Raw genomic sequence first — 55,415 nt, 5'->3', positions numbered from 1 at the left:
GGAGTTTCACCGACCGGTGTCGGTAGTGGGTGAAGTACCAATAGACCAGTGCCGCCAGCAGATTGGAGGCCACGGAATAGATGACGACGGTATCGTCGTTGCTGATCCCCTTCGCGGACAGCAAGTCAGCGAATTTGTGCGGCCCGATCAGGCCCAGCGTCAGATCGTCCTGGAACTCTGACCAACCGATCCATACGGCCCCCGGCACGTGGCCGCGCAGGTAGTCCGCTTGCTCGTTGCCGGTTTCGATGAACACCAGACCGGGTGCGCCGAGATTGTCCTCGGCCCAGGTGCCGCTCACCAGCGCGGTTGTGCGTCCACTGGCGTGCGATGATTCGCTCATGACACAGCCACTTTCGCGTCGTCGACGTCGGTGGCCAGGCGATCGCGATACCACGCCACTCCGCTCAGGGCGATTCCGGCGACGGTGACGGCCGCGGCGACCAGATACACCGATCGCAGGCCGCTGCTGTCGATGACGCGCCCGCCGAGCCAGCCCGCGAAGGCGGCCGCGAGCTGGTAGGCCGACGCGTTCACCGCCATAGCCAGTGTCGGCGCCGCCGCCGCGGTGCTCAGTACCCGTGACTGCATTCCGGGGATCACCGAGAAGCCCAGTGCGCCGAGGACGAACACCATCACCGCGATGAGCACGACGTTGGTGCTGACCAGCCACATGACAGCGAGAGCTGCGGTCAACAGGGTCAGCAACCCGATCTGCGACGGCATCAGGGCTCGGTCCGACAGGCGGCCGCCGATGAGATTGCCCACGGTCGCGCCGACACCGTAGACCAACAACCAGCCGGCGACGGAACCACTGGTGAAGCCGCTGACATCGGTCAGCAGCGGCGAGAAATAGGTGAACACCATCAGCACTCCGGCATTGGCGATCGCGGTGATCGCGATCGCCAATTGCACATCACGACTGCGGAATACCCGCATCTCGGCCATCGCGGACCCGCCTGCGTTCGCCACCGCGGGGACCAGCCGGATCACCAGCAGCAAACCGAGCGCGCAGACCGCGGCGACCGCGGCGAAGGTGGCACGCCATCCGTACTGGGATCCGATGAAAGTGCCCAGTGGCGCGCCCAGGATCATCGCCATGTTCATGCCGAAGACCAGCTTCGACACCGTCGAGGCCTGTTTGCCTTCCGGTGCTGTCGACACCGCGGTGACGATCGCGTTGGCGAAGAAGGTCGATGTCACCAGCGCGGTGAGGATCCGGGCTGCGAACAGGGCCTCGTAGGCGGGTGCGAGCGCCGAGGCGATATTGCCCACAACGGCGACCACCAGCAGTGTCACCATCAGGGGCTTGCGGGGAAACCGCGTGGTGAGCGCGGTCAGCGTCGGCCCACCGATGATCATCCCGATGGCGTAGGCCGTGACAAGGAGTCCCGCGGCCGGGATGGACACACCCAGATCGGTGGCGACATCGGGCAGGATCCCCGCGATGACGAACTCGCCGGTGGTGATGCCGAAGACACACAATACAAGTGATGCGAGACTCAACCGCATGATTCTCTTCTCTGTCCGAGTAGGAATTGGTCGATGTACAAGGACCCGGCGCTAGGGCATCGGCGCAGGACCGGCGTAGCTGTACCCGTAGGTGGTACCGAGCGAAATGATGTGGTCGAGATCGGGACCGATTTCCTCGGTCGGCATCCGGGTCGCCTGCGCCGCAGGCATCTCGGCCGCGAGGAACAGGTCGAACTGGGGTTTGTTGCCCAGGTCCGGCGTCGAATGAATGGTGAGAAATCTGATCTCATTCGAGATCGCGACGAATCCGTGCGGAACCATCCGCGGGATGACCATCGTCGTCCCGGCCTCGGCGAGCTGCTCCTGGCCGTCACAGACCATGCGCAGCGCACCGTCGAGCACCATGAACACCTCGTCCTCGATGTGGTGGTAGTGCAACGGGGTGTTGTATCCGCGCTGGCCGGTGTGCTCGACCACAGTGAAGGAGTCCCGAGTTGTGTTGCCCGGGACGCGGATCCGCGCGTGTCCATCGAGCAGGGAAACCGCGGTCTGCTCGGATTCCGGGATCAGGATCCCTTTGTCGTCGATCTCGATGTCCAGGTTGGTCATGTCACTCCTCAATGGATTCAGCGAGGAACGAGTCGGTTCCTCGGGGGCTGGCCAAGCTCTGCCACATCGCGACCGGGTCGTTGAAGTTGTTGATGAACGCTTCGGCGATCCGTTTGTCCTCGGCGGCCTTGGCGAACAGCGCGGTGGTGTGCGCCGGCGCAGGTCCGAGAAACGCGGCACTCCAGTCGACAACGTTGCGGGCATGCGCCCACAGCTGCTCCGAGGCGGCCCGGCAGAACGTCTCGTCGTATCCGCCTGCGTGCGCCACGAGCAGGTCGGCGAGTGCGAACGCTGTGTGTGAACCAAGATTCGCGCCCTGCGCCGTCAATGGGTCGTTGGTGATCCACGCGTCGCCGATCGCGATGGCGCACTTGCCGTTCGGCAAGGTTGCCCAGCCGTGGCGGACCATCGGCGTCACACTGCCCTGCGCCAGCTCGCCGGGTCCGACGAGCGCGAATTCCCGGCCATCGACACGTTCTCGCAGTCCAGGCGCGAATTCGCCGAGCAGTGCGAGGACGTCGCGGTAGAACCTCACGGGTTCGACAGCGGGATCGACCCGGGAGATCGGTTCGAGCGGTCCGCCGGGAACAGCTTCGAACGCGAGCACATCAGCGCGGCCCTGTGGTGTCAGGAACGGGATGCGGAAGATCTCCCCGATACCCGGGATCAGGCACAGGTCCAGCGATTGCGGTGTGTCCTCGCTGATTCCGCGGTACAAGCCGCTGCAGAGGATCCGCTGGGGAGCATCGAAGACCGAGCGCGATGCGTCACGCGGGAACAACTCTCGCATCGAGCGATCGCCGTTGGCCACTACGACCAGGTCGTGCTGCTCGGCCACTTCGGTGATCGGTCGTGCTCCGACGACGACTTCTCCGCCCCGCTCGGCGAATTCGGCGCACAGGTGCGGCAGGTAGAGCCGAAAGTCCACGACGCTCGACGGGGGCCGCAGCTCCCCGTGAAATGCCAGTGCGCGGTCACCTGTGCCGACGGTGACATCCCAGCGGCGTACCTGGGCGTCGGCAGTGTCCCAGTCGAAGACTCCGAGCTGGCGTTCTCGTTGCTGGGTAGGGCCGAATCGGGCGGGGAAGTTGCGAGGTCGCCCGGTGGCGAGCTGGTCGAGTTCCTGAGCGGAGTAGACCACGACCTCGATCCCGAGCTGCTGGAGCCGCAGGGCGAGCTGCAGCCCGGAAATTCCCGTGCCGACAATGCCGATGGTGGTCATACGGTGATCTCTCCGATCTGTACGGGAGCACGCAGTTCACGCGCCAGCCAGGCCACCGACTCGAGGGTGAACGCTGCTGCCTCCGGCGAAGCCATGGCCGACACCGGGATCAGCATCGGGTGTTGCAGACCCGCCTCGACCAGCTCGCCTATTCGGTCGAGCACGGTCTGTCTGCTCCCGACGAGTACCTGATCTGCCACGACCCGGTCCGGGATCACAGACATTGCCTGCTGTACTTCCTCGCGGGTCAGCATGTGCGGCAACAGATCCTTGAGCCCCTGGTAGCCGGCGCCGAAGGGGTGCTCGGCACCGTGCGCTGCCCACGCATCGGCTCCGGCGTGCAGAGCGAGAAACCGGATGGCGGTGGAGTCCAACAGCGCATGAGCTTGCTCATCTGTTTCGGCGACCACGACAGGCACCCCACCGGAGGCCACAATCGCCGCCGGATCCCGGCCTGCGGCCTCGGCCGCCTGCCGCACGACCCTCAATCGGCGCGTGTACTCATCTGGCACCATCAGTTCCGCCGGCAGCCACCCATCCGCGTACCTGCCGGTCAGGGCGAGCATCCGGTCACGACTGCCACCGACCCACAGCCGTGGCTCCCGACCTGCCGGAGCCCGCAGACCCATCAATGCTTGATCCAGGGTGAAGTGTTTGCCTCGGAAATCGTGCGGGCCGGGTCCTCCGAGCAGCATTCGCAGGATCTGCAGCGCCTCCTCCACGCGGTCGACTCGGCGATCGTGCGGTAGTCCGTAGGGTTGGAGGTTCTCCAACGCGCCTGCTCCGATGCCGAGCACCGGCGGGCGCTCGGTGAACTGCGCCAGCGTCAATACCGTCTGCGCCAGAACCGCGGGGTGGCGTCGATTCGGGTCGGTGACACCGACAACAAGCTGGACCGGCCCCGCCTGTGGTGCGAAGTTGCCCAGCACCGTGGCGAAATCGAGGCATTGATCCGGGGTCGGCGCCTGCGACGCCAGGTAGGTGAAGTCGGTATCCCATGCCTGGCTGGGGAAGGCGTTGATCAAGTGGTCGAAGACCAGGAAGGCATCCAGGCCGTGCGTGCGAGCCAGGTCGAGCAAGCCACGCCCGCCGTCGACGGATCCGACGGCGTCCCACACCAATCCGACGTTCACTGTCACTACTTGCTCCTCGTCGACTGAGCCGCTTCGATGAACGCCGCGGTGTGCTCGGGCATGCTGATGCTGTGCCACATCGCTGGTGGATCATCCATATTCGCGATGAACGCGTCGGCGATGCGCTGGTCACTGGACGCGGCGGTGAGAAGTGAGAGGACCTGTGGCGCCGGAGCACCGAGAAACATGTTGGTCCAGTCGACGACCGGTTGCGCCGTCGCCCACAACTTTTCGGACAGCGCCATACAGAAGTTCGCGTCGAAGGCACCGCGGTGCGATGCCAGTGTTTGCGCGACCTGAAAGGCCTGCGCCGAACCGAGATTGGCCCCCTGCGCGGTAAGCGGGTCGTTCACGATCCACGCGTCGCCGATCGCCAGGGCATGCCGGCCTTCGCCCATTTCAGCCCACCCGCGCCGGACCGTGGGCACCAACGCGCCCTGCATGACATCGATCGGCCTGGTCAGACCGAACTCGGTGTCATCGACGCGCTCACGTAGTGACGGCGCATAGGTAGTGATGAGGTCGAGTACCCGCTTGGCGAACAGTTCGGGATCGTCGCGATGCTCAGGCCCGGTCACGGGCTGGAACGCCCCACCAGGTACCGCCTCGATCAGCACAGCTGTCACTCGCCCGTCGAAGGAATGGAAGGTCGGCGCGTGGATCTCCCCGACCCCCGGGACCATGTTCATGCTCATACCCGGCGGATCCGGCGGCGCGATTCCCTGGAACAGCCCGCCCGCAAGAACTCTCGGCGCCGCCCGGAACGGCGAACGCGCCGGATCACGGGGAAACACCTGCTGCAGCTCACCGCGCCCCGCCGCGACGATCAGCAGGTCGTGGTTCGCGGCGAGGTCGACGAGATCGCGGCCGTCGGCCGGTCGACTCTGCACCACGGCTCCGCCGCGCCCGATCACCGATTCGAGCAGCCCGGCCAGATACATCCGGAAGTCGACGGAGCTGGCCGGTCGCGGCAACGCGCCCCGAAGGGCAAGTGATTGCTCACCGTCGATTCGCATGTGCATCCACGCGTTGTCGAATTCGCTCGACGACCAATCAGTGATGCCGAGCGAATTTTCCCGTTCCCTGGTGGATCCGAAACGGGTGACGAAATTCAGCGGCGGGCCGCGTCGGATCTCGTCCTCATTCTGGCGTGCATACAGGGTCGCTTCGATTCCGAGTTGTTGCAGCCTGAGCATGAGATGCAGACCGGATATGCCTGCCCCGACAATTCCGATAGACCTACCCATATCAGATCACTTCGACACGTTGCAGGTGCCGATTCGTCGGCCCACTGAACGCGTTTCGTCCGTGCACGAGCGAGAAGTTGTCGGCGATGAGGATATCGCCTTTCTGCCAGGCGTGGTCGTAGCAGTATTCGCGGCGGTGCAAGCGCTCGGACAGCTCCTTCACGAATGTCTCCTGCGCATCATTCTCGACACCGTCCACGGTGACCGAGACTGGGTTCTTATAGACGTTCGGATCCAGCGGTTCAGCGAAACGAAGCACCGGAAGGCCGGTCGCCGGGTGCTGCGAGACGAGCCGCTCGGTGACCTCGCCCCCGTAATGTGCCAGCTTTTCTGTCGAGTAGGTCAGGCTGATCTTCGACCACAAGCTTCGAGTCGCATCATCGACATCTCGATACACGGCGGTAGTGTCGCAGAACACGGTTTCACCCCCGGCATCTGGAGTCGCATCCAGACACTGGAAGAAAAACCATCGTGGATCCGATTCCACGAAGGCACCGTCCCAATGGAACGGCACGTCGCCGCTCGCGAAGAGATAGTTCTTCGGGTCGTCCTGAACGACCAGGTCGACGACTTCGCCGACCTCCCATTCGAGCACTTCGCCCCATCGTCGGCAGTAGTCGGCGAATTCCTGTTTTTTCAGCGACGAGAATCCGCGTAGCACCAGGACACGGGACTCCACGGCCCATCGGGCCAAGGTCTCGACCGGAATGTCGGAGATCTGCGCGTCACCATTTGCCTCGACCACACGACCGAATGGTCGCAGAGGGTTATGTGAGACCGTCATGCCGAAAGTTCCTCCTTGGATTCCGCAGTGATCTGTGGAGCGACGAAATGACTCGGGCGGTTGTGCCGCGAGACCATGGTCGCCCCGAGTTCTTCTGCTTTCCAACGCTTTACGAGTCGGCGGTGGACACCGTCGTCGAGCACGACACCGTGCCACGGGGTGAGCCAACTGTCGCTTGTTCCCACCAGATGCAGCCCGAACTTCTCCGAATGCGGCGGCTGCGGGTGAATCGACAACCGGAGCGCATCGGGGAAGTGTTCCGACACCACGCGACTCCATGCATTACTACGCCGAATGGTCTGATAGGCACTTGCCTTCGATTGATTGCGAATCTTCGTTTTCGAGACATCGCCCTCGCACGCACTCATCGCATCCTCGAACATGAAGCGATGAATACCATCGAAGAGCGCGCGCGTAGCAGCGTCGGTGCGAATGCTTTCCTTCAATTCTTCGAGCGAGTCGGAGTAGTCGCACTCGAGCACGTCGCGCAGCTTCGGGTAGTCCTGGCTACCAAAAGCGTCGTCCAATCCGAACATGTCCAGCGACATCCACCCCGCGGTGGCGACAAGCTTCTCGATTTCCTCGCGATATTCGGTCACAAGAATGTCGGATACACCGACCACGTCGCCGAATACATGACCGTCCGAACAAATAGTGATACGTGCGCCCGGCGAATAGAAGTGGCCGACGTAGTCGCATAGCGACTGTAAGAATCCGAGTGCTATATTCTCCCCCAGATCCGGAGTCGACCCCAGCACCTTACTCCGATTCGGCGACTTCGCCGGAAACGCTGGTATCACAAAATGAATGGCCTCGTTGCGACGGACGAAAGAATCAATCTTCGATTTACGATTCTCATAGGCTTCACCGATACGATCCGTCGTTGTGGGAACCCCCTCGCCCGACTGATGGACACGTTGATATCGGTGTAAAAACTCCAGAACTTTGCGCGAAACGTCGGTCTCCACAGACATGGCAGCAGCCACTCTCCAAACTCAAAATCCCCCCCAGTACGCCGGGAGATACCTGTGATTCTCGGTCCCCGTTGACCCGATTCGAACCGCTTACCACACAGCCCGCGTTCGATCCGGCAGTCGGTCAGCATCTCATGATGTCCGACCTTCCGTATCAACAGCCTGCCAGGCGCGCACACCGACCAGCAATGGCGCAACGATTAGAATCGGTGTAATTTGATAATGTGTCGATTATTGATCAATCCGAGCTCCGTCTGGCCAGCATCGACGATCCGACCGCTCATCAGCTGCGACTGCTGCTGACCCTCGCCGAGGAACTTCACTTCGGTCGCGCCGCGCGTCGGCTGTATCTGACCCAACCCGCCCTCAGCCAGCAGATCCGCTCCCTCGAGGAGCGCCTCGGCGTCTCACTGTTCCATCGTTCCAGCCGCCGGGTCGAGCTGACCGCCGCGGGGCGCGCGGTGTTGCCCGCAGCCCGCAGCGTGGTGGATGCCGCCGATGAGCTGCGCAATATCGCACGTCGCATGACCTCTGGCTCCGAACGTCTTCGGCTCGGGGTGTGCGAGAGCTTCACCGCGCTGGATTCCACCCGCAGCATCATCGCGGCGCTGACCGAACTGCACCCCGATCTCGGTCCGGACGTTCGAGTGCTGGATCGATTCAGCGATCAACTCCTGGCCTTGCAATCGGGTGAGATCGACGCGGCCTTCGCCCATTTTCCGGTGCCCAACGACCTGCACTGCGAACCACTCGCTGTCGAACCACGTCTGGCGTGCATCGCCAGCTCCGATCCGCTGACCGAGCGTTCGTCGCTGGAGCTGACCGATCTCGCCGAGCATCGGGTGATCAGCCTGGTATCACCGACGTTCCGAGCAGGCCACGACTTCTGGTCGGTGAATCCGCGCCCGGACGGCTCCCAGGTCCGCTATGCCGCACACCCGGGCTCGAGCTTCGAGTCGCTGCTGTCCACCGTCTCGCTCGGCGGCACGGTCGCCTTTGTTCCAGCAGTCGCCGCCGATCTCTACCCCCGACCCGACCTGCGCTACCTCGACGTCGAAGACCTCACCGAATGCACCTTCGGCATCGCCTGGCACCCGGGCAATCCGGTGCCGGCGAAGTTGGCCATCCTGAAAGAGGTCGTCAACGATTATCGGCAGGGTCGCTCCACTCGAGCGGATGCAACCAAGCAGGCGAAGGTAGCTGCGGACACCACGTAATGTGTTGAGGTACAAGGCTTTTGATTGGGGGGATCCATGCCACAAGAGCAGCATCCAGCCCGGACGAGACTGCCGTTGGCGCAGCGCTTCGCGAGCGCGCTGATCGATCTCGACGGCGTCGTCTATCACGGCACAACGCCCGTGGCCGGCGCCGTGGATGCGTTGACCTCAGCCCGCTCGGCCGGGCTCCGAACGTTGTTCCTGACCAACAACGCCTCCCGCACCCCGCACGAGGTCGCCGCACTGGTCACCGAACTCGGCCTGCCCACCGCTGAGCGAGACATCGTGACCTCCGCCCACGCCGCAGCAGCGTTGGCAGCTCGGCGGATTCCCGGGGCACGAGCACTCATGGTGGGCGGCGTAGCCATGAAGACAGCGCTGTGGGAACACGGCCTGACACCGGTCTACAAGGCCGACGACGACCCCGATCTCGTCGTCCAGGGCTTCGCACCCGAGGTCGATTGGCGCCAACTGGCCGAGGCGGCGTACGCGGTCGGGCGTGGCGTTCCGTGGATCGTCACCAACAGCGATATCGCGGTTCCCCGTGAAGGCGGAATCGCGCCCGGCAACGGCGCATTGGCCGAAGCGGTCCGCTTGGCCACCGGCGCAACCCCCGAATTTGCGGGCAAGCCCTACGAGCCGATCTACCAGGAAGCCTTGTCACGCACCAGCGGACCCCACTTGGTGATCGGTGACTCGCTGGATACCGATATCGCCGGCGGCAATCGAATGGGGCTACCCAGCCTGCTCGTCCTGACGGGAATCACGACACTACGTGACCTGCTGATCGCTCCGCCCCCTCATCGCCCCACCTACCTCGGGCTCGACCTGCAGGAGCTATTCCACACCAGAGAATCTGTGACCCATGACGGGGATCGATGGATCTGCGCCGGGTGGACAGTATCGGCATCCGATGATGACCTGACTCTTCGACCGCCAAGCAGCACCATGCCGACCAGAACGCAGCTACTGGACGCTGCTCGCACACTCTGCCATGCCGCCTGGGCCCGACCGGACCTGGAGACGAGCAAGGCGCTGGCCACTTGGCAGGACTGGTCCCGCCTCCACTGAACTCGGGCCCCGAGGCCAGTACGGAATCGGTACCGCCCGAACAAGTCAGCTGAACGGCCACGGGAAAGGCGGATGTCCCGAGGATTGGCCGGTGAGAAGCGATGTGAACAACTGCCACAACAGGTCGAACGCAACGGAGCCCATCGGTAACCCCTCGCATCGTCACGGGTTCGATCACCTAACACCGCGTCTGGCGGCCGATCAACAATAGCCAACCCATCCGTCCGCAGGCGGCTGAAACACCGCGTAATCGAGGTCAGCCGGCCCGCGCTCGCAGGCAGCATGTCTGGCGAGACCAGGGACAGCGACCGTGCGCCGCTCCGCGGCAGCCGGGTCGGCGTGGCAGCGGCGATGTCAGCGGAGGGTTGGCCGTAGGTCAGGACCCGGCGGGCTTCGTGCCCGCGGCCGGTGTGGGTCATGGCGAACACCACGAGTTGTCCGGCGTGCAGCGTCTTGTAGCCGGGCGCCTCGATGACGGCGTAGTCGCAGAACACCGCGGGCCTACCCGGTCCAGGGTCAGGAATCCGAACCCCTTCTTGGCGTCGAACCAGTCGACCCGGCCGGGCTGCCAGGATTCGGAACCGGTGGCGCTGTGCCCGTGCGGGTCGAAATCGATGTATGGGTCAGTAGGCGAGGCAAGAGATGTCGTCGACACAGGGAACACTCGATGCTTGGTCGATGTGGTCGGACAGGTCAGCGGTGTCGATGCTGTGTTCACAGGCGTCGGCGAGTACCGCAGTGACGTCGAGGCCCCCCTCGCGGTCGGCGTCGAAAACGAAGGCCTCCTGATCTGCACGGTCGGTCTGCGAGGCGGTCGGTAAAACGGCCATCGGGTCCTCCTCGAAATCACTGTCGGACGGAGCCGGTGGCCGAACCCCGCCAGGGTTCGGCCACCGGACGCGAGGGAAATCGGATTGAGCTCAATGGAAGAGTGCTGCGGGATCGATCGATACCCCTCGCCTCCCTTTCGATACCGGATCGTCGAAACAGTGGACGGCCCACTACTCGAGCGGCGGAAGACTGCGCTGGGTAGCCGTCGGCCACTCGCTTGATCGCAGGCTCGGCACCGAGAGCTGTGCCGTGCGGTGTCGCGACGGCTCACGCGGGCAGGGCGGGCACCATCTCACCCGGGCGCCGATGGCGTCGATCAACGCCGCGCAGTCGGGATCGAGCGCCGCCAGCGTCGTGTCGTACCACCACGCCCGCTCGAGGTCTGTGCCGTTGCCGCGGTTGACGATCGAGGCTGACATCGTCGACCTCCCCCACCGACTCAGGCGTTGATCACCTGGGGTTCACGGTCGTGATCGCGAGCGATCTCGATCTTGCGGGGTTTGGCCTTCTCCGCGACCGGGATCGACAGCCGCAGCACACCGTTGCGGTAGTCGGCGCGGATCTGGTCGGTGTCGAGGCTCTCGCCGAGGAACAACTGACGGCTGAACACCCCACGTGGGCGCTCCGCAGCGATCATCGACCGATTCGCGTCCAGGCCCGGCCGCGATGCGCGCACGGTCACCACATTGCGTTCGACATCCAAATCCAGCGATTCCGGGTCGATTCCGGGCAGATCGAACTCGACCACGAACTCATCACCGTCGCGCCAAGCATCCATCGGCATCGCTGCCGGCTGTGCCGCTGTGCCGAACATCTGCTGGGTCCACCGGTCCAGATCACGGAACGGATCGGTGCGCATCAACATGGTCGCCACCTCCAACTCACTCCATTCTCACTAGTATGACGATCAGATAACCTCTGCCATCTGACACAGATATTTTTTAGCACTCCACCTAGATGAGTGCAAGTACCAGAAACAAGTAATCTAGAAGAGAAACGTAGGAACCGAGAGGACACCCATGGTCTCCCCGCACAACTCAGGGCCGTCACCAGCACAGGCGGTGTATGCGATCTCCGTTGCCGCCGAGCTAGCCGGCATCGGGGTCCAGACCCTGCGCCTGTACGAACAGCACGGACTGGTCACCCCCGCCCGCAGCGCCGGTGGCACCCGCCGCTACAGCGGTGAGGACCTGACCCGCCTGCACCGCATCACCACCCTTACCGGTGACGGGGTCAATCTGACCGCCGTGGCTCGCATACTCGAACTCGAAGACACCGTCACCCGCCTCCGCGCGGAACGCGATCGACTACGCGCCAAACCGAAGTAATAATTTGGCGCAACCGCCACCTCTACGTCGGTCCCGGCAGCGCCTGGGAACTCGCCAACCAGCACGCGCATCAATGTCGGCACCGCTGCCACCGTGTCGTCCACTGACGACCCAATCAGGGTTTTCGAGCACCTCGCGATCGACGACTCGATCGCTCTCGGGCGCATCGAGGCCGTGGCCGTACGCGGTCCCCGTTATCACTTTCGATCTGTTCGACTACGACGAAGGCAACTACGACATGCTCTTCGCCTCCAAACTCGACCTCCAGCTCGCCGCGAACACCAGTGAGCGCGTCGACTTCGGTGGACCGCATCGTCGAAAACCGTTACAGAACAGCGCTGTGCACAGCGCGGGTGGGCGGCCCGCAGGTCGGCCGCCGCAGATCGGATCGAATCCAGTGAGGTCAGATCGAGGGCCTGCGGCACCAAAAATGCGGGCGGGCCAGCTGGCCGAGATCCTCAGCCAGTCGATGGCGGGCCAGGTGGTGCTCTGCGACCTCTTCGGCGCGCAGGGTGGCGTCCCCGAGCACAACGTCTCGGTCGAGGTGGTCAAGCAACACAAGCGTTCCTCTCTCACCACGCTCACAGCCATGACAAAGCTCGTGCGCCGGCACCTGCCCGAGCTCGGCAACGGTGCGCAACTGTTCTACCTGATAAGCCTCGTCTCGGCCGCAGCCCTGTCGTCCTACGTCCCGCCGCCGCCCAGCCTCCTCGCCGCCCATACGAACGAGCTTCACTCTCAGCGTGCTTCACATGGATCTGCGTGACGCTCTGCGGATCCCCTCCACCTCGTCGCTGCTGGACGTGCTGCCACGCGCCTGACCGTGAGGGAAAACCGCCGTGGCCACTCGTCGACCCGGCGCGTGTATTCGATCCCCCGATCCCTCCGACTGGTCCGGCCTTCCCCGCCGCACAACGCCGAACCCCCCGCTCGGCTGGGGTATCCCAACGGACCGATTCGGCATCTGACCGCAGGGCAGGTGGACCGGTATCGTGTAGCAGGCCGCTCGACCAGTGTGGCGATCGCGGACTTGTTGTATTCAGCACGGCGAAGTACCGGAAGCCCGCTGCGACGCCGACGAGATCGTATTGTGGATGATCCATCAATACGCACAGGTGGGGAACCTCGTGCTGTTGCTGGGCCGCGCATCGCGCTGGTTGCGTCAATATGGTGTGGACTCGCGGCGGCGGGGCACTCGGCCTCTGAGTGAACAAACATCAGCCCCGAGGAGGCCAGAATGAGCACTGTCATCGAAGCCGTCGACGGGGATGTGCCGGTAGCCGCCGCCTGCAACCGGTCAACCCAGTTCGAAACGTTTCCTGAGACCACCCGGGTTACCGTGCAGATGGACATTGATCCGGAGGGCTTCGTCGAAAGCGTGGCTGATTAAGCGGGTGTGCTCGATCGCAGCATAAAAACACACGATCTGATTGGTGGCCGAGACAATGACTGAACACAGCTTCAGCAAGGGCGACAAGGTCGAATGGAATAGCCACGGCAGCACCGTCGTCGGCACGGTCGAAGAAAGAATCATTTCCGATACCGAAGCCGGCGGCCGCACGGTCCGCGCATCCCCAGCCGATCCGCAGTACAAGGTGCGCAGCGACAAGAACGGCAGCGTTGCGGTGCACAAACCCGACGCTCTACGTCGACACCATGATTGACCGCCGACGGCTGCCGGCACGATTCGACCACCACCTCGAGGAACCCCTTGGCTCGCTACCTACTGGCCGCAACCCCCATCGCCGGCCACGTGCTGCCCATGCTGGGAATCGGCGCGGATCTGCAGCGACGCGGACATGACGTATGCCTGCTCACCGGCGACCAGTACAGTGACCGCGTTCGCCGAGCCGGAATGCACCTGGCGATCCTGCCCGGCGAAGCCCAGATCCCGTCCTCGGCCTCGGCGCCGCCGAGCCGACTCGCGCCGACGATCCGCCGCTATATGCGGGGGCAGGCAGAACTCGACTCGGTGTTCATCGCGCCCCTGGTCGCACAGTTCGACGCGATGGACGCGGTCCTGCGTCGCGAGCCGGTCGATGCTGTGTTGGTCGACCTTGCCTTCATCGGCGCGCTCGGCTGCCTATTGAAAGCGCATCCGCGTCCTCCGATCCTGGTATGCGGCGTCAGCCCGCTGACGTTGTCGAGCGCCCAGACCCCACCGTTCGGGATGGGATGGCCACCGCAACCCTCGGTGAATTACACCAACATGAACCGGTTCGTTCATCGTGTTCTGTTCGCCCGCACGCAGAACCGACTCAACCGTGCCTTGCGCGACGTCGGTGCCGGACGCTCACCGGTGTTTCTCACTGATTGGCCTCGACTGGCCGACAAATTGCTCCAGCTGACCGTGCCCGGCTTCGAATACCCGCGAGCTGACCTACCCGCCAATGTCAGCTTTGTCGGCCCGATACTTCCCAACTCAGCCGGCGAACCCGGGGTTGCGCCATGGTTGGATCAGCTGGGCACCGCACGCACCGTCATCCATGTCACCCAGGGGACCTGGGACAACACCGACCTCGATCAGCTCATCGGCACCACGCTGCGCGCGCTCGCCGACAGACAGGACTGTTTCGTCATCGCCACCACCGGCGGTGGCCCGATCCACACACTCCGCTGCCCCGTGCCGACGAACGCTTTCGTCGCGGATTACCTGCCCTATGAACAACTGCTGCCGAACGTCGATGTCGTGATCACCAACGGCGGATACGGCGGCGTCCAGCACGCGCTTCGCTACGGCAAACCCGTGATCGTCGCTGGAGAAACCGCGGACAAAGCCGAAGTCGCGGCACGCGTGGGATACACCGGGACCGGAATCAACCTCGGCACCGCACATCCCACACCGACCGACATCGATACCGCGGTCGATCAGATTCTGACCGACCCCAACTATCGAATCGCAGCACACCGACTAAGCCTCGAAATCGCCGCAGCAACGCCGCTCGACACAATCGCCAACGCACTCGCTGACATCAGTGTTCACCCGATCCCACGGGCCGACGCCGAGTAATCGGCCAACTGGTTTGGTTGCGACGTGCCTCGGTACTCGACTCACCGCAGACCACTGCGGCATCGTCCACTTTCAGGTCGCCACCGGCCACCCCCGCACCGTCGTGTCCGCACATACGTTGCACGACAGCGCGGCTGGTCACGGGCTAGATCGCCAAAACAGGCCGATCACCGATCGAGCGTGTCGTCGTAGCGCTAATCGGAATCCGACGGATCCCGCTCGGTTGGGGCACGCTGCCGACTGCTTCAGCGTGAGCGCCTCATGAGTGAACGACTTTCGCCATCGACAGCAGCAACTCGATCGCGTACTGCACAGATCGATCGACAACTTCCGCCGGATCACCGTCATACTGCCGGTGACTCACCCGCGCATCGCTGCGCGAAACCACACAGAACCACACCGAGCCGGCAGCCTCGCCGTCCTGCGGATCAGGGCCGCCGACACCGGTGGTGGCGACAGCGATATCGGCGTCCATCAGTGACCGCACTCCCTCGGCCATCGCTCTCGCCGCAGTCTCGGACACCACCGGCACCTCGGGAACCCCGAGCACGCACCGTTTGACCTCGGCGGCATAGGCGACGACCCCACCGCGATACCACACCGCGGCATCGGCTGCGGCGCCCAGCGCGGTAGCGACGTTACCTGCGGTCAACGATTCGGCAGTAGCGATCGTCACCCCACTTCGTTTGGCAACCTCAGCGAGCTGATCTGCTGTCGCCATATTATCCCTCGCCATTCACCCATCTCCCGCTTCGATCGACACCTAGCTTCGACAACGTCCGCCCGCACAGCGAACGCCGAGGAATCCTCAACGCGGTGTCGGCAAACTGGTTTGCGGTTGCGCGATCCCCCACTGCGGTCCGGTGCCTCGCGCAATAACCTCACAGAATCGGCCTACCCCCGGTCACCGCTAGCCTGGCACCGGAGATATAGCTACCGTCATCGCCGGCGAGCAGAACATAAGCGGCGGCGAGTTCGGCAGGCTGGCCCGCTCGGCCCAGAGGTGTGTCGTCACCGAACTTGCCGACCTTTTCCGGTGGCATGGTGGAGGGGATCAATGGTGTCCAGATCGGGCCGGGTGCCACGCTGTTCACCCGGATGCCCTTCTCGCCCAGCAGTTGCGCCAAGCTGGCCGAAAGATTCGAGACCGCCGCCTTGGTCGCGGCATACGGCGCCAAAGTCGGATTGGGCATGTCGGAGTTCACCGACGAACTGCCGATGATCGAGGAGCCAGGGCGCATATGCGGCACCGCGGCCTGGACCAGATGGAAGTACGCGCCCACATTCAACGCGAAGGTATACGCGAATTCCTCATCAGTGATCTCAGCCAGGTCCGTGTGCGTCATCTGATATGCCGCATTGCTCACCAACACATCGATCGTGCCGAATTCGGCGACCGCTCTTTCGATGACCGCACGACAATGCGCCGGGTCCGAAAGGTCACCGGGAACCAGCACCGCCCGCCGACCTGCCTCGGTCACCAGGTCGGCGACAACTTGGGCGTCTTGATCCTCGTCCAGATACGAGATCAACACGTCAGCGCCCTCGCGGGCGAACGCGATCGCCACAGCCCTGCCGATTCCGCTGTCGGCGCCGGTGATCACCGCAGTCTTGCCCGTGAGCTTTCCCGAGCCTCGGTAGGTCTTCTCCCCGCAATCGGGGACAGGCGACATCTGCGCCTGAATGCCGGGTACTTCTTGCTGCTGTTCGGGAAAGCCCATGATCGAATCCCTTCGCTCGCAGATCGCTGTCTCCGGGTGACTACCGCGATACCCGCGTGGCAAACAGCGGCGGCCGTGAGGCACAGGTGGCGCTTCGATCACCACATCGTGGTGGACTCGTCGTCCTCGGTGGCGTCGGAGAACCGGATTTACCGCTAGATGGTGAGCAGTATCGCGACCGCCGCGGCGAGAAATACCGCGACGATCACCACAGTCACGACGACGGCGGCGACCCCGGTCGGTGGAAATCTGTGGCGGGTACGGGGCTCTGGCGCCGACAGCCCCGAGGTTTGCGCCGTTTCCGGCGGTGTCGAGCCCGGCGGCACACCACCGCCTGTCTCCAAATCAGGGATACGAGCGGGATCAGGATCCATGGAAGCCATGGCTACACCTCCTCCACATCGCGCTCTACCCGCACACCCGCTACCCAATCACGGCATAGACGAGAAGCTCCCGACAATTCAGTCGACGGGGTAGTTCTGGGCGCGGAGCAATCCGGCCAGGTGGGCGGCGTTGCGTGCCATGGTGCGGGTGGTGTCGCGGACCGGGTCGGGAGTGCCGACGAGGTCGTTGTAGTCGATGCGACCCATCGCCTCGCCGTTCCAATAGGTGCACCCGTGGGCAGGGATGGTGAAGCCGATGTCGTCGAGCGCTTGGAAGGTGTCAGCGGCGATTTTGTGCGCACCGTCCTCGTTGCCGACGATCGCGGCGATACCCACCTCGCCGAACATGGCAGGTCGGCCGGCATCGTCGGTGTTCGACAGCTCCGCCTCCAGGCGTTCGAGCACTCGCTGCGCGACCGAGGCCAGATGACCCAACCAGGTCGGGGTTGCGAGCACGACGATGTCGGCGTCGAGGACCCACCGCCGGATCTGGGGCCACTGATCTCCATCGCCTTCATCGGCGCTGACACCAGGGCGAACGTCGAAATCGGCGATCCGCACCGACTTACCGTCGACGCCGTGGGTGGCCAGTTCGGCCAGCACTTGATCGGCGATGAGCACGCTGCTCGATGCAGCCGGGGAGGGCTTGAGTGTGCACACCAGGGCGAGGGCTTTCAGGGCGACAGTCATCGTGAATCCTTTCAAGTGATCAACTCGCGCGGACTACACGGAAGGTGCGCAGCTGCGGATCGCTTGCGTCGGGCACGTTCATTCCCGCGGCAACACCGTCACACAGGTAGTCCACGACTGCGGCGTCGATGCGCTCGCCCGGCACGATCGCGGGAATCCCCGGCGGGTACGGAGTGATCTGCTCGGCCGCTATTCGGCCTGCCGCACGGTCGGCGGGAACTGCCTCGGCCGGTGCGAAGAACGCATCGCGCGGCAACATCACCGACTCCAATTGCAACTCCTCGGGTAAGGGCAACCGGATCTGTACTGGGTTGAGATGGTCGAGTCCGGCTCGCCACAGGGCGACACCGTCCACGAGCGCGTCGATGGTGGATGTGTCATCGACGGGGGAAATGGTTGCCAGCACCCTCCGGTGATCGCTCAGCCCGACGTCGAGGCGCCGGTGCTCGCGCAGCCAATCCGCGGCGGCGTAGCCGGTGGTGCCGGTGTCCGCGACATCGACGACAACCTGGAGCAGATCGAGGTCGTGGGAGGCCTCGACACCGAGGAGTTCATCGTGCATCACACTGATGTCAGTGATCTCGGCGAGTTCGGTGCGCGCTCTGTTGGCCGATGCCAGTGCCTGCCCGAGCAGGTCGTGGCCGAATTCGACCATCTGCCGTCGCCACACCCGTCGAGCGCGGCATAGATCAACACGTTGGGGCTGGTAGTCATCAGCAGATCAGCGCAACCGCGTAAACGCACCGGATCGACCAGATCGCCCTGCAGATGAAAAACCGAACCCTGTTCGAACCCCATGCCCATCTTGTGGACGCTGACGACGCACACATCGGCCCCGACATCCATCGCCCAGGTCGGCAGGTCGGGATGAAAAGGCAGGTGCGCGCCCCACGCCTCGTCGACGATCAGCGGTTTGCCACGCGCGTGACACACCTGGGCGATACCGCGAATGTCGGCACAGGTGCCATAGGGGCTGGGGCTCACGATCAACGCGCCTGCAGCGTGCGGGTTCTCGCGCCACGCTTGTTCCACCTGCGCCGGCGACGGTGGATGGGACAAGTGCCGTTCGGTATCCCAGCGAGGGGTGATCCAATGTGGGCAGACACCGGAGAAGATCAACCCGGCCACGATCGATTTGTGCGAATCCCTGGCCACCAGCAGACCGCCGTCCTGGCCACCCGCGACGGCCATCATCGCGGCCTTCACCGACAGGGAGCTGCCGCAGGTCGAGAAGAAGGCCGAATCGGCACCGACCGCGTCGGCCATGAGTTCCTCGGCCTCGGCCAGGACACCGCCCCGAGCGAGCCGGTCGTCGAGCCCGGGAGAGGCGAGGATGTCACTGCGGAAAGCGTCGGCGCCGAGCGCGCTGAGCACCCGGTCATCCACGCCGCGACCCTGGCGATGTCCGGGCGGGGTGAACCCGTAGCGACCGAGATGGTGGTACTCGGCGACCGCGGCGAGCAACGGCGCAGTGGTGTGGTCCATCGGATCGGCCTCCTATCCCCCGAACCGAGAGTTCGGGTCACGGCGACACGTGCCCACTGGCGGTGCAGTCACCTCGGCGCCGTCCACATCCGGCCGATTGGCCGCCGCACTCTGGTGATGCCCGCGCTACCAGCCTCGAAACGGCTATGACGAGGACTTCATTTCGAGGCTGTCACAACTAGCCGACAGATCTCTACCGACGAGGTCGCCGATCCCCTGCGGCAGGCATGGCTGTGGTTTCGTCAGGTACCCCTGAAACGTCCAACTGCACGTGGAAGCGAGGCACGAGGCGATGACCAGTCAGGCACCGACAGCCGAGTACTCGAATGCACGGCGATCTCATTCTCGTGGTGACAGCTACGACGACATCGAGTCCTGGTTCGAGAAGATGCGGGCGCTGCAGCCTGGCGGTGAGCATCACGATGCGGTGCGGGCGGAGGTGATTCGGCTGTGCCTTCCGTTGGCTGATCACATTGCGCGCAAGTTCACCGGCCGTGGCGAGCACTTCGACGATCTGGAGCAAATAGCCCGGGTCGGGCTCGTTCTCTCCGTCGACCGATTCGACCTCACCCGCGGCTGCAACTTTCTGTCCTTCGCGATTCCCACCATCATGGGCGAGGTCCGCAAACACTTCCGCGATCGCACTTGGGCGGTGCACGTGCCACGCAGGCTCAAGGAAATTCAGCTACAAATAGGTCCGGCCACCGAAGAGCTGACCCAACGATTGGGACGGGTACCCGACGCGCAGGAACTCGCCGCAGAACTAGGGGTTGACCTTCGCGACGTTACAAAAGCGGTCATCGCGAGCAGCGGCTATCAGACGAACTCGATCGACGCAGTCACCAACGACGATCGGGACAACCCCAACTTGCCGATCTCCGACATGCTCGGCGCCGATGAACCTCGCTATCAGTTCACCGAGGACTCGATCGCTGTGCGACCGCTGATCGCCGCGCTACCTGGCGAGGACCAGCAAGTGTTGGTGATGCGGTTCTACCGAAACCTGACCCAGACTCAGATCGCGACACACCTCGGTGTGTCGCAGATGCAAGTGTCACGGATTCTGAGCCGAATCCTGAACTCGCTGCGCGAACAGGCCTTGGCCTAGCGGGGCGGGCCGCCCGGGGCCGGGTTCAGAGCGAACCTTCGCGACTCAGCCGCACTCACCCACCATGGGAGCCGATGTTCGGCCGACACGGATCACCACCAGTTCCTCGTCTCCTTGCCCGGGTTCGATGTAGCCGTTCTCTGCCAACCATCTCGCGCGAGACCGCATCACGGGACCGAACGCGACGGTGCCCGAGGTGATCACCTCGGCGTCGACCCCGCCTTCCCGCAGCTGCCTCAAACTACGGTCCGGGTCGCTGATTGCCGAGTGCACGATCAACCCGATGCCGCGTTCGGTGAGCAGATCCGGCAGCGTCACACACAGCCGATCGAGCACACTACGACCGTCGGGACCGGCGTCCCATGCCAGTCCGGCACCATGTGCGCGGGTTCGGGCCGCGGGCACATAGGGCGGGTTCGCCAGCACCACATCGAAACGCGGCAACCGCCGTGCCGCACTGAAGTCGCCATGAAGCAGCTCGACTGTGACACCGCGCAGGCGGCAGTTCAGCCACGTCGACATCAGCGCACGCCGCGACAGGTCGATTGCGGTCAAGCTCCCTGCGCCTGCTGCGGCCGCCGCCAAGGTCAGTACTCCAGTGCCAGCACATGCGTCGAGAACCCTGGCTCCCCGCATCGGCGGGAGCGCGCGGCACAGCAGCCAGCTGTCTGCTTGGGGCCGATATACTCCTGGCGCTCGAATCAGGCGCGGACCATTCCAACCATCGATGGGCCGAATATTCATCGCAAACTCCTCGGGTTCGAACGATGCGGTCCTCGAGAGCGGATGCCGCTACTGCACACGAGTAATCAGCGCACCAACTCACCTGCCGACAGGCCGGAGCGACGGGCTTGGCCCGAGCTCAATATCGACGGGCACAGAGATCAGGCATGCGGCCCGTTCTTGTTCACGGCGAAAGACCGCCGAGATCGCGGTGACCGCACGACACTCGTTGCGACCAACAGCACCGAGGAGTGATCGCCCGACAGTTCGAAAGGCCTAGGCAGCCCAGGCGGGGTGCCCCGAGGTAGTCGGAGGCCTCGCGAGCTCTCCACCGCGATGAAATGTGTCAGTGGATCATTGCCTCTTCCGCGCGATCGTTTCGTTGGCCGTCGCGGGGTATGCGGTCCCCATGACATCGTTTTGGTTCGCCGACGCACCGCTGCCGACCCGGTCCCCCCTGAGCGCTGACATCGAGGTCGACACGGCGGTGATCGGTGCCGGGATTGTTGGATTGACCGCCGCGTCGGTGTTGGCCGAGCGCGGCCGCGAGGTTGCCGTGCTCGAGGCACGACACGTCGGAGCCGTGACCACCGGCGCATCCACCGCGAAGATCTCGCTGCTGCAGGGAACTCGCGCCCAGGCCATCGCCCACCGGCACGGCACCGAAGTCCTGGCGCAATACATAGCCGCCAATCAGGTCGGTTTCGACTGGTTGCTGGAATTCTGCGCCAACCACGATGTCGCTACCCAACGTGTCCCCGCCATCACCTACGCGCAGAACGCCGGCGAAGCTGCGGCAGTCCGCGCCGAATACGAGGCCACCCGCGTTGTCGGGCTGCCCACCCAGTTGATCCACGAGCTCGACTTGCCATTTCCCACCTACGGCGGTGTCCGACTCCGAGAGCAGGCACAAGTCGACCCGGTCGCGGTGCTCGCCGCGCTCGCGTCCGATATCGAGGCGCATGGCAGTCGAATCTTCGAATCGACTCGCGCGCAGCGGCTTCGCCGACGCAACGACGGCGTCGTGATCGATACCGACCATGGTCAGATCTTCGCGGCGAACGTAATCGTGGCGACCGGATCACCTGTCTTCGACCGCCGCGCGATCTTCGGGCAGCTGATTGCTCAGCGGTCCTATCTGGCCGCATTCCAGGTCCCGGATTCAGTACCGCAGGAGATGTTCGTCAGCGCCGGTCAGCCCATCCGATCGCTGCGCTGGTGCCCCACCGAGTCCGGCGACGTTCTGCTGGTCGGGGGCAACGGCCACGACGTCGGCCGCGTCGATTCCGAAGCCGTCCACGTCACCGAATTGACGGACTGGACCCATCGCTGGTTTCCCGGCGCACGACTCCTCCATCGCTGGTCTGCCCAGGATTACCACCCGATCTCCGAACTGCCCTACGTCGGCGCCGTGCAGTTCGGTGCCGACGATGTGCTGTGCGCGACCGGGTTCGCCAAATGGGGCATCACCAACGGCGTCGCCGCAGCACTCGCTCTGGCCGACCGACTCACCGGCCGACAGCCCGCATGGCCGGGCGCCTACGACGGCTGGCACACCGGTGCGGTGAAGACGCTGTTCGCCGGCGCGCAAGCCAGTGCCACGGTGGCGCGGCATCTGTCGACCGGATGGCTTCACCTGCTCGATCCCGGCTCCGAACCGACCCCGGTCGAAGGACAGGGAAATGTCGATCGTCACGGCCTTCAGCCGACGGCGCGGTGCACTGTCCAGGGTCAGACCCACGCCGTGTCGGCAGTGTGCACCCACTTGCGGGGCATCGTGAACTGGAATGATGCCGAAAAGACCTGGGACTGCCCCCTGCACGGCTCGCGGTTCGCGCCGGACGGCACGGTGTTGGAAGGCCCTGCCACCGCGCCGCTCCCCCCGCTGCCTCAATAGGCTCACCGACCAGCACCAATCGTGCGCACATGCCCTGTAAGTGCCGTCACCACAGGGTATTTCCAGCGCAATAGCCGATTCATCAATGCAGTCAGGGGCATTCGAACATCGAGATCCAACGTGTGCTCGAATGAAGGAGAACCCGATGTTTATGAGCCGAACGCGCCGTCGCGTCCACCACATGGGTCGCGTCGCGTTGTTGGGCGCTCTCATATCAGCGGGTGTTCTTGCCTACGTATCGACTACCGAGTCGCAAGGCTTCACAGGGGTTTCTGCCTCTGCCGACGCACCAGTCATCGGTCCAGCCGCCGGTGCACGGTTGTGCGAGACAATGTGGGCCGATCTCGCTAGCTGGCGCCAACAGGGCAGCGCCATCGCTCGCGTGAGGTTCAACGGTGTCGTCCACACCTGGGCACTACGCAACGGCGCGATCAACATCGCCGTCGCCGACCACCGCGACGCGATCGACACGGTCACCCGCGACCAGTGCCCCAACGCACGCCAGCAGGTCACCCAGATCATCGACACCATGGACCTGGCCTCGGGGCTCATCGGATTCTGACTCCGCGAGCACCCGCTGTTTAGAAACTGGTTTGCGCGGTAGCACCACAGTGGCGGCCCCCACCCACGGCCACCGACATGATCATCCCGGCACAGAAGGAGCACCCATGGTCTCTCACGACATCATCGCCCAGTTGCGACAAGACATCACCACCGCCGGCGACGCAGGCGACGAAACGACGGCGGACCGTCTTCGCGCCGAGTTGTCGAAGGCTTTGCAACAGTCCGACGATGAATCCGCCGACCGCGGCAAATGAGAAGGACCGGTACCTGACCCGCCGACTACCTTGGCCCGGAATGGAGAACCATGTCGATGCAGGTAGCCGACTACGTCCTTGCGCGGCTGCGGGAATGGGGCGTCCAGCAGGTCTTCGCATACCCCGGTGACGGCATCAACGGCCTCGTCGCCGCCTTCGGTAGAGCCGAGAACTCGCCACGGTTCGTACAGAGCAGACACGAAGAGATGTCGGCCTTCCAAGCCACCGGATACGCGAAGTTCAGCGGCACGGTCGGTGTCTGTATGGCCACTTCGGGGCCAGGCGCGATTCACCTGCTCAACGGCCTCTACGACGCCAAGCTCGATCATGTGCCGGTAGTCGCCATCGTCGGCCAGACCGCCCGCAGCGCGATGGGCGGCAGCTACCAGCAGGAGGTAGACCTGCAGTCGCTGTTCAAGGACGTGGCGTCGGACTACCTCGTCGAGGTCAATGTCGCCAACCAGCTGCCCAACGCGCTCGATCGGGCAATCCGCACCGCCCTGACCCGCCGTGCGCCGACCGCGGTGATCATTCCGGCCGATCTGCAAGAGCAGCCCTACGAACCGCCAACACATGCCTTCAAAGAGGTGCCGTCGAGCCCGCCGAGCATTTCATCGACCACCTCGGTCCCTGCACGCACAGAAATAGAGCGAGCGGCGGAGGTGATCAACGCCGGAACCAAGCTGGCCGTGCTCATCGGCCAAGGCGCGCGCGGCGCGGCCGATGAGGTGCTCGCGGTCGCCGAACTGACCGGTGCGGGCATCGCCAAAGCGCTGCTGGGCAAGGACGTGCTCTCCGATGAACTGCCCTTCGTCACCGGGTCGATCGGTTTGCTCGGCACCCGCGCGAGCTATGAGCTGATGCGCGACTGCGACACCCTGCTGATTGTCGGCTCGAACTTCCCCTACAGTCAGTTCCTGCCCGAACTGGACCGAGCCAGGGCCGTGCAGATCGATCTGGACGGCGCGTCGATCGGCATGCGATACCCCACCGAGGTGAATCTAGTCGGTGACGCGAAAGCCACACTGCGCGCGATGATCCCGCTGCTGGACCGCCAGCAGGACCGATCCTGGCGCGACACCGTCGAACACAACGTGCGGCACTGGTGGCAGACGCTGGAACGCCAAAGCATGCTCGACACCGACCCGGCGAACCCGATGCGGGTGGTGTGGGAACTGTCGCAACGCGTTCCGGACAACGCGATCATCACCGCGGATTCGGGCTCGTCCACCAACTGGTACGCCCGCTGCCTGCGCATGCGCGCCGACATGCGCGGCTCGTTGTCGGGCACCCTGGCGAGCATGGGTGCGGGGGTGCCCTATGCCATCGGCGCGAAGTTCGCACACCCCGACCGCCCGGTGATCGCCTTGGTCGGCGACGGCGCGATGCAGATGAACGGTCTCAACGAGCTGATCACGATCCACCGCTACCAGAACCTGTGGGCTGATCGACGACTGATCGTCTGCGTCTTCCACAACAACGACCTCAACCAGGTCACCTGGGAGTTGCGCGGCATGGGCGGCACGCCGAAATTCGAAGAGTCGCAGACACTTCCGGATATCTCTTACGCCGATATCGCACGTTGCACCGGCATCGAGGCGATCACCGTCGACAACTCCGACGCCATCGGGCCCGCCTGGGATCGCGCGCTGGCCGCGGACCGCCCGATACTGCTCGACATCCACTGCGATCCCGAGGTGCCGCCCATCCCTCCCCACGCGACCACCGAGCAGATCAAGGACATGGGCCGCGCCGTACTCCAAGGTGACCCGGGCGCGTGGCATCTGCTGGTCCAAGGCGTGAAAAGCAAAGCTCAGGAATTTCGGCCTTGATCGACAAGCGGCGCGCGACCGTCGCACCCACCTGCTTGGGTCGGGAACAACTGGGTATGGCCTTCTCATGCCTGACTCGCTGAAGCGTGCGGTCACCACCCCGCTGCTGTACTTCTTCATCCTCGGCGACGTCCTCGGCGCAGGCGTATACGTGTTGGTCGGATCCGTCGCGCGTGAGTCCGGCGGCGCGGTCTGGCTGCCGCTGCTGACCGCACTCGTGCTGGCCACGCTCACCGCAGGCTCCTACGCGGAGCTCGCCACCAAATACCCGCGAGCCGGCGGATCGGCCCACTACGTCACCACCGCGTTCGGTCCCGCAGCTGGTTCGTTCGTCGGTTTCTGCATGCTCGCTGCGGGCATCGTCTCGGTGGGCGCGCTGGCCAGGGCGTTCGCCGGAGATTACTTGCAATCGTTGATCTCGTTACCGACTCTCCTGGTCGTCGTCGTCTTCCTGGCACTGCTCGCCGCGCTCAATATCCGCGGAATCAAGCAGTCCCTCGGTGCGAATGTGGTGGCCACGCTGGTGGAAGTCGGCGGTCTGCTGCTGATCATCGCCTTGGGCGCCTGGCTGATGCTGCGCGGTGATGCGGATCTGGGCCGGCTCACCCAGGTGGGCACCGCCGATCATGGCGCTATCGGGGCGGTGCTGGCGGGCTCGGTGCTGGCGTTCTACTCGTTCGTCGGGTTCGAGACCTCCGTGAACTTGGCCGAGGAGGTCAAAGATCCGCGGCGGTCTTATCCCACAGCGCTTTTCGGGGCGTTGCTGACAGCGGGGGTGGTGTACGTGCTGGTCGGTGTGGTCGCCAGTGCCTGTGTGCCTACCGATCAATTGGCACAGTCCAGCGGGCCGCTGCTCGAAGTGGTTCGCGCCGCCGGTGCCATCCCCGACTGGCTCTTCAGCGTGATCGCACTGGTCGCCGTCGCCAACGGCGCGCTGCTCACCGGCATCATGTCGTCACGATTGGCCTATGGGATGGCCAACGACGGGCTGCTGCCGCCGGTTCTGGGCCGTGTCCTGGCGAGCTGGCGCACACCGTGGGTGGCGATTCTCGCGACGTCGACCATGTCGCTGATCCTGGCGTTGACCGGCGAAGTCGACTCGTTGGCCGCCACCTTGGTGCTGTTGCTGCTGTTCGTCTTCGCCGGCGTCAACGCGGCAGTGCTGGTCTTGCGCCGAGACACCGGCGAACCCGACCACTTCCGAATTCCGACCATCTTTCCGTGGCTGGGCTTGGCTTCGTGCCTATTCCTGTTCACCCGGATCGACGGAGAGGTGTGGACGCGCGGCCTCGTGCTCATCGCCTTCGGCGCCGTGCTCGCCCTCGTCAACGCCATCCGGGCCCGCCGAAACGGCGTGAACGAGGCAGACCCAAACAGAGATGGCGAACCCACGACGACAAAGGAGGATTCTCATGCCGAGAACTAACGACACCGACGAAGAAGCCGACGAGCCGAAAGGCGGAAGACCCGGACCTACCGACCAGGGCCGCCAAGGAGGGATGGCAACCCGTGAAGTAGCCCCCGAGTTGAGCGAGCCAGAAGACCCGCAGGAACCACCCGACTGACCTGTCCATCTGTCATTCTTTCGAGGGCAGGCGCGGCAACCTTCACCGCCCTCTGTCAAGCGAGCGCTGCTGCAGATAGCGATGCCGATCGTTGGGCTTGACGCGCGCCGCACGACGAGCGAAAACGGCCCGAAGCTCAGAGGCTTCGGGCCGCGCGCGTCCGATATCAGGGTGGGGGCCAGGCTATCGCGATGCTCAACGGCCGCCGGTGACCAAATTGACGAGGAACAACCGCGCCGACGATGCAGTTGAAGAAGCTGAACCGCAGCCCACCGCCTTCGACATCCACCCCGAGAAGCTCGAGCAAGAATCCCCCGAGCAGACCGCCGACGACACCGACGACGATATTGAGCAGGATCCCTTGCGGGGCATCGGTTTTTATGATCTTGTCGGCGATCCATCCGGCGAGTCCGCCGATGATGATACATCCGAGAATACCGAGACCGAGCATGGCCTTCTCCCATCATCTCAATCTGTTGGCGAGCACTCGATGCGCTCATCCCATCGCGACGTGCGCGCCGAGTTCGTCAAGGGCAGGACCCGGTTGGCCATCTCCTCGAGAACGGATCGGTGGTGTCCTTGTCGGTGAAGACGTGTTCGACGTCGATCCCGTCGAGCTGACGAATAGTGTTTGCCCCAGGGTCGAGACCCTGGTGTAGACGACGCGCACCCCCACCGCTGACCGCCCTGCGCGTCACATCCCATGCCTGCTGTCCGTGCCACCTGCGACCACAACACGGCTCGGGCCGTCGGCGGGCAGTCACCCACCGACGGCCCGAGCCACAACCGTGGTCAGACGTAGGTGAAGGGCAGTGCGTTGCTGGTGCCGTTCAGCTCCACCTTGACGGTGACATCCACCGTGCCTGTCCCTGTCGGGGAGATGGCCGTGATCTGGGTGTCGGAGTCAATGGTGAATGTGGTCGCCGTCGTACCGAACCGGACGGTCAAAGGACCGACGTTGGCGAACCCGGATCCGGTGATCACCACAGTGCTGAACGTCGTCGCCGGGCCGGAGTTGGGTGTGAGGGTGGTGAGTACTGCTGCCATGGTTCGACTCCAAGTCGAAGAGAATGAAAATTGTTGTCCTGCAACGGATGTCGATCTTGTGGTGACAGCCGTCACATTCAGTAGGCCTCCGGTGGCAGTGCTTCGTCAAGCGATCCGGAGTGCGTTTTCGGTACGGTTTCGTCACGGTTTCGACCTGGTGGTTCGCGGCATATTCGCGGGGGATCCACACCCGACGAGCCGGGGCCCAACACCTGCTCGCGCGGAAGATCTCGACCAGCCTCCAGCACGGTGGACCATCGCGGCGCGGGTGACAAGCAAGGGTCTGTGCCGTTCTCGATATCCGATGAGTGCGGCCGCTGGCCAGAAGCCGACCCTTGCCGACTTGCCTGGATGCCAACACCCGCAGTCGTGGCTGCGGCTGGTGGGAGAAGCGGGCGCGGTGGTGGCGCCGATAGGCACCGAACACACTCAGACAACCGAGCAACCTCGGTGGGATGCAAAAAACCTGTTATGTCGGGTGTAGACATTCTCGAAGCTGGCGCAAACAGTCGCTGTCGTTCAGCAAACTTAGATGGCCGGGCAGGTGAGCTGCCCGGGACAAGTTCAACCGCTTCGCTTGGCGGAGAAGCGAATCCGGTGCAGTCGACCGGACCGCCGGCGGGGCGATGAAGCAAGGCAAGTGCACTAGCAACTGAAGTACCAGCAAGTGCATTACCGCAGGAGAAACCCGACGAGTGGATGGCCACTGAGTAGACCTCTACCAGTTCCGCATCCTGGAAGCTTCGGATGCGAAGTCTCGGACCGGGCCACCATGGCCGGTGAATTCAGTTGAACTCAATCCCCCAGTCGCAAATCAAGGCCCCCGCGCCCAGCGCGCCGGGGCCTTGCGTCATTGAACCCGAGAGGCCTTGTGCAGCACTCGAACACCCCTCGAGCCGACGGTGCCAGCGCCGTGGGCTAACTCGATGACGACACCCATCCCGCCTACAGCGTGGGGCGTGCCGCGGAGATCCTCGGCGTCACCCCAGCGTTTCTGTGTGGTCCCGACGCGGCCCGGCTACTGACTCCGCAACGCTCCGAGGGCGGGCACCGCCGCTACTCGCGCTACCAGCTGCATATCGCCGGGCGTGTGCGCGAGCTCGTCGATGTCGGTAACCCGCTCGACGCGTCGTGCCGGATCGTGATCCTGCAAGATCAGCTCGCCGGAGCCCAGCGCATCAACACCGACCTGGAGCACGAACTCGACGACCGCGACGATCCGGCGTAGGTCCGAACCGATCACGGCCCCTTTATGTTCCGCTCCGGGGTGTTCGGAAAACGATTCTTCGACACCGTTCAGTTGCGGTGGAGGCGATGACCAGGCAGCGGTTGCCTGGTCAATCAGTACCTGTGTCCTCCAGCTCGGCAATACGTGTGTTCAGTTGCTGGATCGTGCGGCGGATGTTTTCGATGAGCTCGACTGGACTCTGCTGCATGGGCGGAATGTCCATCACGTCAGCTTCAACGGTGGGTTCGGATTCAAGGACCTGCCGGTTGAATCGGTGCCATACCTCGCTCCGGGTCAACGGAAGCGTTGTCGGGCGAACACCCGCGATGGGCTTTTCCTGCCAATTCCGCTCACGCCACCGCGTCAGCGTCCGGGCACCGACGTTTCGGGGCTTTCCGGCGGCTGCGGCGCCCGGATGCGGGTGGGATGAGGGCCCGAACACGCCGCTGAGTTGGTCTCGATCTGGCGAACCGGCAGACACATTCGACCCTCAGGGTGCCTTCGTTGATCACCCTGAGGGTCGTGATCCGCGTACCTCTAATACCAATGCTTCCGGCCACCGACCGCGCGCCCCGTTGTACCGAGCAGGAAGAGGATCGCTCCGATAACGATAAGGACGATTCCGATCGTCCAGAGGATCGAGATCCCGGTCAGGAAGCCGATCAATAGCAATATCAACCCGAGCACGATCATGGTCGTACCTCATTTCACAGAACCTGAGCGAGAACGCTGTCAGGTAACTCCATTAAACACGCATACTCCGACATTCGGAAGACAACGCCCTGTGGCCGACGCGGCGCCGCCCGGGCGCAGGCTCGCCGTCCTAGAATGAACGTGAGGAAACCCGCGAGGGCTTGGTCTCCGGTCCGTCCCTCGAATATGGAGGAGGCTCGTAATGCGTTTGATCACCCTGCTCGTGCTCGTATGGCTGATCATTGGCGTAATCGCGGCCGGGCAACGCGGATATCTCACAGACGCAGAACAGAACTGCGCCAGTGTCGGGACGATTGCGGTGACCGTGATCGCGGGACCCCTGAACTATGTCGGGGTCAATCCCAAGGTGACCGACTGCCATGTGCCACAGCCCAGCCCCTGACCCGCATCGACGAGATCACCGAGATTGCAGTGCCAGCGCGGGCTCACAAGAACCGCCACGGCGTCGTCTCGGCCGCCCGGACCCGGCTCGTAGCGATCGCCCAACAAATCAGGGGGCTCATCTAATCTCTGCTCACCGATGAGCAGTCCTTCTCGACCTCGCAGCAGGCACTATGTGACGGGTACCGGACCGTCCGTGCCTTCTTATGCTGATCCCGTGGTGGTTACTGTTCGTGCGGTTGGCGTTTTGTCGACCGCCGATCGGGCACCCACCACTATCGGCTCCGAAGATCGGCACGCGGCGTAGGTTGCGCTCGGCGTTGGCCGAGCTCAGGGGTGGCTTTGAAGAAGGGGCGCTGCGAACCGGGTTTGGCTATGAAAGGCGTTGCGCGAGCACGCGATCAGAGGCATAGCTGTGGGCCGAGCGAGCCACCGTTTGATCCGGGCGGCTCGCCGCGAACCCCCTAGCGCCGCCGCCATCGCGTCACGGTGAGCCGCTGATCGTGTCGAGGTGGTGGCACACTTTGTCAGGCAGCTGGGACGCAATGTGAGTTCGTCCCGGCGTCGGTGTTTTATGCCTTACGCAGGTGCGGCGCCTGCTGACCACCTGAACGCCGAGTTCGAGGCTTGCCCAGTGGTGAGCCGCCGCCCATGACCTGGTCCCACCAGGGCTGCATGGGGCTGGGGTCGGGCCAGCGCATCGACGGCGCCTCCGAGTCGTTGCCGGAGCCGGTGATGCGGACGGGTCGATGATCGCGATTGTGGTTCATATGTCGATGTCCTTGTTCTGATGTCACTGAAATGAACTGTGTGATTTACGACGACCGGGACGTGACACGATCGTTCCTGTCGGTCCGCATGCCCGCCGACGCGACAGTGCCCGGAGCCAGCATCTCGGCCCCGATCGGCGTGTACCGGCTGCCATTTGGTGAGCCCGGTGATAACAATGACCCGGTCCAGGACCGACGGCACTGGATCGATCACGCTGATCGCCACGCCACGAGCTACGCCGAATTGGGCGCAATGTGGCCAGCTCCAGGATCGACGCGCACCCGATGAAGTCGGCGTTGTCGACATCGATGGCGCCGCGCTCGACTCCTTCGCCGCGGTGAGCGCGCGGTGCGTCGAGAAGAGGAAACGGGCCTGCGCTACGCCGGTGAGATCGTGGCCGCTGTATTGAAGATCCGCGAGAAGTCGACCTCCTCAGGGCATCGGCAGGTTCTGTGTGGTCAAGATCGACTGCTGTTTACCCAGTCCAGCACGCCTAATCGCCATGGTCACCGATTGTGATACTGCTGTTGCACACTGGTGGGGGCTACCAGGTGTCTGGCAGCGGACCGCTCCTCGGGCGTCGAGCCGGTGGCCATGAAGATCGTTCGGCGGCCGACTTCCACGGTGTGGTCAGCGAATCGCTCGTAGTAGCGGCCCAGCAATGTCACGTCTACAACCATGGCCTTGCTGGGGTCCTCGTCGTCGTCGTCGAGTACCGCGGCCAGCAGTTCGCGGTGCAACCGGTCTATCGTGTCGTCCTGTGCTTCGATTTGAGCAGCGTCGTCGGGATCGCCGGAGGCCAGGACCGCGGCGGCCGCCGTCGCCATCGCTACCGCCGCCGCGGCCATGCGAGCCATGATCGGGGCCATGGATGCGGGGACCGCGTGCTCGGGATGGCGACGACGCGCGATGTCGGCGATGTGCTCGGTCAGGGCGCCCATTCTGTGCAGGTTGGCGACCAATTGGATCGCGGTGACTACTTTGCGTAGCTCGCCGGCCACCGGGGACTGCAATGCCAACAGCGCCATGGTGCTGTGTTCGCACTGATCGCGCAGAATGTCGAGTTCCTGACAGATCTCGATGGCCCGCTCGCACTGTTCCAGATCGGCGTGAAGCAATCCGCCTGTCGCGGCCGCGATCGCCGCACGATCGTGCAGACACATCGTGTGTAGCTGCTGTGCGAGCTGCTCGAGGTCCTCATGGAAGCGCGTCCGCATAATCTCATTATCGCCCTCAGCTCGCGTCGCACCCAGATCTTGTCCGCAGCCGGTCAACGACCGCGAGGTGACGACACCGGCGTATGGCGACAAAAACTCCTCAGCTCAGCTCAGCTGAGCGGTGGGGTCGAGGACTATTTTGACGGCCCCGTCGGTCTTGTGCTGAAACATCTCATACGCCTCGGGCGCGGATGCGAGCGGAAGCCGGTGGGTGGCAAAGCTTTCCACGCCGAGCGGGTCGTTGTCGCCCAGCAGCGCCATGATGTCTTCGGCCCATCGCTTGACGTTGGCCTGCCCCATACGGAGCTGGATCTGCTTGTCGAACAGGACTCGCATCGGTAGTGGATCGAGCATGCCGCCATAGACGCCGACCACTGATATCGTGCCGCCCCGCCGGACGATGTCGATAGCCAGCTGGAGCGCCGCCAAGCGGTCCACGCCCGCGGCGTTCATCAGCTTTTCGGCCACCGCGTCCGGCAGGAGCGAGGCCGACCATTGCGCGGTGGCCGCGACCGGGGAGCCGTGGGCTTCCATACCGACCGCGTCGATCACCGCATCAGTGCCGCGCCCATCGGTGGCGTCGCGGATGATGTCGGCGACCTTGCCGTCGGAGGCATCCAAGTCGATGGTCTCGACTCCGAATCGTGCTGCGCGAGCGAGCCGTTCGGGCACTCGGTCGACCCCGAAGATCTTCAGGCCGCGCTGGGCGGCGATCCGGCAGGCCATATCGCCGATCGGGCCCAGACCCAGCACGGTGAGCGAGCCGCCCTCGGGCACCTGGGCGTATTCGACTGCCTGCCATGCGGTGGGCAGCACGTCGGACAGGTAGAGAAATCGGGTGTCGTCCGGCCCCGAGGGCACTTTGATGTGGGTGAAGTCCGCGTGCGGTACTCGCAAATACTCCGCCTGACCGCCCGGAACCTGACCGTAGAGCTTGGAGTAGCCGAACAATGCCGCACCGCTGCCTTGTTCGCGCACTTGCGTTGTCTCACACTGGGTCATCAGACCGTGGTCGCACATAAAACAGTGACCGCAACTGATCTGGAACGGAACCACGATGCGATCGCCGACAGCGAGGTCGGTGATCGCCGACCCGACTTCTTCGACGATGCCGATCGGTTCGTGCCCGAGTATGTCGCCTTCGCTCATGTAGGCGCCGAGTACCTCGTACAGATGTAGATCCGAGCCGCAAATCGCGGTAGAGGTGACCCTGATGATGGCGTCGGTGGGGGCCTCGATCTCAGGATCGGGCACCGTGTCCACGGCGACTTTACGTTTGCCTTGCCAAGTGACGGCCTTCATCATTGCCTCTCATAGTCGTCTACGCACGCTCGATGTCCGCTCGGTTCCATAGGTGGCGCCTACCCGGTCTCCACAGGACCAATCCGGATCCGCGACCCCGTCCCCCCGGATTGAGTGATGTCCGGTGGGGTATGCGGGGAATATCAGCCAGTTGCCGGGTGTCGAAGAACGAGCCTGGCCGACGTGCCGCTCGGGTCGGCGATCGAGACGAGCAGCTCAACGGTGCCGCGTTGAGCACAGCAGCCATAGTTCTTACACCTCGAGGGAGTATCGATGTCCACTGATGCAATTGTTATTTTGCGCGAGGATCACAAGGCGATCCGGAAACTGTTCCGAGACTTCGAAAAGGCGGGTGATGACGCATACGCCACCAAGGGGCATCTCGTGAAGAAGATCATCAAAGCGCTGACCGTGCACACCTACCTCGAGAACGAGTGCATGTATCCGGAGGTTCGTAAACTTCTTCCCGATCTCGAAGACGACATCCTCGAATCGTATGAAGAACACCACGTCGCCGATGTGCTGGTGATGGAACTGGCGGCGATGAAGCCCCACGATGAGCGTTTCACCGCCAAGGCCACCGTTCTGATCGAAAACGTCGACCATCATATCGACGAGGAAGAAGAGGAATGGTTCCCGAAGGTTCGAGAAGAGCTGGGGCGCAAGCAACTTCAGGAAATCGGTGCCCGGATGATCGAGTTGCGGAAGAAAGCGCCGACTTCACCTGACCAGCCCGGAGCACTGAAGAAGGCCGTACACGCGATGACCGCCTGAGAGATGATCGCTGCGCATCGATCTCGACGACCCCGCTCGCACACAGAGCGTCATCACCTCAGCGAACCCCGCCCTTGTGTAGGAGACACCGCAGCACTGTCCGCGCCGCTCGGTAAAGCGCTCCGCTGAATCGACTGCGCCGCCGGACCGGTCACGTCAGATCGAAGAAGTGAACAGGCGTTTTCCAGTCCGTCGGTGATCTCGGCCAGCGCGTCGACGATCTTGGGGGTAGGAGTCGGTGATCTCGCGCAGGTTCCGGCTCCACAGTCCGACACCATCGGATGCACAGCGGGCGATCGCGCGCACGTCCCACTTCATCTCTGAAGTACCAGCCGCCTGGCGGCCGCGGGGTTGTCCGGGTTCGGCCAGCATCGGTGCTGGTACCACCAGACCCGCAAGATCAGGCTAACCCCGGCCCACCTGCGGTTACGGTCCTTTCCCTATTCGGCGGGCGTGTTCAGGCCGTGCGCGACCGCCGTGCCCGCTGCCCGGAGATCTAAATCGGCCGTTCGGGGAGCGCGCCGGCCATGATGTCGTTCCACCAGGCTTGCAGCGGGCTCGGGTCGGGCCAGCGCACCGGTGAAGTGTCCATTTCCTGGGGTTGACTGAGACGGGGGTCGAGATCGTGATACATGAGCTACTACCTCGAATGCGTTGAATTCCTGCAGGATTCAGCGGCACGTTCGAGGAGCGTCAACGCGAACCGGGCACCGACACGACCACGCGGGCGGGCGCGGCGGACAGAGCTTGGTCCAGCGTGGTGTGAACGGATAGCCACTCGGCCAGCCCCGCGACCGTGACGACGCGGTCGACGACGTTGGGGAACGGGTTGAACACGCTGACCTGTACCCCGCGGGTCAGACCCTGCTGGGCGCGGTCGGCCAGGTCCAGGATCGGTCGGCATCCGATGAACTGGGTCGAGCTCAGGTCGACGACGAGGTGGCCGCTGCCGACGGCTTCGGTGATGGCGATATCGAGTATGCGGCGCCATCGAGGCTGGGTGTAAGCGTCGGCTTCGCCGTAGACGTGCAGTATCGCGACGTCGGCGCGCAAGTCTAGGTCGGCGTGTAGTCGTTCGCAGAGGTCTACGGGTTCACCGGCGACGGGAGGAAACAGGTCACCGCGGGGATGGGGAGGCTTCATGGAGAGCCCTCGGCATCTTCGAAGCATCAGCACGCTTCGGTATTGCACAGCCGATCCTGGCAGTTCAACACCAGCCGATAACCCATCTCACCACGGCACCGCGGTTTCCGCCACCTCCGTGACACAGTCGGTGCCATCGCCGAGCACTGACCCGTTCGACAACGACCATGTGCCGAACACCAGCAGGGACGGCGAGGTCGCGATCTCGATTCCCCGTGGCGGCCTCGCAGATCCGGGCCCGGGAGTCGATTTTGCCGACCCATGGACCACCCGAATCGGCGAGCCGGTCGCCGACCGCGCTGGTGGTGTACCCATGCTTTCGGTTGTGCCCTGAGACGGCCTGTCAGGCCCGCTCGGCAGTTGATGGATGCGGTGTCTGCTGGGCGGTGCGGAGTTGTTCGCGCAGCCGTGCGACGGTGTCTTCGAGTTCGAGGATGCGAGCCACCGCGGCCAGGTTGACACCCTCGCCGGTGAGGGCGCTGATGCGAGCCAGGCGGGTGAGGTCGGCGCCGCTGTAGCGACGAGTGCCTCCGGCACTGCGAACGGGCGTGAGCAGGCCGTGTTGCTCATACAGGCGCAAGGTCTGAACGCCGATCCCGGCCAGCTCCGCGGCCACCGAGATCGCATACACCCCCCGCCCGGCCGCCGGCTGGGGCTCGTGTTGTGGATCCAACTGTTCCTCACCTCGCATTCTGTGGCTGCATCCAGATTATCTGATAGCAGCCACTTGCGCTCTCCTTGTTCGAGTGCTAAATAATATCTATGTCAGATGACACAAGTTATCTGGCCGAGGATCTACCGAGATGGGAGAATTTGGAGGTGGCGACCATGCTGATGCGTTCCGATCCGATCCGGGATCTGGATCGTCTGACCCAGCAGATGTTCGGAACACCGGCCCGGCCGGCGGCGATGCCGATGGATGCCTGGCGCGATGGTGACGAGTTCTTCGTCGAACTCGACCTTCCGGGCATCGACGCGAAGTCGCTGGATTTGGATGTCGAGCGCAACGTGGTGACCGTGCGCGCGTCGCGACCGGAGCTGGACTCGAGTAGGTCGATGATCGCGGCCGAGCGCACCCGTGGTGTGTTCAGTCGGCAGCTGTTTTTGGGTGAGAACCTCGACACCGATGCCATCCGCGCCGACTACCGCGACGGGGTGCTGCGGCTGGTCATCCCGGTGGCAGAGAAGGCCAAGCCCCGCAAGATCGACATCGCCCGCCACGACGAACAACGCCAAGCCATCAACGCCTGAGTGCGGCGGGAGGTCGACGATGCCTGCCTCGATCACCGACACCACGCCCGGTCGCTGGTGCGACGACGCCGAGCTGGTGGCGCTGGATCCCGACTACGCCGACCTGATCGCCGAGATCGAGGCCGTCTTCGCCGGGATCACCCCACCACCACGACCGCCTGCCCGCCCCGACGGTGACAAGCCCGACCGGTACCGGGCACAACGGCGAACGCGGGCTTACCCGCTGCCCACCCGGCCGATGGCGCTGTGGTGGGCACCGACTCAGCGCAGCCCTCCGTGGCGACCGCGCGGCTGCGCTACCCCTGTTCCGATCACAGGTTCCGAAGCGAGGTGATGCGTAATCGACAGATTCCTGACATCGACTCTTCCAATGAGCTGAACAACAAGTTTTTCCTTCGGTCCCGGTGGCCGGGCAGCTGCCCGGCCACCGATTCCATCCCATACCAGCCTGTTTCGAGGAGGACCGCCATGACCGTGTTACCGACCGCATCCGAGGCCGACCGCGTCGAGCAGGACACCTTCGCCGACGACGCCGACCGCGACCTGGGCCCGGACTTCGACGCCGTGCAGCCAGATACACCCGGCCCGGCCGGACTCGGCTCCGCTGACCCAGCCGACCGTTTCGAGCAAGCATGGAGCACCCCCTATGCCGACGATGACGACCCCGCACTGCTGGCCTACTGACCCGCTCACCACCGACTCCACCCCCGACCCGGTCCATCGTGGTGACCCGGCCCCGACATGGATACCGGGGCGGGTCGACTGGTTCGACACACAGAAGGGTTTCGGGTTCCTGCACCCCGACGACGCCGGCCAGCCGGTGTTCTGCGACTACACCGCCATCGAAACCCCCGGCTACAAAACCCTGTACCCCGGCCAGCGGGTCGTGTTCACCACCACCGACACCGGCCGTGGCCCCGAAGCCATCCGGGTACTGACCTACGACCAGACCACCCCCGCCGCAGAAGCAGCCGGCCGACCGCGGTCGCGGATCCGATGCCGCCGCCACGCCGCCTGAACCAAACCCCGGCCATGTCCTGCCAGGAGCACCTCATGTCTCATCACACCGCCACCACCGTGGACTCCGTTGACACTGTCGCTGTTCGCTGGCCCGAGCCCAGCCCCCTCGATGCCTGGTGGACCGAAATCATGGATGGTGTCCCACCGCGGACCCGCAAGACCCCCGGTGAAGACCCGCACCACGTGGCCACACCGTCCTCGTGCCGGAGGCGGGCATGAGCACCGCACTTGCCGTCATCGTGGGCGTGACCGGGCTGTCGTGCGCCGTGGCCACAGCGGCCTGGAGCGCAGTCGCGCTGAGCTACTGGTGGGAACTGCGCCACCGCCGTAGTCCGGCCCACCAGCCCGCACCAGTCATTCCCGCCGCTACGTCCCTGCGGCCATCACAGCGAACAGCCTGACCCCTGCTCCAACGAGAGCTCGCTGGCCCTTCGCAAACGACCGCCTGTGGACGCTCGGCGCGGCGCCCCGGCCCTGACCGGGCTGGCCTAATCGCGCTGGTAAACGCGTTATCCACGCGGTTTTGGCTCTTCGCACCGGTCCATCTTCACGCTCTCGAAATGGGGTAGTAGGCCACTGTCTCGGGTCGGATGTGAACCGATGCCTTCCCACGGGAAGGGTGTCTCAATCCCGAAGTCCGAAACTGCCGCCTATCCAACATCGGCGACCGGTTCCGGTTTATTCGCCTGCTCGACGGTGAACTCTTCTCTCATGACCAACTCACGTAATCGGGTTCCGAGTACGCCGAGCATGGATCTGACCAGCACCACCCTCGTGTTGGTCACCTGTGTGTTCTTTCTGCTGGGTCTGACCGCCTTGACCGGGTCGCTGACCGTTGCCTTCGCCGGTGCCCTCAGCCTGGGTGTGGCGATGACGATGTCCTCCAAAATGCTGGGTCTCGACGGCCTTTAAGTCACCTCCCCCGTTGAGCTTTACGAACGCCAGGAGCTGATCTCCCATGCCCATCACCGCCACCGCCCTCCCTACCTATGAAAACGCCGAACCCCTGTTTGTGCACCTGGCGTTGACCGACCCGCACAGCCCCGAACACGACGCCTTGCGCGATCAGATCATCGAGATCTGCCTGCCGCTCGCCGAGAACATCGCCCGCAAGTACGCCGGCCGCGGCGAAGCGTTCGACGATCTGGTCCAGACCGCGCGCCTGGGCGTGGTCATGGCGGTCGACCGCTACGACGTGAGCACCGGATCACCGTTTCTGGGTTTCGCGGTCCCTACCGTCATGGGTGAAGTACGCAGGCACTTCCGCGACCACATCTGGCCGTTGCATGTGCCGCGTCGCGAGAAAGAGCTGCAGGGCAAAGTCAGGGTGATGACCGACGAGTTGACCCGTCGACTCCACCGCTCCCCTACCGCTCAAGAACTCGCGACCGAACTCGATGTTGCGGTCACCGATATCGCCCGCACTCTGGTGGCGGCCAACGCGTTTCAGACGCGCAGCCTCGACACCCCCGCGCGGGAGACCGACGGCGATGCGAGCATGACTATCGCCGAGACCTTCGGCGACGAAGATCCCCGCTTCCAACTGGCCGAAGACACAATCACCGTCGCACCCTTGTTGGCACAGTTGTCGACCGACGATCAGCAGCTGCTGATCTGGCGGTTCTACGACACCCTCACCCAGGGCGAGATCGCCCAACGCCTCGGTATCTCCCAGATGGGCGTGTCACGCAAACTCACCAGACTGCTCGGTGATCTGCGTGCCCAGACCACCGACGATCAACCAGTGCTCGCGGCTTGAACCGCAGCCCTGCCGGGTGAGAATTGCCTCGTCACGGGCGCCGGACCGCAGGGCCATCCGTTGAGGTCTGGCCGTCGAAGTCCTAGGTGAAGGACCAGTTTCCGTAGCGCTCACAATCCGCGACGGCCCTTCGGAAGAAGGCAAGGCTCGGGCGCTGGTCGGGGGCGGTCAGCGCCCGAGCATGCCGTCGGTGATCGCCGTGGATAGGAGTTGTTGTGATCGGGCGCATGGTGGATCGACTTCGCTAGGAAAGCCGATGGGGGTGACTCTTTTCTGCTCGTGCTCCTGACGTCCGTCCGCGAGCACCACCACGATGACCCGTTAGCCTGTCGGCATGTATCGGGGGATCTCGACGCCTTGACTATCGCTCGTGAGCCGGTTTGTCATCTGGTCGACGCGGGCGAACAGTATCTCAACGATCCGCAGTTCCGGCTGCAGCTGGGTCTGCTGGCCGCCCAAATCGCCTTGGCGGAACGGCTTCCCGGGGGGTTCCGGACGAGCAGCCTGTCCCACGCCCGGCTGTTTCTGCAGGCGAGTGGGACCGGCCCACGATCACGAGTTTCCTCGAGGGACTGCCCGGCATCGGCGTGCAGACGTTTCGGATCCTCGTCGATGAGGGTGGCAGATCGACGCCGTAGACCCGGCGCCCTCGTAGTCATCAAATCTGAAACGAAGCCCGCAGGTGCGGCGCCGACTGCTCGGCGAACTGGGGGTCATCAGTCCGAGGACCATCCCGCGGCTGCGGGCTTACCTTCGCGACGCAAGCCGCGCGCTCGCCGACCGCAACCGGCCAGCGCGACCTCGAAGCCGTGATAGGCGCAGCTGGCAGGGGCACGACCTGGCGGCTCAGAACCAACTATCAGCAAGCAGATTCAGGGAGCGCTGCCGCACTGCGGGGTCGTAGGCGTAGGTGACGGTGATGAGTTCGTCCGCGCCGGTGCGCTCGACGAACTCTTCCAGCTCCCGAACGACCGTCTGCGGCGCGCCGACTGCCTTGATACGCAGCATCGCGTGATCACGACCGCCCTGGGCAGCAAGCTGGTCGGGGTCGACGGGCGGCTGGAGCTTGCGTCGACGGCCGCTCTGGACATCGAGGAACATCTGCTCCAGTGTCGTGAACTCTCGCTCGGCCTCCTCGTTCGTCGGTGCCACCATGACGTTGATACCCGCCATCAGGTACGGCTCGGCGATCTGCGCGGTGGGGGCGGAACTGGAAAACGTGTCCCGGTAGACTTCGGCGGCCTCGTCCAGCTGATCGGGCGCAAAGTGCGAGGCGAGGGCGAACGGCAAGCCGAGCTGGCCGGCGATGGAGGCTCCGTTGACCGTGGACCCCAGGACCCAGATGGGGACCTCGGTTCCTGCGGACACAGCTGAGACGATCGGGGCGGTCCGGGCTGTTCCGTCTGCGCTGAACCAGCCCTGCAGATCGAAGATGTTCTCCGCGAAAGCCTGCGGTTCGCCGGATGACCGGCTCAGGGCGCGAGCGGTCATCATGTCGGTACCCGGGGCACGGCCGAGACCCAGATCGATTCGATCGCCGTACATATTGGCGAGAGTCCCGTACTGCTCGGCAACCATCAGCGGTGCATGGTTGGGCAGCATCACACCGCCGGATCCCACGCGGATCCGTTCGGTCACCGAGGCAGCCGCAGCGATCAGCAACGACGTGGCGCTGGCGGCGAGGCCGGCAGTATTGTGATGCTCGGCGAACCAGAGCCGGTGGTAGCCGAGCCGGTCTGCTTCCCGAGCGGCCTCCATCGAAGCGGTGATCCCGTCGCGGGCCGTTGAGCCTTCGGGGATGGCGACCAGATCAAGAATGCTCAGTGGCACGGACAATGTCGCGGCTTCCTCACGTTGACGGTTGACGACGTAGATATTGTCCGTGTCAACCATTCGAACCTGGGTGTCTATTCCTCGATCGCTTCGAACCGAGGTCCCAGCCGGTCCTAACGTTGTTCATACAAGCCTGAAGGGCGCCTGTTGCACGATGAGGTCACAGTGTGGCCTGCTCGACGTTGGGTTCTGGCCGCCGGTAAGGAGGATTATCGGTGGTCAGGCCGCCGGTCGGCGCGCAGCGTATGGATCGATTTGCCGATCTCTCTGTCCGCCCCCTACCCGCGTAACGCCGAAGGCCCCGAGCTCGCCGGGTGCTTGTTAGGTGCCTTCCGTCCCACCATCCGACTCCGCACCCTCGACGGCTTCCATCTGGCGGCCATTCTCGGTGCTCCCAATCAGTCACCAACCCAACGAGAGGGCGGGGTCTCCGGCGTCGGCCTCTTCTGGAGGTCGCGCGTGGTGACGGTGGGAAGCGCCCCACAGAAACCCCACACTTTGACCGGAATCAACGCGAATCCATGGGAATCGTTGAGAACAGTCTTCTCGCGAAAGCAGCTGGTGCTGAGCACTATTGGGCACTGATGCGTAGGTTCTGGACAACTGGAACCCGCGCCAGGGGTCAGAAGTACCAGGGCGAGTCGGCCGCCTTGATCGCGACGGCGGCGATACTTGGCACGGCCGCAGCTGAGTATCGGACAGTAGGTCGATCAAGCCGAAGATCCCGGTGTTCCCGCGCCGACCCGCTGCAGTGAGACGGACCGACGGTCCGCCCTATAGGCGGGGGCAGCGCTTCAGGAGCTGCAGATCATGTATCGCGGTTTCCTCGACTACGGCGTGCTGTGAGACCGGCGCAGCAGGCTGAGCAAACTTTCGGCAGCACTCAGACGCTGGCCGGTCCGGATCTACTGAACCTGACTGCGCGTTCCAGACTGCGCGGTTCGCCTCGACTGGACCAGCCGGTCGAAGCGAAACCTTCCCCGTGCACCCACACGCCGCCGCCACATCGCGGGGCACGCTCGACCTTAGTCGAGTCAGCAGCTCGATCATGCGAGCTGCGCCCGCCCCGACGGGGCGCACGCAGCGTCGGTTTCAGACCGACAAGCCCTGGGTCTGAGGGGCGGAAAGGTGATCCGCTGAACTCGCCGACAGGCTGCGCGAGACAGGCTACTCGCGGGTTCTCGTCAGGCCGCGAAGTTCAAAAACGTGGGGTTTCTGTGGGAATTGGCCAAAAAACGTCAAATCTCCGAAAATGCGAAACCCCCTCCGACCCAGGTCAGAGGGGGTTTTCACTGTCGGGCTGACAGGATTTGAACCTGCGACCACTTGACCCCCAGTTCAGCCGGTGGGCGAAAACTCCTGGTCAGAAGCATCTTTCACTGGTGCACCGATCGGCGCTGACATGGGGGTTGTTCGGCATCGTTCGTAGCGTGTGGTCCCGTTCTGGTCCCGCTGCAGCCCCGTCGACTACGTGGCGAATTACGTGCAATGACGCAGTCGTCCAGGTCAAGCGTTGTTGCCGAACTCGGTGTACTTAGTCGCGACGCCACGCGCCAATTCGACCCGGTAGCGCGAAGCGTTCTTCTGCATCTTTCTTTCGACGGCTCCGACGAGGTCGATATCTAGTACATCCGCCAACCGCAGCAGATAGATGAACACATCAGCGACCTCGTCCTCCACGCGGCCGCGTAGCGTCGGATCCGTTCCGACTGCCGCGCTCTCCTCTGGTGTGAGCCACTGGAACAGTTCGGACAGCTCACCCGCTTCACCCATAAGGGCCATGACCAGGTTCTTTGGAGTATGGAAACGCTCCCACTCCCGCTCCGCGGCGAAGTCCGCGACCATGCGCTGCAGCCTGTCGATTGACATGGCTACGTTCTAGCAGTTCGACTGATCAGTTCCCCACTGGGAGTGAGCTTGCCGCCGGCACTGCCAACCGAAGCGACGTCCATGACGCTGGAAGGAGCCATGGTGAGAGCAGCCTCGAACTGCGTCGGCCGGAGCTCTTCGTCAGCCGGGATGTAGTCCCGGTAGTGGGCGAGCCGACCGCCGCTTGCGATGTAGCCCCCGTCGTCTGAGGGGGTGAGCTGGATTCCTGAAACGACCACCAAGTCGATCGGTTGGGCGGAATCATTTGCGCGCGCATGATCAACTTCATTGGTCGTCAGAAAGACGGACGACCCAGCACCAGTCGTGCCTTTTACCTCGACACGCTTCTCGGCTCCGTCACGGGTGAACCTCACGTCGTAAGGCTTCCCCACGCGAACGGCGTCGGTCCAGCCCTCCACCGTCTCCAGGTAGTGGATCGCCATATCTTCGGCGTACAGCTCGACGGCCTTCCGCTTTCGCGGATCATTGATATAGCCCTGCCCTCCGCCACCGCGTTGCGGGACTGAAGGTATCGAGTCTGGTCCCAGCGGGACCGAGGACAGTTCGCTACCTTCCCAGCCACCGCGCTCGAGGAGACGGACAAACTCATCATCGGTCAACTCCAGATGCCGGGGCTTGGCGTGCGCAACGCTGACCGCTTGGAGCAGATCCTCAGGCAACTCTGCCGCCCTGATCTGCACGACCTCGGCGTAGGACGAGATCGCGAACCGGTGGGTGTAGCGCACCTCGCCGGCGTCCACCTCGTCCGGCCACAACGGTTTCAACCCCTCCGTGACGACACCCGAGTCGCGACGTGCGATGTTCAACGTTACGAAGGCGCGTTCCCTCCACAGGTCGGCCAGCGCCCTCGGACCATGCGGTAATCCATTCACCTCAGAGCAGATCACAAGCCACTCGAAGTCTGCACCGATGCTCTTGCCATGCCGCTCTGGTAAACCCCAAACCTGTTCGTGGAGACCCCACGCAACGTTCGACGTGAGCTTCTTCGGCACGAAGGTGACAACCACTCTGACAGACATACAGCACAGCCTATTCCAAGTTCCTTACGACGCGCTGGCCCCAAAGAAGCTGCGACCCAATTCATTTGCCGAGCCAGGAGTGACTCCTAGCTCCGCACGACAGCCGACCTTGATCTCCCCAGTTCAGCTGGTAGTCGAAAACCCAAGACCGACAGAATCGTTCGGTGGTGCACCGATCGGCGCCAATGCGAGGGTTGGAGGCATCGTTCGTAGCGTATGGCCCGTTCGGGTCCGCCAGAAGCCGAAGCTGAGCGCCCTCGGCCTCCTATTGACCAAGAGCGTACCTTGCTGCCCTCTCCGAGCATGACCATTCCGCTACGGATGCCTGGCGATGCAGCAAGCCTTTCCAACGGACCCGCCTCGCCCTGATTCTAGATGGGCATACAGACGATGCGGCCTCGACACAGAAAAGCCGCGTCACGTCTGTTTCCGCAGTCAGTCCTCGAATTCCTCCTCATCTTCGAGTGTCGTCTCGTCGTCCATGCTTGACACTTCTTCGCCATTAATATTCGAGGCGGATATCTTTGGTCTCGCATCGATAATCGAATATCTAATCTGCTTACCGGAAGAATTCGCCACCTCTCTCGCAATGCGGGGAAGTTCCGCGATTCTCTCGTCGCCGGACTTTGAGGTTCTGTACTGGATCGCGAGATACCACCCGGCAATACAGTCATCCGAGACTAGGTAGCTGGGAAGCTGATCCTTGACTCCATTCCAAAATTTGCCGTTGTGCACCTTCTTAACTTCAATAAGCATGCGAAATTTAGAGCCTGATGATATCTTGAAATCCACGGGCCCCCTTCCCAGTTCAACTTCACGATCGAGCTCAACATCAAAAAGCCGAAGATAGGATTGCGCCATACCCAGAAAAAGTAGTTGAGCCGCCTCTTCGCGCTTTTCTTTATCGTTCTCTTTCCAGAGGAGCGACCAGCCGCGCTGCTCTTCGATAAAGTGCCCAAATCGATCAATCACTGTCGAAATGAGGCCGATGAGCTCCTCCTGGCTGGTGGGAGGAGAGACGCCTTCGATGGGATGATCGGCCGCGAACTCTACTGGTTCGCGATCCCATGTAATAACGCCGAGCGGATCGGAAGAGAAGTCGTAGCCGGTCAGATCGGAACGGTCAGCCTGCCCGCGAACCCACTCCCGAACCCGCTCCGGATGCTCTCGCGCAAACCTCACAATATCAGCCTTGGCTGCACGCTTCCCTACGGCTAGGTTCAGCTGAAGCCGCAAATCTGAATTCAGGTCGGAATCGAACCAATCGCCAGCATTCAGAATGGGCAATGGATTGAGCAGCCTATCCGGCACGAGGATAATCGGACGGCCCGTGATCGGATTAGTGGGCAATTCGACCTCTTCGGTAATCCATCGAGCCTGCTCCAGGGAAACTCTAGCGTTTCTCAAGCGGTGTTTCCCCATATCGATCTCGTGCCTTCGGCATACGTCTTGAGTGTATTTCACAAACCGACATTTCAGCACATTACAGACGGCATCAGATATCCGGTCGGCGCCGATCCTCTCGACGAATATTCCCACTTCTTCGATATGTTCCGGACTGGTCAAGCCAGCGGCAATTGCGATTGCAATACCATCTGCGAGCGTGTTCGCCACCGCAGAGTTTGATCCTGAACCGGAAGTGCTAGATGCGGTGTACCCGAGCCCAAACTCTGCTGGCTCAGGAAAGGTAAGCAATCGACGCGCTGCGGCACTTTGCAGCGAAGTGGAAGATGTCGATCGGGCGATCAGTCTGTAGCACTCCTCGAAGTGTTGCAACAACTCCTCATGGCCCGCCGCCCACTCATGCCCTCCTTCAAGAACCAGCAGAGGGTCCACAAAGAGAGCCGTGTCAATAGTCAGATGGGGATCGAACCAATCGTCGTCCTGCGTGCGTGTAATACCAAAGTGCTCCGAAAACCTCACAACCCCACCCCTTTTTAGCCGAGTTCCGACCGTCGCCGACTGCGAAGGACGTCCCGTTACTCATCCATCATAGATCTTGACATCTGGCCGGAGACTGCTGACATGCTGCAGTACGTCTTGGTTGTTCCGTCGCTCCGGGGCTGTCGGCTTCCCGCGGCGGTCCCGCAATTCTCCGGGCATGGAGGTTGGGTCGGTTGCTGGCCGCTCACAGGCCGCCTGACTCGCCGGGAAACCACATCACCTCGGCAGCAAGGTACTCAGATACGACCATGCGGACTCGGGCACTATCGTCGTCGACATCTACAACGTAGCGGTAGCTTCCGCCTTGTACGACAACCCATCCATTGACCAGATCGGTTCCCTGAATGATCCGTCCAGATAGCCTAGTTCCGACCTCAGGTAGCAAAGTTTGACTGACGCATTCAAACTCCGCGCGCCGCGAGTTCGTTAACGACTCAATCGCAGTGAAGAAGGCGAAATCAGGCTTTCCCTTCCTCCAAATTCCATGCTCGATCAGCAAGTGACCGCGTGAGTTCTTCACGAAAACATTCTCTATTCGCCGTCTTTCCGGAGACCAGAGCGGAGGGCCAGTCTCAGGCAGGGTATGCACTCTCGCCGAAGCAATGCGCGCTTGCAAATCCGGACTTCTTTCGAGAACTTTTCGGACCTGTTCGTCAACCTGGTCGACGAGTTCTACTGAGCCCACAAGTACGCATCCAAGGAAAACAAACAGGTACTGTTCGTCGCTTGAGAATCCTAGGTTGCACTTTTCGCAAGTAGATAGAGTTGGCAACTCGGAGGGGTAAGGTTTTCGTAGAAGCACCTTCGAAGGAACATGATCAACAGTTTTCGGAATGTCTTGAAATGACCTTTCGCAATGTGGACAACTATCTGGCGGCAATGTGCGAGTTCGTTTGTCTATGAACTCTGGGACGTAGCGCATGAGGCGTAACCATACCAACCGATCGGAGGATTTCCTGCGTTTCAACCATAAGGGCCAGAATGACAGGATTCGAGTTTGCCACCTCGCCGTCCAAGGTTGCCTTCTTGGAGCGCATTCTAGCGACATGAGAAGTGGTCGAATATCTGACCTTCAGCACAGAATTCAAATCAATCGATTCGGGCTATTGAATCCCGGAAAGACCACCGCTCCGGAGGCAAGGCACTGCACCGACGAGCACCTGACCCGGACCGAGCCGGTGACCGTTCGGGCAGTAGCGGGGAGCCGGTTCCGTCCAGCGCCCGTTGCGCAGGTAGAGCCGGATCGATTCGCACATATGTTCGTTTATCCATCGATCTGTCAGCAGTTTCGATCCGGCCTCGGCCACGCCCGCAGGTCGCTACGAAACTCGATGGAACCGTTTTCCGTTCGGCAACGTCTAACCAGGCATGACAGAGACACAGCACGTAGAAGTTCTGCCAGCGCCGCAGTACGAACCGGCGCTGGGATCGGAACCGACCGGCGATACCGCGGCGATCTGGGCACGGTATCTAGCCACTCCGGCCGCGGTCGACCACGCCGAGGATCAGTAGCCGGCGGATTGGCGACCTGCCGCCCGCGTAGAGGAGGCGACGCCAGGCGGGCGGCAGGCTTCGGGCAATCGAACGTCTGCTCATGCCGATGTGCGTGCAATAGCCGACGGTAAGCAAATCGTTGCCAGCGACTAGGGGCCGCATCCGCTATGCCGAGCCCGAGGGGCGTTGTTCTGGTGATGCGATCAGGACAGCCTTCAGGACTGCTTCGTCTGCACCAGCAAATCGCAGAGCAAGTGCTGCCAGGAGCCGATCCCTTGTCGGACTGTCTAGCGGCATCTCACGGGTGATTTCGACCGCACCCTTGGACTGCTCGTCGGCACGAAGCTTGTCGAAGAAGTCAACCAAGAGCTGACGGCTCTCGTTAGACATCTTGAAGAAGAGGGCGGCTACTGCCTCGATGACCACCCCGCAGAGGCCCTGGACCACTGCAACGCCGACCTGGTCCCTGCCCCCCAAGCCCACTGTCACTGCCGCGACGATGATGAAGACGAAACCAGCCGTCGCGGCACCGAGAGAGAAGTAGAAGCTGATCTGGGACTGCGAAAGGCTTCGGGCGTGATACTCGTTGACCAGCGCAATTGTCTCGATCCCGACCCGACGCTCTTTCACGGCTTGCACGGCGGCCTCAGCAGCAGCGGCCGCCAACTCCAGTCGCAGTTCCTGACTGACCTCGACAGATTTTGTGCCCACGGACTGGGCCGACCACGAGTTATCGCCGAGCGCTTCCTGGAAGATCTGGACGAAGTCCACGCTCGGCTCTTCTTCCTGCAGCCTTTCACGCTCCGCAGACATGGATTGGCGAATGTCATGGACCAGCGAGGAAAACCTCTCCCCGGTTGCGTACGCCGCCACGACGGCAACCACTACTGTGAAGCCGGCCCCGAGGACCGCCACGATCGAGTCCATCGTCATAGGAGGATTTGAGCACAGCCATACGGGAATCGCCCCCTTTTCGCAACCTCCATCCAGATCACGTCGTAGAACCGGTCGCCGACGAGCGCGGGTGTGTGTCTTCGTACCGGCCGACAATAGGCCAGGTCAGACCTCCCAGCCTGCTTAAAGTTCCCGAAGCGAAATGCTCGATACTGCTACTTATCACCCGTTCTCGGTGACCACCACTGGCCCTATTCTGGGTTGGGGTGCGCATACCGGGGCTGGCTCACCGCCTGCCCGATACGGCCTGCCGTTCACGCGCAGAGGCTCACAGGTCAAGGGTGGACCTGTCCATCAGCGAAGCTGACGCGAATGCGCCCTTGAGGTGTGAGGGGCGCGGGATCACAATGCAGGCAAACCCAGAACAGGGCCACGCGGCCACCGGTCGCGATACCACCGCCTCACCGCGGCTTCCTTTGCTCGGCAACTCGCCCCCTACCTGACGACTGATGCTCGGAACCGCGCAAACGGTGACTCCGCAATCCCCTGACCTGTGTATTCGGTGCCAGTCGTCCAGGCGGTGAGGCACCGATTTCCGTTCGGCAATTCGCCGGGCAGGTGTGCCGGGCCTGGGGTCGACGTCGTTGGCGACCCGCTACCGGCTTCGTTGACGGCGGACCGGGAACCAGGGGCCGAAGCCCCCGGCCCGAGTGCTATCCCCAGCTTTCGAGCATGTCGCGGAACTCGGGGTCGGTGACCTTGTAGGTGAACCAGCAGCGGTTGCAGTAGTCGCCGTAGTCGGTGGCGATCTGGTCGGCAGGCTCGAGGCAGTTTTCGCACTGGTGGAGGCGGACGCCGTAGTTGATGCTGAGCATTTGAGGAGATCCTTTCCGGGGAGCGGGTCTAACTGAGGGCGTCTCGATCACGGCTGTGGTGGGTGTCCAGGGTTGCAAAGCAATCACGTAGTGACGCCGTAGGCGCTCTGGACACCCACCACAGTCGTGATAGCCCTCGAGTCAGTTAGACCTGCTCCCCGGAAAGGACCGGACAAGGGCGGTAGCTGCGGCGTCTGCCGACACCAGTGCGAAAACTGCCGGACCCGACCAGATCGACACTGTCGGCGACTACTGCAACCGCTGCTGGTTCACCGGTCGCGACCAGATGGGCGGGGACATGCTCGAACGCTGGGGATAGCACTCGTCCTGTGCCCGCTTGGACCAGGACCACAGCCAGTCGACCCGGCAAGTAGCCGGCCTATTCGTCGACGACTGCGGGAGGTCGATCGGGTACGGCTCCCGTCGCGCCCACACTTCACGGTTGTTCAAGAAGCGAGCTCGTAGAGGAACAGCCGCCTTCGGTATGCGCGTGCTCGTCGCCGACGTGCCGACGCGCCGGGCGGTGAGGTACGAGCAAGCCCGCTGCGCGTCGAAGCGCGGCGGCGGCGCGCATGCGCCGCCGCAGGCGCTCTTGACTCTATATAGCCGAATTCAGCAACCACTCCGTCGAAGTGACGGGCGTTGGACTCTTGGGATGCCGTGAACCCGGCCAGATCGGTTGCCGTTCTTGGCAATCCACCTCGGCCCGCTCGAGTAGGGTGGGTGCACCTCCAGCTCAGGGGCGGTGCGGCAGTTGGTCCAAGCCGTATCGCGCCGGGAAAGGAGGTGGTGGGAGATGGCGAAACATCGCCGGAGCAAAACAAAGGCCCCGGTCGACTACGGCACAGTCCTTGCAGGGGCTGCCGTGATCGCCGGGGCGCTCATGTTGGTCCGCCGAGTCTGGCTGGCTAGCTAACCCACCAGGGTAGGATGTCGTTCCCGCGGCGTCCTACCCGCTCAGCATCACTCACGTGATGGCTTCGATGGTAGTTGACACTACACAGTCTGGGAACTGTCAGAGTGTCTAGCCGACTGGCAAAGTTACCTCACAGCAATCATAATTTGTCGTATCCAAAGCGTAGGATGGTCAACGTGAACGAGGAAATGGCGAAACTTCTAGCGCCACTTACTGATTCGCGTCGCGCCCATTCGATCGCGGTCGGTCGCCGCATGGAGAGTGTTGCGGAGCTATTGCCGGAGCACCTGCGTGTCGACGCAGTGACTGCGGCATATCTCCACGATGTCGGCTACGCCGTGCCCGGTTTGGGATTCCACCCGATCGACGGCGCACGACTGCTGCGATCGCTGGGGTATTCAGCGGTGGTCTGCCACCTTGTCGCCTTCCACACGGCCAGCGTCGTGGAGGCCGATGTGCGTGACATCGACCCGGGGGTCTTCGAGGAATTCGAAGTCGAAGGCGTAGCTGGACTGGCGCTCGCTGACGACTTCTTGTGGTGGGCAGATCTGTCTACCGGACCAGCCGGTCAGGCGTTCACGGTCGACGAGCGTATCGACGAGATCCTGTCCAGATACGAGGCAGGAAGCATTGTCCACACGGCGATCAGCCGCTCCGCGCCACTGCTCCGGGCTGCTGTTCAGCGCGCGGCAGGATCGATGTAGGGCTCACTCTGGGTAAGTGCCCAATCGAGGCGTTTCCGCTGGCTGGGGTCCATCTTGAGCGACGGAATGCGGTCGATCGGCACCCATTCGACAAGCGTGCTTTCGCTGCTCGGAGTGGGGGCTCCGCCCACAGCGTCTGCCCGGTAGATGACGGTGAATTCCTGCCGGACCTCGTCGTTGCTGGTGTAGTGAATGACGTGATCGGGGTCGGTGAAGATTCCGACAATGCCGGTCAACTCGACGGCGACGCCGGTCTCTTCGTCGGTCTCGCGAACAGCGGTCCGGCTGAGGGATTCACCGGGATCGTGAGCGCCTCCGGGCATTGACCAGTTGCCGTTGTCAGATCGGCGGATCAGGAGCACCGTGTCGTCCTGGCGGACGAATGCGCCGGCACTTGGTCGGACGCTGTTAGCTGCGGGTGCGTTCGGGTCCTGGTGGTAGTCGATTCGTCGTCCCATCGCCTCACACTAGCTTGGACTTTCCCAATTCCCAGACCGCTTCGAACGAGTCCATGTAGTAGGTGAATAGGCGACCACCTCGGACCTTCTGGAAGTGCTGAACAGGTGACTTCGCTGCGTAGGCGCCGTAGCTGTGGGTGTTGACCAGCATCGAATCGCCGAAGCGATAAATGCTGTTGTACAGGGGTGTTTGGTGGATGCGGATTTGCACGTTCGGCGACGTCATCGTTTCCTCGAGGTACTCGAAGGTTGACTTGCAACGCTGGGGAAGCGACCGCAGGCCCTCCTCCTTGGCCCGCTTCTTGACCTCCCAGCATTCCGGATCGCCCAGCAGGATGCGGATTTCGACGCCCTCGGCGGCCTTTTTCTTCACGACGTTCACGAAGTCGAGCGACTCCACCAAGAATCCACCGGCGTAGACGAGCACGTCGATGCGGCCGGTTGCTTGACGCATGAGGGAACGCCACACCTCGTGTGGAACCTCGGGACGAGTTGGCCAGATCTGGACCAGTTCTGACAGCGAGGCGTTCGCAGATCGACTGCCCGCCAACAGTTCTGGCCAAAGATACGTCTCGTCCCTGTCGAGTTCCTTGGCGACTTTCAATCGCATGCTTGGATGCGGGCAGCGCCCCTGCGTGATCCAGCGTTCGACCGTCTTGGTCGAAATCTCCAGCTTGTCGGCCAGTCCGTTTTTGGTGAGGTTCGCGGCGTCCATCGCTCCGCGGAGTCGTTCGTTCGGCATGCGTCCATCGTATCGCGAAGTGTCCCTGAATGTCCCTTATCTTGGGTTTTTGTGTCCCCATATGTCGCGGGATTCTTGTGACACGGGGCACAGAGACCAACCGAATCGACACCCACCGAAGCCCCCAACAACCGAGGAGAAAAGATCATGGCTTTCAAGCGCGGCACCCGCTTTCCTGTCTCGCACGCCGAGGCGTTCCCGATGGGCCTGATCCTGCAGGGCCAGATCGAGCCGCTAATCAAGTACAACCCGGACCGCAACGCGGTGCCTGAGCAGCGACGCGACTACGACCCCAAGACCAACGAGGGCACTCAGCTGCTGATGTGGCGGGCCACGGTCACCGATCCGGATGAGACCAAGTCCAAGCGTGCCAGCTTCGACCTGATCTTCCTGGCCGAGCACGCGCCGGTTCCCTCGACGCCGGAGGTTCTGCCGGGGATGCGGCAGATCGTGCTGGAGGGCCTGATGGCCGAGCCGAAGGTGATGGGCCAGGGCGAGTTCAAGTACCTGGGCTACCAGTTCTATGCCGGTGGCATCGAGGGCGATAACTCCGGTGCCCGCAACCGCTCCGTCGCCGACAAGGCCGCGTGATCGACATGGCAACCATGACGTTCTTCGTCCAATCACCCGACGGATTCACGGTCGAATACGACGCGCCTAAGCGTCACGGCGACTACAAGATCGGTGCGTACGTGCGGATCAAGCTTCAGTCCGAACGTGGCCGCAACTGCCTGGCGCTGAGCATCGATGAGGTACGGCTCTTGGCCGAACAGCTCCCCGCGCTGGTCATGGCTCACGATGCCGCCGAGCACGTTCGGATCGAACAGGCCGCCGCTGAGAAGTCCGCGGCTGAGTCCAAGGCGGCGTGACCGTGAGTACGGCGGATCAGCAGCCCAAGAGTGTTCGGTGGGCTCGCTGGTCCGCCGTCCTCATCGTCCTTGTCATCGGTGGGGCCGCGTTCGTTCTCTCGTTCGCGGCTCTGCGTGACCTCGCGATCAGGGCCCACACTCCCAACGAACTCGCCTGGCTGTTCCCGGTGATCGTCGACGGCACCATCATTCAAGCCACTATCGCGGTCCTGGCCCTGGCCGACAGCCCCGAACGAACCTTCTTCACCCGCGTGCTCATTGCCGGGGCCACGGTCTCGATCGGCGGCAACATCGCTCACGCGCTCGTATCGGGTCACGGCGCTCTGGCCGCCATCCTCGCGGTGATCGCTCCCGCCGCGTTGCTGCTCGACACTCACGGGCTGGCGGTGCTGCTGCGCTCCCGCAACACCCCAAAGCCCGAACCCGCTAGCCCAACTGTCGAAGCCGAAACGGTCGAAACCTTTGCCCCCGAATCGGTTCCGGCTCCGATGCCGACGAGTTCACCGATTTCCCCGGCGCCGGTCCGGCCGACCACACCGCCGCCGGTGCGGGTGGTTCAACCTTTCCAGCCCCCGCGTCCCGTTCCGGTCGCGGTTCCTTCAGGAGGTAATTGACATGCAATATCCGTTGCCGCATTCGGTTCTGATCCCGTTGGGCGAAAAGGCCGCCCTGCGTGAGGTCGACGCGATCGACGCAAAGTTTGTCCACCGGTTCGACACGGTGGAGGTGAAGCTGGGTGCTTCCTGCCTGCTGCTCACGTTCGCTGATGCCGCTGACCTGGTGGACAAGCTCGCTGAGGCGCTGGATGCTCGCACCTCGTCCTTGCGGGTGGTGGCGTGATGGTCACGACCATTGTCGCGCTGTCGACGGTCATCGCGGCAGGTGTGTTGCTGTGGTGGCGTCACCTCGACGGCGTCATCCACCCCGGCCAGCAGGTCGACCCCCTCGACGGAGTGCCGGCCGAATTGCGCACCGCCGCGCTGATCCTCACCGATGCCCGCCACCTGTCGCTGATGTGGCCGGTGCTGGGCCTCGGGTCCGAGGGGAACTGGCCGAACGTGTTGTCGGCCGAACTGATCGAGTCCGGAGCCGCGATCGACGTGCAAATGGTCGGCGGGCAAAAACTCTCGGACTGGACCAACGACGAAACCACCGACGCACTCGCGCAGTACCTCGGCGTTCCGAAAGTTCTTGTCTCCCAAACCTCGCCGGGCTTCCTGCGGGTGGAACTGCGGACCTTCGACACCCTCGCCGCCTCGGTCACCGCGCCCGGTGTCGCCTCGATCGGGGTCGATCTGGAAGCCGTTCCGGTAGGGATTCGCGAGGACGGCCGGACCTGGCTGTTGCGTGTGCTCTACGCCCATATCCTGCTCGCCGGGGCGATGGGCTCGGGCAAAGGTTCGGTGCTGTGGTCGCTGATCAACGGCATCGGCCCCGCGATCAAGGCCGGGTTCGTGGATGTGTGGATGGCAGACCCGAAGGGCGGCATGGAATTCGGCCGCGGGGAACGGCTGTGGATCAGGTTCGAAACGACCGCGGACGGCATCTTGGCGATGCTCACCGAAGCCGTGTCGGTGATGGACGAACGCGCTGCCCGACTGCGCGCCGCTGGTGTCCGCAAACATGTTCCGACTGTCGATGAGCCGCTGATCCTGATCATCATTGACGAGGCCGCCGCGCTCTCGTCCTACGCGACTCGTGAGCAGCAGGAACAGTTCCGCCAGCTCACCGGCCTGTTGCTGTCGAAAGGCCGCGCGGTCGGGGTATCGGTGATCGCGGCATTGCAGGACCCGTCGAAAGAGACCATGCCGAACAGGCAACTGTTTCCGGTCCGAGTGGGTCTGCGTCTGGACGAGCCGACCCAGACCGCGATGGTCCACGGCCAAGGCGCGAAAGACCGCGGGGCGTTGTGCCACGAGATCCCCGACACCACACCCGGTGTCGGCTACGTCGGCGAAGACGGCACCACCGAGTTCGTTCGGGTCCGCGCCTTCTGGATCTCCGACGACCAGGCCGACGCCATCGTGGACGCCTACGCCCCGATCCCGA

Annotated in this window: 63 protein-coding genes and 2 pseudogenes (2 of these 65 cut by a window edge); 30 read left to right on the top strand and 35 right to left on the bottom strand. The window is 63.3% G+C overall.

Annotation, left to right across the window (positions count from 1 at the left end):
• The 8 genes in view from QX204_RS10000 to QX204_RS09965 are tightly spaced (at most 52 nt apart) and all read right to left on the bottom strand, a layout consistent with a single transcriptional unit that may run on beyond the window.
• A protein-coding gene (locus tag QX204_RS10000) for a sulfurtransferase (protein ID WP_301906324.1) crosses the window boundary here: on the bottom strand, positions 1-343 show its 5' portion. It extends 545 nt beyond the left edge of the window; the window shows 343 of its 888 coding nt (coding positions 1-343); the start codon lies at positions 341-343; the stop codon falls past the left edge of the window.
• Entirely contained in the window at positions 340-1,512 is a 1,173-nt protein-coding gene (locus tag QX204_RS09995) for an MFS transporter (protein WP_301906322.1), read from the bottom strand. The genes QX204_RS10000 and QX204_RS09995 overlap by 4 nt, the downstream gene beginning before the upstream one ends.
• 51 nt (positions 1,513-1,563) lie before the next feature.
• Positions 1,564-2,082, bottom strand: coding sequence for a cupin domain-containing protein (locus tag QX204_RS09990; protein ID WP_301906321.1), 519 nt, complete (start codon positions 2,080-2,082; stop codon positions 1,564-1,566).
• A gap of 1 nt (position 2,083) precedes the next feature.
• Positions 2,084-3,304: a styrene monooxygenase/indole monooxygenase family protein gene (locus QX204_RS09985; protein WP_301906320.1), complete on the bottom strand. Its 1,221-nt coding sequence runs from the start codon at positions 3,302-3,304 to the stop codon at positions 2,084-2,086.
• A complete protein-coding gene (locus QX204_RS09980) occupies positions 3,301-4,443 on the bottom strand; it encodes an LLM class flavin-dependent oxidoreductase (protein ID WP_301906319.1) in 1,143 nt (380 codons plus the stop codon). The genes QX204_RS09985 and QX204_RS09980 overlap by 4 nt, the downstream gene beginning before the upstream one ends.
• The gene (locus QX204_RS09975; RefSeq protein ID WP_301906318.1) at positions 4,443-5,633 is read right to left on the bottom strand and encodes a styrene monooxygenase/indole monooxygenase family protein; all 1,191 of its coding nucleotides are present in this window, start codon (positions 5,631-5,633) and stop codon (positions 4,443-4,445) included. Before QX204_RS09975 ends, QX204_RS09980 begins: the two co-directional genes overlap by 1 nt.
• Before the next feature lie 52 nt (positions 5,634-5,685).
• Positions 5,686-6,429, bottom strand: a complete 744-nt coding sequence (locus QX204_RS09970; protein WP_301906317.1) for a TauD/TfdA dioxygenase family protein — start codon at positions 6,427-6,429, stop codon at positions 5,686-5,688.
• Between the two features lie 35 nt (positions 6,430-6,464).
• Positions 6,465-7,454 carry an isocyanide synthase family protein gene (locus QX204_RS09965; protein WP_301906316.1) on the bottom strand — a complete coding sequence of 330 codons (990 nt, stop codon included), beginning with the start codon at positions 7,452-7,454 and terminating at the stop codon, positions 6,465-6,467.
• A 212-nt stretch (positions 7,455-7,666) separates the two neighbouring features.
• On the opposite strand from QX204_RS09965, the gene QX204_RS09960 reads away from it, so the two are divergent.
• Together QX204_RS09960 and QX204_RS09955 are read left to right on the top strand one after the other, a co-directional pair.
• Positions 7,667-8,659, top strand: coding sequence for a LysR family transcriptional regulator (locus QX204_RS09960; protein WP_301906315.1), 993 nt, complete (start codon positions 7,667-7,669; stop codon positions 8,657-8,659).
• Positions 8,660-8,695: 36 nt separating this feature from the next.
• A complete protein-coding gene (locus QX204_RS09955; protein ID WP_301906314.1) occupies positions 8,696-9,730 on the top strand; it encodes an HAD-IIA family hydrolase in 1,035 nt (344 codons plus the stop codon).
• Positions 9,731-10,353: 623 nt separating this feature from the next.
• Here QX204_RS09955 and QX204_RS09950 read toward each other — a convergent pair.
• The 3 genes from QX204_RS09950 to QX204_RS09940 form a co-directional block, all read right to left on the bottom strand.
• Positions 10,354-10,560, bottom strand: coding sequence for an Rv3202a family protein (locus QX204_RS09950; protein ID WP_301906313.1), 207 nt, complete (start codon positions 10,558-10,560; stop codon positions 10,354-10,356).
• Positions 10,561-10,731: 171 nt separating this feature from the next.
• Complete coding sequence (locus tag QX204_RS09945; protein WP_301906311.1) at positions 10,732-10,980, bottom strand: hypothetical protein; 249 nt, start codon at positions 10,978-10,980, stop codon at positions 10,732-10,734.
• 20 nt (positions 10,981-11,000) lie between these two features.
• The gene (locus tag QX204_RS09940; protein ID WP_084787175.1) at positions 11,001-11,426 is read right to left on the bottom strand and encodes an Hsp20/alpha crystallin family protein; all 426 of its coding nucleotides are present in this window, start codon (positions 11,424-11,426) and stop codon (positions 11,001-11,003) included.
• Between the two features lie 154 nt (positions 11,427-11,580).
• On the opposite strand from QX204_RS09940, the gene QX204_RS09935 reads away from it, so the two are divergent.
• The 5 genes from QX204_RS09935 to QX204_RS09915 all read left to right on the top strand — a co-directional run bounded on the left by QX204_RS09935 (position 11,581) and on the right by QX204_RS09915 (position 14,899).
• Positions 11,581-11,889, top strand: coding sequence for a MerR family transcriptional regulator (locus tag QX204_RS09935; protein ID WP_301906310.1), 309 nt, complete (start codon positions 11,581-11,583; stop codon positions 11,887-11,889).
• 73 nt (positions 11,890-11,962) lie between these two features.
• Positions 11,963-12,655 carry a hypothetical protein gene (locus QX204_RS09930; protein ID WP_301906309.1) on the top strand — a complete coding sequence of 231 codons (693 nt, stop codon included), beginning with the start codon at positions 11,963-11,965 and terminating at the stop codon, positions 12,653-12,655.
• A 471-nt stretch (positions 12,656-13,126) separates the two neighbouring features.
• The gene (locus QX204_RS09925; protein WP_301908241.1) at positions 13,127-13,279 is read left to right on the top strand and encodes a hypothetical protein; all 153 of its coding nucleotides are present in this window, start codon (positions 13,127-13,129) and stop codon (positions 13,277-13,279) included.
• 55 nt (positions 13,280-13,334) lie between these two features.
• Positions 13,335-13,553, top strand: coding sequence for a hypervirulence associated TUDOR domain-containing protein (locus tag QX204_RS09920; protein ID WP_301907961.1), 219 nt, complete (start codon positions 13,335-13,337; stop codon positions 13,551-13,553).
• Between the two features lie 47 nt (positions 13,554-13,600).
• Entirely contained in the window at positions 13,601-14,899 is a 1,299-nt protein-coding gene (locus tag QX204_RS09915; protein WP_301906307.1) for a glycosyltransferase, read from the top strand.
• 259 nt (positions 14,900-15,158) lie between these two features.
• Here QX204_RS09915 and QX204_RS09910 read toward each other — a convergent pair whose 3' ends face one another.
• From QX204_RS09910 to QX204_RS09890, 5 genes and pseudogenes are all read right to left on the bottom strand, one after another.
• The gene (locus tag QX204_RS09910; protein WP_367620172.1) at positions 15,159-15,575 is read right to left on the bottom strand and encodes a CinA family protein; all 417 of its coding nucleotides are present in this window, start codon (positions 15,573-15,575) and stop codon (positions 15,159-15,161) included.
• A gap of 205 nt (positions 15,576-15,780) precedes the next feature.
• Entirely contained in the window at positions 15,781-16,620 is an 840-nt protein-coding gene (locus tag QX204_RS09905) for a glucose 1-dehydrogenase (RefSeq protein WP_301906304.1), read from the bottom strand.
• 155 nt (positions 16,621-16,775) lie between these two features.
• The gene (locus QX204_RS09900; protein WP_301906303.1) at positions 16,776-17,003 is read right to left on the bottom strand and encodes a DUF6480 family protein; all 228 of its coding nucleotides are present in this window, start codon (positions 17,001-17,003) and stop codon (positions 16,776-16,778) included.
• A 78-nt stretch (positions 17,004-17,081) separates the two neighbouring features.
• Positions 17,082-17,693 carry a flavodoxin family protein gene (locus tag QX204_RS09895; RefSeq protein WP_301906302.1) on the bottom strand — a complete coding sequence of 204 codons (612 nt, stop codon included), beginning with the start codon at positions 17,691-17,693 and terminating at the stop codon, positions 17,082-17,084.
• A 19-nt stretch (positions 17,694-17,712) separates the two neighbouring features.
• Positions 17,713-19,178, bottom strand: a pseudogene (locus QX204_RS09890) (aminotransferase class I/II-fold pyridoxal phosphate-dependent enzyme).
• Positions 19,179-19,470: 292 nt separating this feature from the next.
• Here QX204_RS09890 and QX204_RS09885 point away from each other — a divergent pair.
• On the top strand, positions 19,471-20,286 hold the full coding sequence (locus QX204_RS09885) for a SigB/SigF/SigG family RNA polymerase sigma factor (protein ID WP_301906301.1): 816 nt from the start codon (positions 19,471-19,473) through the stop codon (positions 20,284-20,286).
• Positions 20,287-20,331: 45 nt separating this feature from the next.
• Here the strand turns inward: QX204_RS09885 and QX204_RS09880 are convergent, their stop codons facing one another.
• Entirely contained in the window at positions 20,332-20,922 is a 591-nt protein-coding gene (locus tag QX204_RS09880) for a HemK2/MTQ2 family protein methyltransferase (RefSeq protein WP_367620199.1), read from the bottom strand.
• A 496-nt stretch (positions 20,923-21,418) separates the two neighbouring features.
• On the opposite strand from QX204_RS09880, the gene QX204_RS09875 reads away from it, so the two are divergent.
• The 5 genes from QX204_RS09875 (at position 21,419) to QX204_RS09855 (ending at position 26,982) form a co-directional block, all read left to right on the top strand.
• Positions 21,419-22,906, top strand: coding sequence for an FAD-dependent oxidoreductase (locus QX204_RS09875; RefSeq protein ID WP_301906299.1), 1,488 nt, complete (start codon positions 21,419-21,421; stop codon positions 22,904-22,906).
• A 382-nt stretch (positions 22,907-23,288) separates the two neighbouring features.
• Complete coding sequence (locus QX204_RS09870; RefSeq protein ID WP_301906298.1) at positions 23,289-23,468, top strand: hypothetical protein; 180 nt, start codon at positions 23,289-23,291, stop codon at positions 23,466-23,468.
• A gap of 106 nt (positions 23,469-23,574) precedes the next feature.
• Complete coding sequence (locus QX204_RS09865; RefSeq protein ID WP_301906297.1) at positions 23,575-23,724, top strand: hypothetical protein; 150 nt, start codon at positions 23,575-23,577, stop codon at positions 23,722-23,724.
• Positions 23,725-23,774: 50 nt separating this feature from the next.
• Positions 23,775-25,556, top strand: a complete 1,782-nt coding sequence (locus QX204_RS09860) for a thiamine pyrophosphate-requiring protein (protein WP_301906296.1) — start codon at positions 23,775-23,777, stop codon at positions 25,554-25,556.
• A gap of 67 nt (positions 25,557-25,623) precedes the next feature.
• Positions 25,624-26,982: an APC family permease gene (locus QX204_RS09855; protein WP_301906294.1), complete on the top strand. Its 1,359-nt coding sequence runs from the start codon at positions 25,624-25,626 to the stop codon at positions 26,980-26,982.
• A 334-nt stretch (positions 26,983-27,316) separates the two neighbouring features.
• On the opposite strand, the pseudogene QX204_RS09850 reads toward QX204_RS09855, so the two are convergent.
• Positions 27,317-27,572 (bottom strand): annotated as a pseudogene (locus QX204_RS09850) (GlsB/YeaQ/YmgE family stress response membrane protein).
• Positions 27,573-27,913: 341 nt separating this feature from the next.
• Positions 27,914-28,168 (bottom strand): IPT/TIG domain-containing protein, encoded by a 255-nt coding sequence (locus QX204_RS09845; RefSeq protein WP_301906292.1) that lies wholly within the window; start codon positions 28,166-28,168, stop codon positions 27,914-27,916.
• Between the two features lie 952 nt (positions 28,169-29,120).
• On the opposite strand from QX204_RS09845, the gene QX204_RS09840 reads away from it, so the two are divergent.
• Entirely contained in the window at positions 29,121-29,396 is a 276-nt protein-coding gene (locus QX204_RS09840; protein WP_301906291.1) for a MerR family transcriptional regulator, read from the top strand.
• 109 nt (positions 29,397-29,505) lie between these two features.
• Here QX204_RS09840 and QX204_RS09835 read toward each other — a convergent pair whose 3' ends face one another.
• Together QX204_RS09835 and QX204_RS09830 are read right to left on the bottom strand one after the other, a co-directional pair.
• Positions 29,506-29,877: a hypothetical protein gene (locus QX204_RS09835; RefSeq protein WP_301906290.1), complete on the bottom strand. Its 372-nt coding sequence runs from the start codon at positions 29,875-29,877 to the stop codon at positions 29,506-29,508.
• Positions 29,878-29,933: 56 nt separating this feature from the next.
• Positions 29,934-30,089, bottom strand: coding sequence for a DUF6131 family protein (locus QX204_RS09830; RefSeq protein WP_165610166.1), 156 nt, complete (start codon positions 30,087-30,089; stop codon positions 29,934-29,936).
• 202 nt (positions 30,090-30,291) lie between these two features.
• Here QX204_RS09830 and QX204_RS09825 point away from each other — a divergent pair, with 202 nt between their 5' ends.
• Positions 30,292-30,492, top strand: a complete 201-nt coding sequence (locus QX204_RS09825) for a hypothetical protein (protein WP_301906289.1) — start codon at positions 30,292-30,294, stop codon at positions 30,490-30,492.
• A gap of 571 nt (positions 30,493-31,063) precedes the next feature.
• Here QX204_RS09825 and QX204_RS09820 read toward each other — a convergent pair.
• The 3 genes from QX204_RS09820 to QX204_RS09810 all read right to left on the bottom strand — a co-directional run bounded on the left by QX204_RS09820 (position 31,064) and on the right by QX204_RS09810 (position 33,781).
• Positions 31,064-31,261 carry a hypothetical protein gene (locus QX204_RS09820; RefSeq protein WP_301906288.1) on the bottom strand — a complete coding sequence of 66 codons (198 nt, stop codon included), beginning with the start codon at positions 31,259-31,261 and terminating at the stop codon, positions 31,064-31,066.
• A gap of 507 nt (positions 31,262-31,768) precedes the next feature.
• Positions 31,769-32,479: a phosphate signaling complex protein PhoU gene (gene phoU / locus QX204_RS09815; RefSeq protein ID WP_301906287.1), complete on the bottom strand. Its 711-nt coding sequence runs from the start codon at positions 32,477-32,479 to the stop codon at positions 31,769-31,771.
• Positions 32,480-32,584: 105 nt separating this feature from the next.
• Complete coding sequence (locus tag QX204_RS09810) at positions 32,585-33,781, bottom strand: zinc-dependent alcohol dehydrogenase (RefSeq protein WP_301907960.1); 1,197 nt, start codon at positions 33,779-33,781, stop codon at positions 32,585-32,587.
• Positions 33,782-34,054: 273 nt separating this feature from the next.
• On the opposite strand from QX204_RS09810, the gene QX204_RS09805 reads away from it, so the two are divergent.
• Positions 34,055-34,555, top strand: coding sequence for a hemerythrin domain-containing protein (locus QX204_RS09805; protein WP_301906286.1), 501 nt, complete (start codon positions 34,055-34,057; stop codon positions 34,553-34,555).
• A gap of 693 nt (positions 34,556-35,248) precedes the next feature.
• On the opposite strand, the gene QX204_RS09800 is transcribed toward QX204_RS09805, so the two are convergent.
• Positions 35,249-35,698 (bottom strand): STAS domain-containing protein, encoded by a 450-nt coding sequence (locus QX204_RS09800; RefSeq protein ID WP_301906285.1) that lies wholly within the window; start codon positions 35,696-35,698, stop codon positions 35,249-35,251.
• A 343-nt stretch (positions 35,699-36,041) separates the two neighbouring features.
• Positions 36,042-36,371, bottom strand: coding sequence for a MerR family transcriptional regulator (locus QX204_RS09795; RefSeq protein ID WP_301906284.1), 330 nt, complete (start codon positions 36,369-36,371; stop codon positions 36,042-36,044).
• A gap of 155 nt (positions 36,372-36,526) precedes the next feature.
• On the opposite strand from QX204_RS09795, the gene QX204_RS09790 reads away from it, so the two are divergent.
• The 7 genes from QX204_RS09790 (at position 36,527) to QX204_RS09760 (ending at position 39,728) form a co-directional block, all read left to right on the top strand.
• Positions 36,527-36,949, top strand: coding sequence for an Hsp20/alpha crystallin family protein (locus tag QX204_RS09790; protein WP_301907959.1), 423 nt, complete (start codon positions 36,527-36,529; stop codon positions 36,947-36,949).
• Positions 36,950-36,968: 19 nt separating this feature from the next.
• Positions 36,969-37,283 carry a hypothetical protein gene (locus tag QX204_RS09785; protein WP_301906283.1) on the top strand — a complete coding sequence of 105 codons (315 nt, stop codon included), beginning with the start codon at positions 36,969-36,971 and terminating at the stop codon, positions 37,281-37,283.
• 134 nt (positions 37,284-37,417) lie between these two features.
• A complete protein-coding gene (locus QX204_RS09780) occupies positions 37,418-37,633 on the top strand; it encodes an Rv3202a family protein (RefSeq protein ID WP_301906282.1) in 216 nt (71 codons plus the stop codon).
• Positions 37,596-37,967: a cold-shock protein gene (locus QX204_RS09775; RefSeq protein ID WP_301906280.1), complete on the top strand. Its 372-nt coding sequence runs from the start codon at positions 37,596-37,598 to the stop codon at positions 37,965-37,967. Before QX204_RS09780 ends, QX204_RS09775 begins: the two co-directional genes overlap by 38 nt.
• Positions 37,968-38,184: 217 nt before the next feature.
• Complete coding sequence (locus QX204_RS09770) at positions 38,185-38,370, top strand: hypothetical protein (protein ID WP_301906279.1); 186 nt, start codon at positions 38,185-38,187, stop codon at positions 38,368-38,370.
• 310 nt (positions 38,371-38,680) lie between these two features.
• Complete coding sequence (locus tag QX204_RS09765; protein ID WP_301906277.1) at positions 38,681-38,881, top strand: hypothetical protein; 201 nt, start codon at positions 38,681-38,683, stop codon at positions 38,879-38,881.
• A 46-nt stretch (positions 38,882-38,927) separates the two neighbouring features.
• Positions 38,928-39,728, top strand: a complete 801-nt coding sequence (locus QX204_RS09760) for a SigB/SigF/SigG family RNA polymerase sigma factor (protein ID WP_301906276.1) — start codon at positions 38,928-38,930, stop codon at positions 39,726-39,728.
• 846 nt (positions 39,729-40,574) lie between these two features.
• On the opposite strand, the gene QX204_RS09755 is transcribed toward QX204_RS09760, so the two are convergent.
• From QX204_RS09755 to QX204_RS09735, 5 genes are all read right to left on the bottom strand, one after another.
• On the bottom strand, positions 40,575-41,621 hold the full coding sequence (locus tag QX204_RS09755; RefSeq protein WP_301906275.1) for an LLM class flavin-dependent oxidoreductase: 1,047 nt from the start codon (positions 41,619-41,621) through the stop codon (positions 40,575-40,577).
• 1,446 nt (positions 41,622-43,067) lie between these two features.
• The gene (locus QX204_RS09750) at positions 43,068-43,430 is read right to left on the bottom strand and encodes a nucleotide pyrophosphohydrolase (RefSeq protein ID WP_301906274.1); all 363 of its coding nucleotides are present in this window, start codon (positions 43,428-43,430) and stop codon (positions 43,068-43,070) included.
• A 2-nt stretch (positions 43,431-43,432) separates the two neighbouring features.
• The gene (locus QX204_RS09745) at positions 43,433-44,470 is read right to left on the bottom strand and encodes a protein NO VEIN domain-containing protein (RefSeq protein WP_301906273.1); all 1,038 of its coding nucleotides are present in this window, start codon (positions 44,468-44,470) and stop codon (positions 43,433-43,435) included.
• Between the two features lie 435 nt (positions 44,471-44,905).
• The gene (locus QX204_RS09740) at positions 44,906-46,393 is read right to left on the bottom strand and encodes a DUF8370 family protein (RefSeq protein ID WP_301906272.1); all 1,488 of its coding nucleotides are present in this window, start codon (positions 46,391-46,393) and stop codon (positions 44,906-44,908) included.
• Between the two features lie 205 nt (positions 46,394-46,598).
• Positions 46,599-46,934: a hypothetical protein gene (locus QX204_RS09735; RefSeq protein ID WP_301906271.1), complete on the bottom strand. Its 336-nt coding sequence runs from the start codon at positions 46,932-46,934 to the stop codon at positions 46,599-46,601.
• Positions 46,935-47,782: 848 nt separating this feature from the next.
• On the opposite strand from QX204_RS09735, the gene QX204_RS09730 reads away from it, so the two are divergent.
• Complete coding sequence (locus QX204_RS09730) at positions 47,783-47,926, top strand: hypothetical protein (RefSeq protein ID WP_301906270.1); 144 nt, start codon at positions 47,783-47,785, stop codon at positions 47,924-47,926.
• A 147-nt stretch (positions 47,927-48,073) separates the two neighbouring features.
• Here the strand turns inward: QX204_RS09730 and QX204_RS09725 are convergent, their stop codons facing one another.
• Together QX204_RS09725 and QX204_RS09720 are read right to left on the bottom strand one after the other, a co-directional pair.
• A complete protein-coding gene (locus QX204_RS09725; RefSeq protein WP_301906269.1) occupies positions 48,074-48,841 on the bottom strand; it encodes a TRADD-N-associated membrane domain-containing protein in 768 nt (255 codons plus the stop codon).
• A gap of 674 nt (positions 48,842-49,515) precedes the next feature.
• Positions 49,516-49,677, bottom strand: a complete 162-nt coding sequence (locus tag QX204_RS09720) for a hypothetical protein (RefSeq protein WP_301906268.1) — start codon at positions 49,675-49,677, stop codon at positions 49,516-49,518.
• A 1,170-nt stretch (positions 49,678-50,847) separates the two neighbouring features.
• On the opposite strand from QX204_RS09720, the gene QX204_RS09715 reads away from it, so the two are divergent.
• A complete protein-coding gene (locus QX204_RS09715) occupies positions 50,848-51,297 on the top strand; it encodes an HD domain-containing protein (RefSeq protein WP_301906267.1) in 450 nt (149 codons plus the stop codon).
• Here the strand turns inward: QX204_RS09715 and QX204_RS09710 are convergent.
• Positions 51,273-51,755, bottom strand: coding sequence for an NUDIX hydrolase (locus QX204_RS09710; RefSeq protein ID WP_301906266.1), 483 nt, complete (start codon positions 51,753-51,755; stop codon positions 51,273-51,275). The two genes, QX204_RS09715 and QX204_RS09710, sit on opposite strands and share 25 nt — an antisense overlap.
• 4 nt (positions 51,756-51,759) lie before the next feature.
• A complete protein-coding gene (locus QX204_RS09705; protein WP_301906265.1) occupies positions 51,760-52,497 on the bottom strand; it encodes an XRE family transcriptional regulator in 738 nt (245 codons plus the stop codon).
• Positions 52,498-52,644: 147 nt separating this feature from the next.
• Here QX204_RS09705 and QX204_RS09700 point away from each other — a divergent pair, with 147 nt between their 5' ends.
• The 5 genes in view from QX204_RS09700 to QX204_RS09680 are tightly spaced (at most 5 nt apart) and all read left to right on the top strand, a layout consistent with a single transcriptional unit that may run on beyond the window.
• On the top strand, positions 52,645-53,088 hold the full coding sequence (locus QX204_RS09700; RefSeq protein WP_301906264.1) for a hypothetical protein: 444 nt from the start codon (positions 52,645-52,647) through the stop codon (positions 53,086-53,088).
• A gap of 5 nt (positions 53,089-53,093) precedes the next feature.
• Positions 53,094-53,366, top strand: coding sequence for a hypothetical protein (locus tag QX204_RS09695; protein ID WP_301906262.1), 273 nt, complete (start codon positions 53,094-53,096; stop codon positions 53,364-53,366).
• Between the two features lie 2 nt (positions 53,367-53,368).
• Entirely contained in the window at positions 53,369-53,980 is a 612-nt protein-coding gene (locus tag QX204_RS09690) for a DUF2637 domain-containing protein (RefSeq protein ID WP_301906261.1), read from the top strand.
• 1 nt (position 53,981) lies between these two features.
• Positions 53,982-54,206 carry a hypothetical protein gene (locus tag QX204_RS09685; RefSeq protein WP_301906260.1) on the top strand — a complete coding sequence of 75 codons (225 nt, stop codon included), beginning with the start codon at positions 53,982-53,984 and terminating at the stop codon, positions 54,204-54,206.
• Positions 54,206-55,415, top strand: the 5' portion of a protein-coding gene (locus tag QX204_RS09680; protein WP_301906259.1) for an FtsK/SpoIIIE domain-containing protein. The gene runs 98 nt beyond the window's last position; 1,210 of the gene's 1,308 nt are visible here — the first part of the coding sequence; the start codon lies at positions 54,206-54,208; its stop codon lies off the right edge, out of view. Before QX204_RS09685 ends, QX204_RS09680 begins: the two co-directional genes overlap by 1 nt.

Source organism: Nocardia sp. PE-7 (genome assembly GCF_030486425.1).
Lineage (GTDB): Bacteria > Actinomycetota > Actinomycetes > Mycobacteriales > Mycobacteriaceae > Nocardia > Nocardia salmonicida_A.
Note: the sequence above shows the minus strand (reverse complement) of the source record. Positions and strands in the feature narration are given on the sequence as shown.

Coding starts and splice junctions, on each gene's coding strand:
- QX204_RS09765 (WP_301906277.1), top strand. CDS start 38,681: ATGACCAACTCACGTAATCGGGTTCCGAGTACGCCGAGCATGGATCTG.
- QX204_RS09695 (WP_301906262.1), top strand. CDS start 53,094: ATGGCAACCATGACGTTCTTCGTCCAATCACCCGACGGATTCACGGTC.
- QX204_RS09875 (WP_301906299.1), top strand. CDS start 21,419: ATGACATCGTTTTGGTTCGCCGACGCACCGCTGCCGACCCGGTCCCCC.
- QX204_RS09975 (WP_301906318.1), bottom strand. CDS start 5,633: ATGCTCAGGCTGCAACAACTCGGAATCGAAGCGACCCTGTATGCACGC.
- QX204_RS09825 (WP_301906289.1), top strand. CDS start 30,292: ATGCGTTTGATCACCCTGCTCGTGCTCGTATGGCTGATCATTGGCGTA.
- QX204_RS09955 (WP_301906314.1), top strand. CDS start 8,696: ATGCCACAAGAGCAGCATCCAGCCCGGACGAGACTGCCGTTGGCGCAG.
- QX204_RS09935 (WP_301906310.1), top strand. CDS start 11,581: ATGGTCTCCCCGCACAACTCAGGGCCGTCACCAGCACAGGCGGTGTAT.
- QX204_RS09725 (WP_301906269.1), bottom strand. CDS start 48,841: ATGACGATGGACTCGATCGTGGCGGTCCTCGGGGCCGGCTTCACAGTA.
- QX204_RS09785 (WP_301906283.1), top strand. CDS start 36,969: ATGCCTGCCTCGATCACCGACACCACGCCCGGTCGCTGGTGCGACGAC.
- QX204_RS09940 (WP_084787175.1), bottom strand. CDS start 11,426: ATGTTGATGCGCACCGATCCGTTCCGTGATCTGGACCGGTGGACCCAG.
- QX204_RS09920 (WP_301907961.1), top strand. CDS start 13,335: ATGACTGAACACAGCTTCAGCAAGGGCGACAAGGTCGAATGGAATAGC.
- QX204_RS09860 (WP_301906296.1), top strand. CDS start 23,775: ATGTCGATGCAGGTAGCCGACTACGTCCTTGCGCGGCTGCGGGAATGG.
- QX204_RS09780 (WP_301906282.1), top strand. CDS start 37,418: ATGACCGTGTTACCGACCGCATCCGAGGCCGACCGCGTCGAGCAGGAC.
- QX204_RS09925 (WP_301908241.1), top strand. CDS start 13,127: ATGAGCACTGTCATCGAAGCCGTCGACGGGGATGTGCCGGTAGCCGCC.
- QX204_RS09730 (WP_301906270.1), top strand. CDS start 47,783: ATGACAGAGACACAGCACGTAGAAGTTCTGCCAGCGCCGCAGTACGAA.
- QX204_RS09800 (WP_301906285.1), bottom strand. CDS start 35,698: ATGAAGCCTCCCCATCCCCGCGGTGACCTGTTTCCTCCCGTCGCCGGT.
- QX204_RS09885 (WP_301906301.1), top strand. CDS start 19,471: ATGACCAGTCAGGCACCGACAGCCGAGTACTCGAATGCACGGCGATCT.
- QX204_RS09750 (WP_301906274.1), bottom strand. CDS start 43,430: ATGTCAATCGACAGGCTGCAGCGCATGGTCGCGGACTTCGCCGCGGAG.
- QX204_RS09705 (WP_301906265.1), bottom strand. CDS start 52,497: ATGCCGAACGAACGACTCCGCGGAGCGATGGACGCCGCGAACCTCACC.
- QX204_RS09810 (WP_301907960.1), bottom strand. CDS start 33,781: ATGAAGGCCGTCACTTGGCAAGGCAAACGTAAAGTCGCCGTGGACACG.
- QX204_RS09720 (WP_301906268.1), bottom strand. CDS start 49,677: ATGCTCAGCATCAACTACGGCGTCCGCCTCCACCAGTGCGAAAACTGC.
- QX204_RS09945 (WP_301906311.1), bottom strand. CDS start 10,980: ATGTCAGCCTCGATCGTCAACCGCGGCAACGGCACAGACCTCGAGCGG.
- QX204_RS09770 (WP_301906279.1), top strand. CDS start 38,185: ATGAGCACCGCACTTGCCGTCATCGTGGGCGTGACCGGGCTGTCGTGC.
- phoU (WP_301906287.1), bottom strand. CDS start 32,479: ATGCGGACGCGCTTCCATGAGGACCTCGAGCAGCTCGCACAGCAGCTA.
- QX204_RS09745 (WP_301906273.1), bottom strand. CDS start 44,470: ATGTCTGTCAGAGTGGTTGTCACCTTCGTGCCGAAGAAGCTCACGTCG.
- QX204_RS09820 (WP_301906288.1), bottom strand. CDS start 31,261: ATGAACCACAATCGCGATCATCGACCCGTCCGCATCACCGGCTCCGGC.
- QX204_RS09990 (WP_301906321.1), bottom strand. CDS start 2,082: ATGACCAACCTGGACATCGAGATCGACGACAAAGGGATCCTGATCCCG.
- QX204_RS09995 (WP_301906322.1), bottom strand. CDS start 1,512: ATGCGGTTGAGTCTCGCATCACTTGTATTGTGTGTCTTCGGCATCACC.
- QX204_RS09790 (WP_301907959.1), top strand. CDS start 36,527: ATGCTGATGCGTTCCGATCCGATCCGGGATCTGGATCGTCTGACCCAG.
- QX204_RS09905 (WP_301906304.1), bottom strand. CDS start 16,620: ATGGGCTTTCCCGAACAGCAGCAAGAAGTACCCGGCATTCAGGCGCAG.
- QX204_RS09880 (WP_367620199.1), bottom strand. CDS start 20,922: ATGCGGGGAGCCAGGGTTCTCGACGCATGTGCTGGCACTGGAGTACTG.
- QX204_RS09930 (WP_301906309.1), top strand. CDS start 11,963: ATGTCGGCACCGCTGCCACCGTGTCGTCCACTGACGACCCAATCAGGG.
- QX204_RS09855 (WP_301906294.1), top strand. CDS start 25,624: ATGCCTGACTCGCTGAAGCGTGCGGTCACCACCCCGCTGCTGTACTTC.
- QX204_RS09700 (WP_301906264.1), top strand. CDS start 52,645: ATGGCTTTCAAGCGCGGCACCCGCTTTCCTGTCTCGCACGCCGAGGCG.
- QX204_RS09830 (WP_165610166.1), bottom strand. CDS start 30,089: ATGATCGTGCTCGGGTTGATATTGCTATTGATCGGCTTCCTGACCGGG.
- QX204_RS09715 (WP_301906267.1), top strand. CDS start 50,848: ATGGAGAGTGTTGCGGAGCTATTGCCGGAGCACCTGCGTGTCGACGCA.
- QX204_RS09755 (WP_301906275.1), bottom strand. CDS start 41,621: ATGGTTGACACGGACAATATCTACGTCGTCAACCGTCAACGTGAGGAA.
- QX204_RS09685 (WP_301906260.1), top strand. CDS start 53,982: ATGCAATATCCGTTGCCGCATTCGGTTCTGATCCCGTTGGGCGAAAAG.
- QX204_RS09805 (WP_301906286.1), top strand. CDS start 34,055: ATGTCCACTGATGCAATTGTTATTTTGCGCGAGGATCACAAGGCGATC.
- QX204_RS09895 (WP_301906302.1), bottom strand. CDS start 17,693: ATGACTGTCGCCCTGAAAGCCCTCGCCCTGGTGTGCACACTCAAGCCC.
- QX204_RS09710 (WP_301906266.1), bottom strand. CDS start 51,755: ATGGGACGACGAATCGACTACCACCAGGACCCGAACGCACCCGCAGCT.
- QX204_RS09950 (WP_301906313.1), bottom strand. CDS start 10,560: ATGGCCGTTTTACCGACCGCCTCGCAGACCGACCGTGCAGATCAGGAG.
- QX204_RS09845 (WP_301906292.1), bottom strand. CDS start 28,168: ATGGCAGCAGTACTCACCACCCTCACACCCAACTCCGGCCCGGCGACG.
- QX204_RS09775 (WP_301906280.1), top strand. CDS start 37,596: ATGCCGACGATGACGACCCCGCACTGCTGGCCTACTGACCCGCTCACC.
- QX204_RS09985 (WP_301906320.1), bottom strand. CDS start 3,304: ATGACCACCATCGGCATTGTCGGCACGGGAATTTCCGGGCTGCAGCTC.
- QX204_RS09865 (WP_301906297.1), top strand. CDS start 23,575: ATGGTCTCTCACGACATCATCGCCCAGTTGCGACAAGACATCACCACC.
- QX204_RS09760 (WP_301906276.1), top strand. CDS start 38,928: ATGCCCATCACCGCCACCGCCCTCCCTACCTATGAAAACGCCGAACCC.
- QX204_RS09900 (WP_301906303.1), bottom strand. CDS start 17,003: ATGGCTTCCATGGATCCTGATCCCGCTCGTATCCCTGATTTGGAGACA.